Source organism: Aeromonas sp. 5HA1 (genome assembly GCF_029237245.1).
GTDB lineage: Bacteria > Pseudomonadota > Gammaproteobacteria > Enterobacterales > Aeromonadaceae > Aeromonas > Aeromonas salmonicida.
Window position 1 is genome coordinate 1 of the sequence record NZ_JAACFW010000011.1, and the last position, 56,166, is coordinate 56,166.

The window sequence follows — 56,166 nt, forward strand, 5'->3', positions numbered from 1 at the left end:
GGCCTTTTGGCCCTCTTTTCTATTTCGGCGCTGTGATCGCCCGGTGGATTATTGCAATACCAGCCGACCATGCAGCGGCTGCACGGGCCTGTTGTTGGGGTGGTGCATCACCGCCTTGAAGGCATCGATCTGGGCTTGGCTCACCTGCACCGGCTGCTTCATCACCAGCCAGCGCACCCCTTCCGAGCAGGGTGGAGTGGTCAGCGAACCGCTGAAGCGGTAGTAGTCGCGATTGGCTGGCAGCAGCAGCTCGGCCGAAAGTGGCGCCTTGAGGGCGTGGATCTCGCCCGTTTTCGCTGGCAACTGATCCCAGGCCCGGGTCAGCGCCGGATTGGCCTTGCCCGCTTCGAACATCAGGGCCAGCACGGCGATCTCGCCCTTGGCATTGGTGTGCACCAGGTGCCCCTCCAACGGATAGGATTTGCCCTTGATGAGGTTTTCACTGGGAGCATGGAAGTGGAACTGCTTGAGCTCGAAGCGCATGCCATCGAGCATCAAGGTACTGCCCGGGGCATAGCCGACTTGTACTGTATGGCCATTGTTGACCAGGGTTTTACCGCCCGCCAGATAGTGGAACTGCAGTGGAGCCAGCTTGGCGTCTACCAGACCGTCGAGGTCTATCGGCGACTGGTTGCTGCCTGCACACTGGCCAAATTCCGGCGTCAGTTTGGCCCATTGTGCCGGCCCTGCCTCACCGCTGTACTCCCAGTGCGGGGTGGCAGCGAAGACGGCGGGGCAGAGCAACAGAGAGCAGGCCAACAGAGACTTTCTCATCATACATCCTTATCGTGATTGAAAAGCACAGCCATCCGCTTCCTTAATAAGTGAAGGAACAGTGGATGGCATTATCTAAAATGCGGGATACAGAATGTTAGACAGCATTTTTATTATTAACAGCCGTATGACAGATCATATTTATGATGCATATAAAATGGATCTAATTAACAGGTGGCTGCCACTGCATATTGAATAATCGCTTTATTCAATGACAGCAATCTAATTAATCGGCTGTTGTTGTGGATGAATTTGTTCATAATTCAATCATCGAAATTCAGCTCTTTTTTGCCTCGCAAGTCCCCGCCACCAGTCCGTCTGAAATATAATAATTCATTGTTTTTATTGTGGTTTTGTTGGTCTCGCTTGATCTTGAGCAAATAATACACAAGCGTTCCCGGTCAGGCTGAGGTTGCTGTTATGCACAGCCACAAGGGAGAGAGAAAAATGAATAAATATTATTTGTTGCTGGCGTTGGGCTTGCCGGGGATGGGGTGGGCAGTCGAACCGATCCAACCTGTCGAGGCAGCCAAGGTGGGATCGCCAGAGAAAGTCGAGCTGGGCAAGATGTTGTTCTTCGAGCCGAGGCTCTCCAAATCCGGCGCCATCTCCTGCAACTCCTGCCATAACCTGGCGACCGGCGGCGTGGACAATCAGGTCAGCTCCCTCGGTCACAAGTGGAAAGAGGGACCGATCAACTCCCCCACAGTGCTCAACTCCAGCCTCAACTTCGTGCAGTTCTGGGATGGCCGCGCCAAGGATCTGAAGGCGCAGGCGGCAGGCCCCATCGAAAATCCGCTGGAGATGGCCTTCACCCACAAGCTGGCGGTGGATACCCTGCATACCCTGCCCGAATATCGCAGCCGTTTCAGCGCCGTCTACGGCAAGGCGAACTTTGGCATTGATGAGGTGACAGACGCCATCGCCGCCTTCGAAGAGACCCTGGTCACCCCCAACGCGCCGTTCGATCGCTGGTTGAAGGGAGACGGCAAGGCGCTGACGGCGCAGCAGTTGAAGGGCTATCAGCTGTTCAAGGAGAAGGGCTGCACCGCCTGCCACAACGGGGTGGCCATCGGTGGCAACTCCTATCAGAAGATGGGGCTGGTCAAGCCGTTCAAGACCGACAACCCGGCCCAGGGCCGTGGCGGCGTGACGGGCGAGAAGCAGTTCATCGGCTGGTTCAAGGTGCCGACCCTGCGCAACATAGAGCTGACCTACCCCTATTTCCACGATGGTTCAGTCTGGGATCTGAAGGAGGCGGTGCAGATAATGGCGGACATCCAGCTGGGCCAGGCGTTGAGCGAGCAGGAGGCCGACGACATGACCGCCTACCTCAAGAGCCTGACCGGCGAGCAGCCCCGGATAGTGCTGCCGATCCTGCCGCCCTCCCAACCCGATACACCCAAGCCTCAGGTCAAGAGCTGACCGGGTCGTGAGTCTGAATCCAGGCGGGGCAGAGGCCCCGCCTTTTCATGGCTCTATCCCTCTGATAACACAGCTAAAGTACCGTATTCAGCATAATGACAAGGGGATGACAATCCCCCAGCTGGCGGCGGGGATTTCACCGATTTGCAGCCCTCTTCACAATTTCAACACGCTCACAATCTGTTCGATTGCCTAACTCGTCCGACCTGGTGTCAAATCACTCCGCCCAATACAAGGAGTGGCATAATAATGAATAATATCAATAAATTAGTTCTGGCTATCGGATTCACTCTCACCACCTTCCCTGCCCTGCCCTGGCAGCAGGCTTCCAGTGCAAGGATCACGTCAAACTCGGGGTCCCGAGTCAATCCAGTCAGCTGTTGTGCCGGGACGGTTATGCCGCCGGATACAACTATGACACCAAGGTCGCAGACTGGGTCTCTTACCGTATGACGGCGGCCAGCGCCCAGGGTCAGGTGCCGCGCAAGGATGCCTTCGCCGAAGACAGGGAGGTGCCGGTGCAGTTCCGCGCCACTTTGGCCGACTACAAGGGCTCCGGTTATGACCGTGGCCACCAGGCGCCCGCGGCGGACATGCGCTCCACCGCCACCACCATGAAGCAGAGCTTCCTGCTGACCAACATGACCCCGCAGCTGCCGGCGCTCAACCAGGGGGCCTGGCGCATCCTGGAGGAGAAGACCCGGCAGTGGGCCATCGCCTATCAGGATGTCTATGTGATCACCGGCCCCATCTTCACCAACTCCGATGCCTCCATCGGCAACGGTGTGACCGTGCCCCACGCCTACTACCGGGTGGTGATGGATGTGGCCAACCAGGAGGCGATCGCCTTCATCCTGCCGCAGGAGAACGTGTCGGCCAGCCGGCTGGCGGATTACATAGTGACGGTGGATGAGGTGGAGCAGCAGACCGGGCTCGATTTCTTCGCCGAGCTGCCGGATGAGCAGGAAGAGGCCATGGAGTCCCAGCTGATGGCCATGTGGAGCAACTGAGTTCACCCATGACGCTGATGAAAACAGGGGCCGCGGCCCCTGTTTCTATTTGCTCAGCTCATCACCGACCTTCTTGACGGTGTCCCGGGTGCCGTGACCTATCTCGCGGGTCACGTCCCGGGTGGTGTGGCCAATCTCGCGGGTCACATTGCGGGTGGTGTGCCCCACGGTTCTGCCCGCCTCCTTGATGTCGGCGCAGCCGCCGAGCAGGCTGCCCAGAACCAGGCCGAGGGCCATCAGGGCCATGCAGTCACGCCTCATGCCGTGCTCCTTCTCGTTTCATCATCGTTATGCCGATGGCGGCATTATGGCCTCGTGTGCAACGGGCGGGCAACCAGCAGGGTGTGGCCCGGGCCCGGGATCTCGTGCTCGGCTTCCACGTGGAAGTGGGCCTCGCGCAGGCACTGGTACAGCTCCTTGGAGTGGTAGAAGCGGCTGTTGCCGTTGGCCAGACAGGTGAAGTAGAGGGAGGTGGCGTTGAGACTGAAACTGGCGGCTTCGAAGGATTGGCGGTCCCAGAACAGCTCCAGGATGCAGACTCGGGCGTGCGGTTTCATGGCCAGTCGGATCTGGTTCAGGATGGCGACGATCTGCTCGTGACTGAAGCAGTCGAGGAACTGGCTCATCCACCAGATGTCCGCCTCGCCGGGCAGGGTGCCCGCTTGCAGCAGATCCACCGGGTGACCCTGTACCCGCTCCGTCAGTCCCGCCTCCTCGATGTTGCGGCGAGCCAGTGCCAGCTGCTCGGGCAAGTCCAGAATGGTGACGCGTAGGGCGGGATCCCGCTTGGCACAAGCGATGGCCCACTTGCCGGTGTTGCCGCCGAGATCGTAGAGGTGGCGCGGCTCATAGCTGAATACCTTGTCCTGGGCCTGCTGGAAGGCCCAGTCGGAGTAGAAGTGATCAAACGCAAACCAGCTGCTGCGGGCAGGCTCCGGCAGTTCGCTCAAGTGCGGGTAGAGGGTCTGCCAGGGGCCGAATTCCTGCAAGCCGGCCGGTGTGCCCTGACGGATGGCATCGAGCAGGTGGGCGAGGGGCTGATAGCAGACATGCTGGGTGAAGTCGAGATTGACCCGGCTCATGGCATCGTGCTGCAGATATTTGCCGACCCGGCCCAGCACATAGTGCTCGCCGGCCAGGTAGCAGAGTCCGCCGCCGAGCCCCATGTCCAGCAGAACGCTGACGGCATATTCACTCAGCTCGCACGCCTGGGCTATCTGTGCCAGCGGCGCACCCTGCTGGCCATGGGTCTCGAGAAAGGCGAGCACCCCGGTTTCACGCAGACACCAGCTGGCCTGGAACAACATGGGCCCGAAGGCGATCTTCTGGGCCGCACTGATGGCCTCCAGCGCGTTATAGGGGTCTGCCTGATAGTGGTTCACTGGATGGCTCCTGCCGGATCAGCGGCTGTTTGCGCGGGCGAGTTCGGTCTGGATGGCCTGATTCAGGCCCAGGATCCAGCGGTTATAACTGCGATGAATGTTGCCCTTGCCTTTATCATCCAGATTGACGCTGCTCACATAATTAATGGAATAGTCGTGAGCGCTATATGGAATATCGATCACTGCCTGATGTTGGCGCACATTGACTTGGCCGCGAATAAGTCCCGGCTTCTCTTTTTTCATTACCCAGCTTTTACCGATCCCCGCCGTGATAATGGCACTGGCTACCTGATCTTCAGTCAGAGTAAAGGCAACCGGGTTGGCGGCCATATTGCGAATGGGCTGGCTGGTAGAGCAGGCAGCCAGCAGGGCGCAGGCCAGCAACAGGGATACCTTGTTAATAACTTTCATAATATTCCTTGCGACGATATTCAATATTGAGGGCATGGCAATGAGACAACACAAATCATTTATTTTCAATCACTATGCCAATAGATAATCTGCGCCAGCTATTATTTTTGACGAATAATGGTATTATTCGTGCAGCATTAATGTGATGACTCCAATTGTTAATTTCCATGGAGCAGGCACTGCCCAGCGGGTGAGTGCTTTTTACCGTCTTCGCGCTCACGCCAAATGTTAAGGACAGGTTGCCTGAAATATGCTCTCTTTTTCGCTGCAAGCTAGTCAGGCACTGTCACCGGGTCTGGTCGACGAACGCGACTGGCAGGAGTGGGCGCAGTGGGGTCAATGGCCCGCCGACCCCCCGTTCCCCGCGACCCCTTTGCTGCCCATGATGATGGCGCGTCGCCTGAGCCAGGGTTCCCGCTTGGCGGTGCAGGTCGGCTTGAGCCTGCTGGCCCGCCATCCCGTCGATTACGCCATCTTCGTCAGTCGACACGGCGAGCTGGCTCGTTCCGTGACCCTGTTGCAGGCGCTGGCGGCCAGACAGGCGCTCTCACCCACGGATTTTTCCATGTCAGTCCACAATACGGCCGCCGGCCTCTGTTCCATCCAGGGCAAGGCCGCCATCCCCATGACGTCGCTGGCGGCGGGGGAGGGCGGATTGATGGCGGGGTTCACCGAGGCGGTCGCGGCCTTGCACGCCGGTGCCCAACAGGTGCTGTTGGTGGCGTTCGAGGGGCCTGTGCCGGATTTTCATCACCCCTGGCTGCCCGACGAGGCGCCACCCCATGCACTGGGGCTGATATTGCAGGCCGGTGAGCAGTGGTGCTGCCAAGCTGCGAGTGGCGTGAGTCCGGAGGCCGGGGCAACTTCGACTTTACCTCAGTCGCTGGCCTTCTGGCGGACCCTGCTGCGGGATGAATCGGCACTGACCCTTTACAATGGCCGGCAGGAGTGGACATGGCAGCGGCGCTGAACCTGTGCTGGCGCCTGCTTGGCACGGCCCTTGGCTTCGCCCTGTTCGGGGTGGGCGGTCTGCTGCTCACCCTGTTCTGGTTTCCGTTGCTGGCGCTCTGCCTGCGCGGGGAGCGACGGCGTACCCTGGCCCAGCTGACCATACGTCACAGCTTTCGGCTGTTTCTCGGTGTGCTGCGCGGCTGGGGTGTGCTGGATTATCGGGTGAGCGGCATGCCCGCCGACTTGCGCGGCGCCCTGGTAGTGGCCAATCACCCCAGCCTGCTCGATTACGTCATGCTGGCCGCCGAGATGCCGGTGTGTGACTGTATCGTCAAGCAATCACTCTGGCGCAACCCCTTTGTGGGCGGCGTGGTCAGGGCGGCAGATTATATTCCCAACGTAGAGGCGCAGCGCCTCCTGCCCCTGTGCATGGCGCGGATCCAGGCCGGCGGTCTGTTGCTGATCTTCCCTGAGGGCACCCGCACCACACCGGGGGAGCCCATCAAGTTGCAACGGGGCGCTGCCCAGTTGGCGGTGCGCAGCCAGGTGCCCCTGCAACCGGTGCGGATCCACTGCAACACCCGATTTCTCACCAAGCAGGACAAATGGTTCAAGATCCCGGAAAATAAGCCGACCTTCACCATAGAATTCCTGCCGCAAGTGGCGCCAGACGAGGTGGTCGCCACCGGACAGAGCAGCGCTCTGGCCGCGCGCCAGTTGACCCGTTTTCTCACCCGGACCCTGCAAACAGGGCCCCAATGACAGCGTATGGAACAGTTATGCAAGACCTGCACCTAGAGATCAAACAACTCATCATCGACAGTCTCAACCTCGAGGGACTGACCCCTGAAGATATAGACAGCCAGGCCCCGCTGTTCGGTGATGGCCTGGGACTGGACTCTATCGATGCGCTGGAGCTGGGCCTTGCCATCAAGGGCCGCTACGGCATAGTGCTCTCCGCCGAGGATGAGAATACCCGTCGTCACTTTGCCTCAGTCGCAGCCCTGGTTGCCCTGGTGCAGGCCCAGTCGAAAGGGGAGGCCTGAGCCATGACCCGTGACGACATCTTTGCCCAGATCAAAACCGCCCTCGTCGATCTGTTCGAAGTCGATGAAGAGGCCATCACTCCCGAGGCACGCCTCTATCAGGATCTCGAGCTCGACAGCATAGATGCCATCGATCTGGTGGTGCACCTGCAAAAGCTGACCGGCAAGAAGATAAAGCCGGAAGAGTTCAAGTCGGTGCGCAGCGTCAATGACGTTGTGGATGCGGTCGAGCGTCTGCTCGCCGGCGCCTGATGCGGATGCGTGCCAGATCATGACGCGCTGGCTCTCCTGGCTGGCCGGTGGTGCCCTCCTGCTCTACCCGCTGGCGGTGTACTGGGGGCTGACTCACACCAGCCAGACTCCGCTGCTGGTGGGTCTGCTGGTCATCTTCTCCTTGCGGCTGCTGCCGGGTCTGCTCAAGGGGCGGGTCCGGTTTGGTCCCCTGCCTGAGTGGCTCTGGCTGGGTCGCCTGCTGGCCTGCATCGGTCTGGGGCTGACCCTGCTGTCGGCGCTGTTCTCTGCCCGCCACTGGTTGCTCTATTACCCGCTGGCAGTGAGCCTGGCGCTGCTCTGCCTGTTTGGCTGGAGCCTGACCCGCCCCATGAGTCTGGTGGAGCGGCTGGCCCGCTTGCAGGATCCCCGCCTGCCGGATGTCGCCATCGGCTACACCCGGCGGGTGACCCAGATCTGGTGCGGCTTCTTCGTGGTCAATGGCGCCCTGGCGGCCTTCACCATCTGGTACGGCGATCTGGCGCTCTGGAGCCTCTACAACGGCCTCATCAGCTATGGATTGATGGGCGCTTTGATGGCGGGAGAGTATCTGGTACGCCGGCGACTGATGAAGAGGCTGGCCCCATGACCCTGCTGCAAACGCTCTGGCAGCGGGACGACGACCAGCTGGTAGCGTTCGGTCAAGGCGGCGAGGTGACTCTGGCCGAGCTGCGCCTTGGCAGCCTGCAACTTGCCCGGGCCATGGCCCGCCATGCTCGCCCCGGGCAGCCGCGCGCGCGCTGGGCGCTCTGTTTCGATGACAGCCTGCTGTTTGCGCAAGCGTTGCTCGCCTGCGCCCTCGGCGGTCATCAAGCCATCTTGCCGGGCCATCAACGGGTGGCCGGGCTGCTGGCGCTGCGGGATCAGTTTGACGGCCTGCTCACCGATGGCGAGTTGCCAGTCGATGAGCTTGATGTGCCCCAGTTGCGGTTGCCCCTTGCCGATTGCCATGACGAGCGGGATGCAGAGCGCGCCGACCTGGCTCCCGAACATCTCGACCTGACCCTGTTCAGCTCGGGCTCCACCGGCGAGCCCAAGGCGATCCCCAAAGCCTGGCCCCAGCTGGAGGCCGAGCTGAGAGTGCAGATGGCGCTCTGGGGCCAGGCCCTGGCCGACACCCGGGTGCTGGCCAGCGTCAGTCACCAGCACATCTACGGCCTGCTGTTTCGCATCCTGCTGCCTCTGGCCCTCGGTCGTCCGTTCGATCGCCGCAGCATCGATTATCCGGAGCAGCTGGCGGTGCAAACCGCCCCCTGGGTGCTGATCGCTTCCCCCGCTTTTCTCAGCCGGCTCGATCCGGCCATTCCCGCCGCGGGCTGCCGCCTTATCGTCTCCTCCGGCGGTCCCCTGCAACCCGGGGATGCCCATCAGGCCCGGGCCCTGCTCGGCCAGCTGCCGGTGGAAATTTTCGGCAGTAGCGAGACCGGCGGCATCGGCTGGCGCCAGCGCAATCAGGCGCAGACCCCCTGGACGACGCTGCCCGGGGTTGAGGTGCGGGTCGGCCCGGATCAGGGCTTGCTGCTGCGCTCCCCCTTCCTGGCAGAGGACGGCTGGCTGGCCTGCGCCGATCGCATCCTGATGAAGGGGGCCGGATTCGAGCTGCTGGGGCGTCAGGACAGGGTGATCAAGCTGGAGGAGAAGCGCATCTCCCTCGACGAGGTGGAGGCGCGCCTGCAAGCCCTGCCGGAAGTGGAGTTGGCCGCAGTGCTGCCTCTGCATCAGGGCCAGCGCCAGATCCTCGGCGCCGTGCTGGTGCTGAGCGAATTGGGGGCCGCCCGCTGGGCTGAACTGGGTCAGGGCCGCTTCCTGTTGGCCCTGCGCCAGCAACTGCGCCCCTGGCTCGAACCGGTCGCCCTGCCGCGCAGCCTGCGCCGGGTCGAGAGCATGCCCGTCAATGCCCAGGGAAAACGCCCCTGGCCACAACTCAAGGAGCTGTTCAATGAGCCTCTCTGCTGACACGCTGCCGATGAACTCGCTGCCGACAGTGCTGGGCTGCGAGACGCTGGCCGATGGCGTGCGCCTGCACCTGCGGCTCGATCCTGAGCTGCCCTGGTTTGCGGGCCACTTTCCCGGCGCGCCCCTGCTGCCAGGGGTCACCCAGATCCACTGGGTCATGCACTATGCCGCCAGTCTGCTCAACCTGGAGCTGCCGTTTCACGGGCTGGATCAGCTCAAGTTCCAGCGCCCGCTGCGGCCGGGGGCCGAGTGCTGTCTGAGCTTGCAGTGGCAGCCAAAAAAGGATCAGCTCGTTTTCAGCTATACGCTGGGGGATGAGCTGGCGAGCAGCGGACGGGTGCGCTTCATCCCATGACGCCCTGCATCCTGATCCCCTGTTACAACCATGCCGGCCCGCTGGCCGCCGTACTGGATCGGCTGGCAGAATATAAGCTGCCCTGCCTGCTGATCGACGATGGCAGCGAACCCGTTGCCGCCGCCGCGCTGGATGGGCTGGCCGCCCGCCACCCCTGGGTCACCCTGCTGCGCCATTCGCACAACCAGGGCAAGGGCGGCGCCGTGATGACGGGGCTGCGCCACGCCCATGGCCTCGGTTTCAGCCACGCCCTGCAGGTGGATGCCGATGGCCAGCACGATCTGGCTGATATTCCGGCCCTGCTGGCCGAGGCGCACCGGGATCCCGAGGCGCTTATCTCGGGACGCCCTGTCTATGACGATTCCGTGCCCAAAGGGCGCCTCTATGGCCGCTATATCACCCATGTCTGGGTCTGGATCGAGACGCTGTCGTTTGCCATCAAGGACAGCATGTGCGGCTTTCGGGTCTATCCGCTGGCGGCCAGCTGCGCGCTGCTCGAACGGGTGACGCTCGGCAGGCGAATGGATTTTGACACCGAGGTGATGGTGCGCCTGTACTGGGCCGGGGTGGCGGTGCGCTTCGTGCCGACCCGGGTCATCTACCCCGCCGATGGCAGCTCCCATTTCCAGCTCTGGCGCGACAACCGCGACATCTCCTGGATGCACACCCGACTGGTGTGCCGCCTGTTGTGGGATCTGCTGCTGCGTCTGGCGAGCGGGCCCCGCCGCCTCTGGTCATGGGCGACCCGGCTGTGGCGCGAGCGCCGGACCCACTGGTCGCGCACCCCGGAGCGCGGCTCATTGCTCGGCATGCAGATCATGCTGGCCAGCTATCGCCTGCTTGGGCGGCGGGGCTTCTCCCTGTTGCTCTACCCCGTTATCGGCTACTTCTGGCTGACCGGCCGCGCCCAGCGTCAGGCATCTCAAGCATATCTGGCCCGGCTTGAGGCCTTCTCCCGCACTCAGGGCATACGGCTCCCCCCTGAGCCGAGATCGAGCTTTCGCCACTTCCTGCGCTTTGGCGAGGCGGCGCTCGACAAGCTGGCCGGCTGGCGCGGCGACATAGCCGAGGATCAGGTCGAGCTGGTGGGGAGGGAGCACTACGAGGCTGCCATCAACAGCGGCAAGGGCTTGCTGCTGCTGGGCTCTCACCTCGGTGACCTCGAGCTGTGCCGGGCCCTTGGCAGTCGCAAGGGGGAGGTGCGCATCAATGCGCTGGTCTTCACCCGTCACGCTGCCCGTTTCAACGCCCTGCTCAAGCAGATCAACCCAGATTCACGGCTCAACCTCATTCAGGTGCAGGAGATGGGGGCCGATACCGCCATCCTGCTCAAAGAGAAGCTGGATCAGGGGGAATGGGTGGTGATCGTCGGCGATCGCACCTCTGTGACCCGGGAGAAGCGGGTGGTCTGGGCCGACTTTCTCGGCGCGCCGGCCCCCTTTCCCCTCGGTCCCTTTGCCCTGGCCAGCGTGCTGGGTTGCCCGGTTTACCTGATGTTCGGCATCAAGGAGCAGGGGCGCTTTCGAGTGCATTTCGAGCCCTTTGCCGACAGCCTCAGCCTGCCGCGCCAGGGGCGACAACAGATACTCGCGTCCCGGGTGCAGGCCTATGCCGATCGCCTGCAGCATCACTGCCTGCGCGCCCCGCTGGACTGGTTCAACTTTTTTGATTTCTGGCAGCTGACCGATGAACAAGAGTGAGATGAAGTGCGTCACCTTCGGCGCCGAGCCGTTGACCATTGAAGATGTGGTGGCGCTGGCAGAGCGCCGTGCCCGCCCGGCATTGAACCGGGATCCCGCCTTTATGGCCCGCATCCAGCGGGGGGCTGATTTTCTCGATAGATTGCTGGCCGAGGAGGGGGTCATCTACGGGGTGACCACAGGTTACGGGGATTCGGTGACCCGGCCGGTGCCCGCCGAGCTGGTGCCCGAGCTGCCGCTGCACCTGACCCGCTTCCACGGCTGCGGGCTGGGGGCGGATCTCGAGCTCGATGCCGGTCGCGCCGTGCTGGCGACCCGGCTCTGCTCCCTGGCGCAGGGGGTCTCCGGCGTCAGCCCGGGTTTGCTTGAGCGGCTCTGCTGGCTGCTGGAGCAGGATCTCATACCGCGCATACCGGAAGAGGGCTCCGTCGGTGCCAGCGGCGATCTGACGCCACTATCCTATGTCGCCGCCGTGCTGGTGGGGGAGCGCGAACTCCATCACGATGGCGCGCTGCGTCCCGCCGCCGAGGTTTATCGGGAGCTGGGGATCACCCCCCTGACCCTGAGACCCAAGGAGGGACTGGCGCTGATGAACGGCACTTCCGTGATGACGGCGCTGGCCTGTCTCGCCTACGCCCGTGCCGACTACCTGATGCAACTGGCGACCCGGATCACTGCGCTGGTGAGCGTCGCCATGGGGGGCAACGCCTTCCACTTCGACGAGCGGCTGTTTGCCGCCAAGCCCCACCCCGGCATGCAGGGGATAGCGGCCTGGCTGAGGTCGGATCTGGTGGCCGGCGAGCTGCCGCGGCACAGCGACCGGCTGCAGGACAGATACTCATTGCGCTGCGCCCCCCACGTCATAGGTGTGGTGGCCGACAGCCTGCCCTGGTGGCGCCAGCTCATCGAAAACGAGCTCAACAGCGCCAACGACAACCCGCTGATCGACGGGGAGGGGGAGCACGTGATGCACGGTGGCCACTTCTACGGCGGCCACATCGCCATGGCCATGGACAGCATGAAGACGGCCATCGCCAATCTGGCGGACTTGCTGGATCGCCAGCTGGCCCAACTGGTGGACACCAAGTTCAACGGCGGCCTGCCGAGCAACCTCTCGGGGGCGCCGGCCGGGCGGCAGATGATCAACCACGGTTTCAAGGCGGTGCAGATCGGCGTCTCGGCCTGGACCGCGGAGGCGCTCAAGCAGACCATGCCCGCCAGCGTCTTTTCCCGCTCCACCGAGTGCCACAACCAGGACAAGGTGAGCATGGGCACCATAGCTGCACGGGATGCCCTGCGGGTGCTGACCCTGACCGAGCAGGTCGGAGCCGCCTGCCTGCTGGCGGCGGTGCAGGGGGTCGAGCTGCGCCTGGCCCAGCCCACGCCCTTCACCCGGCCGCTCAGCCCGGCCCTGGCCCATATGGTGCAGCAGGTGCGGGCCGAGTTTGCGCCTCTGCTGGAAGACAGGGCGCTGGAGCAGGAGCTCAGGGCGCTGATTGCCCGCATTCGCCTGCGTCACTACCCCCTTTATGGGCCGAGCCAGGACTGAAACAAGGTCACTATTGATGAGACAACCCATGCAGAATGAACCCTGGCAGATCAGCGCCGAAGTGGAAGTGACCATACCGTTTCACGACGTGGACATGATGGCGGTCGCCTGGCACGGTCACTACTTTCGCTACATAGAGCTGGCCCGCTGCGCCCTGCTCGACCTTATCGATTACAACTACCCGCAGATGGAGGCCTCCGGCTACCTCTGGCCCATCATAGATACCCGGATGAAGTACCTGGCACCGCTGCGCTTCGGACAGCGGGTGCGGGTGCGCGCCACCCTGACCGAGTACCAGAACCGGTTGAAGATCGACTACCTGCTGAGCGATGCCGCGAGCGGCACCCGCACCAGCAAGGGCTACAGCATCCAGGTGGCGGTGAGCAAGGCTAGCGGCGAGATGTGCCTGGCCTCGCCCCAGGTGCTGCTGGACAAGCTGGGAGTGAGCCAGTGAACCCTCTTCTGAACCGGCTGATGGTCGGACTGGCCCTGCTGCTGGCGTTGCCGCTGCAGGCGGCTCCACTGAGCCGTGATCAGGTACAGCAGTTGCTGACCCTGAGTCCGGTCAGACAGGCCCATTTCGAGCAGGAGAAACAGGTGGCGGGGCTGAGCCAGCCACTCAAAGCCTCCGGCGAGCTACTGCTGGTGCGCGACCTGGGTCTCTGGTGGCAGCAGCAGAAGCCCTTTGCCCTGACTCTGACCCTGACGCCACAACGCATGGTGCAGCAGATGGCGGGTCAGCCCGCCACCGTCATCGACAGTCCCCAGTTGCTTGAATTCAGCCAGATGCTGCTGGCGCTGTTCGGCTCGGACGAGGCGACCCTGAGTCGCTACTTCAAGATCGATTTTCAGAGCACGGAGGCGGGCTGGCAGCTGCTGCTGGTGCCGACCCTGACGCCGCTGGACAAGGTGTTCGCCAGCCTCACCCTGAGCGGGCAAGGTCAGCTGGATGAGCTGGTCATTGCCGACAAGCAGGGTGACAGCACCCGCATCCGTTTCAGCGCCTGGCAGGAGCGAGGCCTGCCACTGACCCACGAGGAGCAGGCCCGCTTTGCTGCCCACTAGCCCCGCATCGTGCTCTGCCACTGCCCGTGGTTTGGCCGGGAGAATCGACCTTGCTGCAATCTGAAACCACCTGGCGCCGGCTTGGTACTATCTGGATCGGCCTCTGTCTGCTGCTGGTGGCCGTGCTGGTCTGGCAGCTGCCCCACAGCCGCATCAACACCAGCCTGATGGATCTGTTGCCCCACGAATCCCGCAGCGATCTGGATCCGGCGTTGCAGCAGGGCTTGCTGCAACAGCTCGATCGCCAGCTGGTCTGGATGCTGAGCCTGCCTGCCGGACAGAACGGGCAGGCGGCGGCCGAGCTGTGGGTAAAAGAGCTCGACCAGATAGCGGCCTTCTCCCATATCAAGGGCTATCAGCCCGAACTGGCCCCCGCCTGGCAGGGCTATCTGCACAGGCTCGCCTGGCAGCGGCTGGATGAAGCGGGCCGGGCCCGGCTGGCGGCTGGCGCCGAGGGCTGGAGCCAGTGGGTGCTTGGCCAAATCTACTCGCCCTTTGGCGGCGTTTCCCGCACCGAGTGGCAGAGTGATCCGCTGTTGCTGACCCGGGCCGGAGTGCTGGCAGAGGCCCGCGGCCCCATGCAGCTCAAGGAGGGCTGGCTGGTCAGCCGGGACAAGGCGGGTCGCGACTGGTTCATGGTGCGGGCCGAGCTGGATCTCTCCGCCTTCGATATCCAGCGCAATAAGGGGTTGCTGAGGGTGCTCGACAACGCCGAGCTCCGGCTGGCCGAAGCCTATCCCGGTGCCGAGCTGCTGCGCCGGGGCACCCTTTTCTACAGCCAGCACGCCAGCAACCTGGCCCAGCAGGACATTTCCACCATAGGGCTTGGCTCCATGATCGGAGTCATGTTGCTTATCTGGGGCGTATTTCGCTCGACCCGGGCGCTGCTGCTCTCCCTGCTGCCCATCTGCGTGGGGCTGATGTGGGGGCTGGGCACTGTGCTCATCCTGTTTGGCGAGATCCATCTCTTCACCCAGGTGATCAGCAGCAGCCTCATCGGCATCGCCATCGACTACGCCATCCATTTCCTGTGCGAACGACGGCTGCACGGCGGCGACGAGACGCCGCATCAGACCCGACTACGGCTGCTGCCGAGCCTCTCACTGGCGGTGTTGACCACCCTGATCGGCTATGGCCTGCTCTGGTTTGCCCCCTTCCCCGGGCTGCAGCAGCTGGCGGTGTGCGCACTGGCGGGCCTGTTCAGCGCCTTCATCACTGTGCTCTGCCTGTTCCCGCGCTGGTCGGGCCCCCTGCCGACCCGACCCTTGCGCAGTCAGCCACTGCTGATGGCCTGGCTCAGAGCCTGGCAGCAGCGTCGCCTGGTGCGCATCGGCCTGCCGCTGCTCTGCCTGCTGCTGGCCACCCTTGGCATCAGCCAACTGCAGGTGGATGACGACATACGCCGGCTGCAACCCTTGCCGGTGGAACTGCAGGCGCAGGAGAACCAGATCAAGGCCCTGACCGGTCAGCAGGGGGGCATGCAGGGCTTGCTGGTGACGGGGGCGGACGGCGAGCAGGCACTGCAACGGCTGGAGCGACTGGATGATCAGCTGACCGAGCTTAAAAATAGCGGTGCATTGCGGGACTTTGTCTCCCTCAGCCGCTGGCTGCCCTCGCTGGCGCGCCAGCAGCAGGATGCGGCCGCCATTCGAGCCCTGTTGCCCCGGGTGGTGACCCGACTGCAAGAGGCCGGGGTGCCAATACCAGCAGGGGGGCAAGGGCCCGACCGTCAGCCTGACTGGTTGACCCCGGCAGACTGGCTTGCCAGCCCGGTCAGCGAGGGGAGCCGTCTGCTGTGGCACTCGCTGGAGGATGGCCGCGTCGCCATCTGGGTGCCACTGGTCGGGGTGCAGGACGAGGTCGCCCTGACGGCGCTGGCAGCTGCCGAGCAGGGTATCTACTGGCAAGATCAGCGCAGCGAGTGGAGCCAGTTGTTTGCCCACTACCGGATCAAGCTGGCCGAACTGCTGCTGCTGGCCATCGGCCTGGTGGCCCTGCTGCTCTGGCGGCGGATGGGGGCAGCCAGGGCGTCCCGGGTGCTGCTGGTCAACCTGATTGCGCTCGCCATGGGGCTGGCGCTGCTCGCCGCCTGCGGCCAGCCGCTCACCCTGTTTGGTGTGCTGGCACTCAGCCTCATCTTCGGCATCGGCATCGACTACGGTCTCTTCTTTGCCCACTGTGGCAACCAGCTGGCGCGGCAGAGTTCCACCCTGCTCGCCATCCTGCTGGCGAACCTCACCACCCAGCTGGCGTTCGGCTTGCTGGCGCTGAGTCACACCCCCGCCATAGCGGGCTTTGGTCTGGTGTTGAGCGGCGGTATCTTTACTGCCTTCCTGTTGTCGCCTCTGGTGCTGGACCGCGTGCAACCGGATGGCGCGGTGCGGGAGCCCCAGTTGCCAGGGCAGAATAGTCGGGAGCCAACATGACAATAAGATCACTGTTTGTATTACTCATCTTTTTGCTGGGGGGCTGCAGCAGCCAGCCTTCCCCCACCGCCTATCTCGACAAGGGGACAGCCATGGCGCTGCCGGCCCCCGTGCTTGCCACCCCCTTCTCTCGCCAGCAGTTGCTGACGGCCACTGTGGGTGAGAGTGCCCATCAGCTGATGACTGTGCTGGAGGCAGATGGCCGCCAGTTGACCCTGGTCGGCCTGACCCCGAGCGGGATCCGGCTGTTTCGGGTGCGTTACGATCAGCAGGGCATAGCGACTCAGCAGCTGAGCCCGCTGCTCGCCACCGGCATGCCGCCCGTGACCCAGGTGCTGGCGGACGTCATGCTCTGCTACTGGCCACTGGCCAGCTGGCAGCCGCAGCTGCCGCCGGGCTGGACGCTGCGGGACCAAGGGCTGACGCGCCTGCTGCGCTCTCCCGATGGCGCTCTGGTCACCGAGATCGGGTACCAGGACAAGGGCGGCGTACGGGAGCCGGTCAGCCTGCAACAGCATGTATTTCACTACCGTTTGCAGCTGGAGACCCTGTCCCAATGAGTTGTTATATCGCGGCCTACGGGCTCATTTCGGCATTGGGGGAGGGCAGGGATGCCAGCGCCGAGGCCCTGCTGGCCTGGCAGGCAGAGGGGAGCACGCCGCTCACCCGCCACAACCAGACCTTGCTGGATGGTCGCCTGACCCCGGTGGGGCGGGTCGAGGGTGCTCTGCCGGAAATACCGGCGGCGTTGGCCCCTTATGCCTCGCGTAACAACCGCCTGCTGCTGGCGGCGCTGGCGCAGATCCGCCCGCCCCTGGACAAGGCGTTGGCGGAGTTTGGCCCTGCGCGGGTAGGCCTGGTGCTCGGCACCAGCACAGCCGGGATCGGCGAGGCCGAGCTGGCGATCGCCGCCGCCCGGCGGGGGGAGGCAATTCCCCCGGCCTTTGACTATCGCCAGCAGGAGCTGGGCTCCCCGTCCGAATTTCTGGCCCGTTATCTCGACATCTTTGGGCCTGCCTACACCCTCTCCACCGCCTGCTCTTCCAGCGCCCGAGCCTTCATCAGCGGTCAGCGGATGCTGGCGTCCGGACTGGTGGATGCGGTGATCGTCGGTGGCGCCGACAGCCTGTGTGGGTTGACTATCAACGGTTTTGACAGCCTGGAGTCCCTCAGTTGCACCCTCTGCCAGCCATTCGACAACGGCCGGCAGGGCATCAACATAGGCGAGGGGGCTGCGCTATTTTTGCTGAGCAGACAGCCTGCGTCGCTGGCTTTGCTGGGGGCGGGCGAGTCGTCCGATGCCTGGCATATCTCGGCCCCTCATCCGGACGGCGTGGGGGCCGAGGCGGCCATGCAGATGGCGCTGGCGCAGGCCGGTATAGCGCCTGACCAGGTGGGTTATATCAACCTGCATGGCACGGCCACCCGCCTCAATGACGCCATGGAGAGCCAGGCCGTGCATCGCCTGTTCGGGGACAAGGTACCCTGCAGCTCCACCAAGCCGCTCACCGGCCATACCCTTGGCGCTGCCGGTGCCATCGAGGCTGCGCTCGCCTGCCTGCTGCTGGAGCGGGCCCTGCCGCTACCTACCCAGTGGGTGACGACGGCGGATCCGGCGCTGGCCCCCATCCGGCTGGTGAGTGGCGCCACTCGGCTTGCGGCACCCCTGGTCCTCTCCAACTCCTTTGCCTTCGGTGGCAACAATGTCAGCCTGTTGTTCGGGAGATCACCCTCATGAATGAGCGCATACCGCTGCCCGCCATCGAGGCCCTGTTGCCCCATCAGGCCCCCATGCTGCTGCTTGACCACATCTGCACCGTGGATGCGAGCCAGGTGCGCTGCGAGACACGGGTCGGCCCCCGACACGCCTTGTTGCTCGATGGCGAGGGCAATTTGCCCGCCTGGGTCGGCATAGAGCTGATGGCCCAGACCATAGCCGCCTGGGCCGGCATGCAGGGGCGGTTGCGCGGCGAGCCGGTGCGCATCGGCATGCTGCTCGGCACTCGCAAGTACCGCTGCCCGCCCGCCCGCTTTGCGGCGGGAGCCCTGCTCACCATAGAGGCCAGCTGCCTGTTGCAAGACGGCGGCATGGCCAGTTTCGATTGCCGGATCCTGCAAGATGGGCTGGAGTGTGCCACTGCGCGCCTCTCGACCTATCAGCCCGCACCCGGTGAATTGTCCGATTTGTCAGCGTAAGGAAGCTTCATGATCTCTACCGTATTGGTCACGGGCGCCAGCAAGGGGATAGGCCGCGCCATCGCCCTCAAGCTGGCTGCCGACGGTTTTTTCGTCGTCGTGCACTACCACGGCGACCGCGCAGGTGCCGAGGCCACCCTGGCGAGCCTGCAAGCCGCAGGGGGACAGGGGCGCCTGATCCAGTTCGACATCGCCGATCGTCAGGGCTGCCGCGAGCGGCTGGAAGCCGACATGGCCGAGCATGGCGCTTATTACGGCGTGGTCTGCAACGCCGGCATCATACGTGACGCCGCCTTCCCCGCCCTCACGGACGAGGATTGGGACGGAGTGTTGCACACCAATCTGGATGGCCTCTACAACCTGCTCAAGCCCTGCATCATGCCGATGATTGGCCTGCGCCGGGGCGGCCGCATAGTGACCATCTCCTCGGTTTCCGGCCTGATGGGCAACCGTGGCCAGGTCAACTACAGTGCCGCCAAAGCCGGCATCATGGGGGCAACCAAGGCGCTGGCGCTGGAGCTGGCCAAGCGCAAGATCACGGTGAACTGCGTGGCACCCGGGCTCATCGATACCGGCATGGTCGATGCCGAGGTGAAAGAGGAGGCGATGAAGCTGATCCCGCTCAAGCGGATGGGGCAGGCCGACGAGGTGGCGGGGCTGGTCTCCTACCTGATGTCGGATATCGCTGCCTATGTGACCCGGCAGGTCATCTCCATCAACGGGGGCATGGTATGACGCTGATGCAATGGCTCTCCTGCCTGATGTCGATTCCAACTGGTGCTGTCTCTGTGGCTCGCCAGATCATTTCTGTTAATGGCGGTATGGTATGAAGCGGGTAGTAGTAACCGGCATGGCCGGGGTGACGGCGTTTGGCCAGGACTGGCCAAGTGTGCGGGCAAAGTTGCAGGCGGGACGCAACGCTGTGGTGACCATGCCGGAATGGGCCATCTACGAGGGGCTCAACACCCGGCTGGCGGCGCCCATTACCGACTTTGTGCTGCCTGCCCACTATCCACGCAAGAAGACCCGGGCCATGGGGCGAGTCTCCCAGCTGGCGACCGTGGCTACCGAGCTGGCGCTGGCGCGGGCTGGGCTTATCGACCACCCTGTGCTGACCGGCGGTCGCACCGGCATCGCCTATGGCTCCTCCACTGGCAGCACGGATCCCATCCGCGCCTTCGGGGTCATGCTCAACGACAAGAGCACCGCCAGCATCACGGCCACCACCTATGTGCAGATGATGCCGCACACGGCGGCGGTCAATACCGGCCTCTTCTTCGGCCTGCGCGGACGGGTGATCCCCACCTCCAGCGCCTGTACCTCCGGCAGCCAGGGGATTGGCTATGCCTACGAGTCCATCAAGCACGGCTACCAGACCCTGATGGTGGCAGGCGGGGCGGAGGAGCTCTGCCCGTCTGAGGCCGTGGTGTTCGACACCCTGTTTGCCACCAGCCAGATGAACGACAACCCCGAGCTTGCGCCACGGCCGTTCGACCGGCAGCGGGACGGACTGGTCATTGGCGAAGGGGCGGGCACCCTGGTGCTGGAGGAGCTGGAACATGCGCAGGCGCGTGGAGCCGCCATCATCGCCGAGCTGGTGGGGTTTGCCACCAACTGCGACGCTGCCCATGTGACCCAGCCCCAGCAGGAGACCATGCAGCTCTGCATGGAGATGGCGCTGGCCCAGGCAGGGCTGCTACCGGCCGACATCGGCTACATCAGCGCCCACGGCACGGCCACCGAGCGGGGCGACATTGCCGAGAGCCACGCCACCGCCGCCATCTTTGGCGACAAGACGCCTATCTCGTCGCTCAAGAGCTTCTTCGGTCATACCCTGGGGGCCTGCGGTGCCGTTGAGGCCTGGCTGTCGCTGGAGATGATGCAGGAGGGCTGGTTTGCCCCCACCATCAATCTGACCGAGCCGGATCCGGCCTGTGCCCCGCTGGATCATGTGGTGGGCAATGGTCGCGCGCTGGCGGTGGACTATCTGATGTCCAACAACTTCGCCTTCGGCGGCATCAACACCTCCCTTATCTTCAAACGCTGGTCCTGAAGCCATGCGCCTTGCCTGCGGGCAGGGCGCCGGTACAGCCTGGGTTTGGTCTTGATGAATTAAGATGCCTCCCATTTTTAGGGAGGCATAATGTCTGTTCCATCTGCTGTTTTCTCTGTTCAACTCCACCTGCGCCGCGGCTTCAATGCGCTCTTGCTGTCTACCCTTTTATTGGCGCTGCCTGCGCCGGCCATGGCCGATGATGAATTTCGGCTGGGCAAGACTCTTTTGCTGGGAGTGGGCGACCATGCCGCCATTATTCCCATCATTGTCTGCCGACCTGCCAAGTCCATCATGGTCAAGGCAGGACGGGAATTGACCCTTAACCGGGTCAAGGTGTTTTATGGCAACGACAGCAGCAAGACCCTCACTTTTGACAAGGATCTGAAAGCGGATCAGGAATCGGACTGGAAATCCCTCGGCAGCCGCCTTTGCATCAAGCGGATCGAGGTCTATGGCAATTCGGAGGGGAGCAAGGCCGGGGTCAAGGTATACGGCCGCAAATAAGAGATGGACGGGGTTCACATCCCCCGTCCATTTACCTATTTCTTGGGGCGAAACGGCTTGATGACGGCTTCGTCGCACTCGAGATAGGGTCCATCCATCAGGTCGATGCAGTAGGGGATGGCGGGGAAGACCGCATCCAGGCACTCACGGATGGACTTGGGCTTGCCCGGCAGGTTGACGATGAGCGAGCTGCCGCGCAGGCCGGCGGTCTGGCGCGACAAAATGGCGGTTGGCACGAACTTGAGGGACTCGGCCCGCATCAGCTCGCCAAAGCCCGGCATCATGCGATCGCACACCGCCTCCGTGGCCTCCGGGGTCACATCCCGTTTGGCTGGGCCGGTACCGCCCGTGGTGACGATGAGGCAGCACTGCTCCTGGTCTGCCAGCCGGCTCAGGGTTGCTTCAATCTGATCCTGTTCATCCGGGATCACCTGATAGACGGGTTCCCATTCAGAGGTCAGATACGCGCCCAGCGTCTCTATGATGGCCTTGCCGGAGAGGTCTTCGTAGATGCCTGCACTGGCGCGATCGCTGACGGTGACGATGCCGATTTTTGCCTTGATCATGGTCTGCTCTTGGTTGCGCTGAATAAGTGGCAAATAAAATAACATAATCAGTGAGATATGTTAAACGAGGCCAGACATTGGCGAGTGTGGTGCTCAACATCGAGTGCCGAATGAAAAGCAATATTGCAGGTTCCCTTTCAATAAGACATAAGGCCAGGGTGTCGTCGCCATAAAAATGTATAAACAGGTCCAGTGAAAATATTCAGGAATAATCGGTTGATCCATAACGAATAAGCCGGTGGCAGCTTGCCGCTGCCGTCATTTTTTGGCGCAATCGGGTTCGAAAGAGGGCTGTATGGATTGAACCAGGCGGGTAATCGTCTTATATAACTTCTTATACGGTTGGTTGAATTATGAGCTGATCGTTGTTGTTTGAGTATCACCATGCAGCGGCTGGCCGCGGGAGGGCATATGGAGTTGCCTGATTTTGATACCTTGAGACGGTTGGCTGTGGCGGAGCCCGAGCGGCTCGACGAGTTGCTGCGCCAGCAGATAGAGGGCTTGATCGACCGGGTCAGCCCAGAGCAGCAACAGCGGCTGCGCGGCCTGCAGTTTCGCATCGACTGCCAGCGGAAATTGGCCAAGAACAACATGGACAGCTGTATTCGTATTGCGGCCATGATGCACGACTCCTTTTATTCCATGCGCAGCGAGATGATCCAGCTCAATGCCAATCTCTATGCCGATCAGGCGCCCGTCTATAGGGAAAATAATGTGGTTTCTTTCTTTGATTATTACCACAAGAAGAAATAACGCCCTTCATTAATAATTCAGTTAAATATTATTTTAGATAATATATTCGTTACCAGGTGAGGCTCGCCTGGTGACGTTAATTTATCTGGAGTTATTTGTAATCTATTTGATGTATTTTAGTGGCATCGGCTGTTTTATTAAAAATTGATTATTGCCGTGATCGGTGTGGATGAATGGCGCCGACAGTTAGGCTAATATGGCGATACTTTAAATTTGCTACGACTCGAAGGGATTATGAGAAGTATCACACCAAGGCGGGTGCTGTCGCGGGATCAACAGACAGAGATCACCCGCATCATCGTCAAGGCGGGCCAGATGCTGGCCCAGTTCGGGGCGGAGAGCCGCATCATAGAGCAGACCACGGTTCGGCTCGGCATGGCGCTAGGGCTGGAGAGCGTCGAGATGGCTATCTCCTCCAGTGCCATAGTGCTCACCAGCCTCTATCAGGGCAGTTGTGTCACCACTACCCGCCGGGTGCGGGAACACGGTATCAACATGCAGGTGGTGTGCGAGATCCAGCGTATCTGCATCATGGCGGAAAAGGAGCTGATAGGGGCGCGCGAGGTGCGTCTGCGGCTCGACGGCATAGTGCCGTTTCATTACCACCCCTGGCTGGTGGTCCCCATGGTGGGGCTCTCCTGCGGCGCCTTCAGCCTGTTGTTTGGCGGTGACTGGCCCATCTTCATGGTGACCTGTCTCTCCGCAGCCGTAGCGATGCGGGTGCGCCAGCTGATCGCCCGCCATCACCACAGTCCGCTCATCAACTTTGCCGCGACCGCTTTTATCGCCACCTTGCTCTCTTCCAGCGCCACCTTCTTCAACTGGGGCGCCCAGCCCTATCTCGCCATGGCAGCCAGCGTGCTCTTGCTGGTGCCGGGTTTCCCGCTCATCAATGCTGTCTCCGACATGGTGAAGGGTTACTTCAACATGGGGCTTGCACGCTGGGGCACGGCAACTCTGCTTACCATCAGCGCAGCCATTGGCATCATTCTGGCCATGTCGATGACCGGTATCTGGGGGTGGAAGGTATGATGGATCTGCTCTGGCTACTGGCCAAGGATGCCTTCTGGTCTTCCATTCCGGCCGTGGGGTTTGCCATGTTGTTCAACGTGCCGCCGCGCATGTTGAAGTACTGTGCCATGGGCGGTGCCCTGGCCCACAGCTTGCGTACCCTGCTCATCCATTACGGCATGCCCATCGAGTGGGCGACCCTGGCGGCGGCGACCACGGTCGGCTTTGTCTGTGTCTACTGGTCCCGTCGCCTGCTGGCGCCACGGCCCGTGTTCAGTGTCGCCTCCATCATTCCCATGATCCCCGGCAGCTATGCGTTCAAGACCATGATCGCCGTGGTGGAGCTCAATATCTCGGGGGTGACCATGGAGCTTATCCAGAGCGCGGTGGAGAACGGCCTCAAGGCACTGTTTATCGTGGGGGCTCTCAGTTTCGGTTTGGCGATCCCCTCCCTGGTCGTGTACCGTAACCGGCCCATTATTTGACAGACGCAGTGAGAGGCTGACCCCATGAAGATTTCCATGATTGCCGCCATGGCGCACGATCGCGTGATAGGCCTGGATAACCAGATGCCCTGGCACCTGCCGGCGGATCTGGCCCACTTCAAGCGGGTGACCCTGGGCAAGCCTGTGTTGATGGGGCGCAAGACCTTTGAATCCATTGGTCGGCCGCTGCCAGGGCGGCGCAATCTGGTGATCAGCCGCAATCCCGATTACCAGGCCGACGGTGTGGAGGTAGTCGATTCTGTCGAGGCCGCGTTGGCGCTGCTGGCAAGCGCCGGGAATGTGGACGAGCTGATGGTGATCGGCGGTGGTCATCTCTATGGCCAGCTGCTGCCACGGGCCGACAGCCTCTATCTGACCAGAATCGATTTGGCGGTGGCAGGGGATACCCGCTTCCCCGCCTTCGAGGAGGACGAGTGGCATTGCGTTGAGCGCGAACCCCATGAGCCCGACGAGAAGAATCCTCATCCCTACTGCTTCGAAACCTGGCAGCGGCGCTGATAGCTCTGGATCACCGTTGAAAATGAAAGGCCCCCTGTGCTGCACAAGGGGCCTTTTTCCTTGCTGCAACTGGGCAGCCCGAGAGACATCCCATCTATCAGGGCTGCACTTGGCTCTTCCTCCTCTTTCTGTCTCTTTTCTCCCCAATCAAATCATTAGGGTTGTAATGATTTTGCAGGTTTTTCCTGCGAGGGGATCACTGCATCCGAGAATCGCACCATAACAGCCCGACTCCATTGGATTTTGCCCTAACAAGGGCGATTAATATATTAGTTATCTAATCAAAAAAGTATGCTGGCATGGGTCATGCTTGTCGATTTGTGGGTTTTTATTGTCAAAAATAAATGATTAAAATCAACATCTTATGTTTTCATTGTTTTATGTGGACTCTTATGGTTCTTTCGTTTTTGGTGTAAATTGCTTAGTGTAGTAAGTAATTGGTTAGCGTTCGGCGGGTTAATTATCAAGATGCCGACAATAAAAATAGGACAGTATGACAGTCAAACTCGAAGTCAAATCACTCTATAAAATCTTCGGAGAACAGCCGGAGAAAGTCTTCAAATTGCTGGAGAAAGGGCACGACCGCGCCAGCATTTTGAAAAAGACGGGTCAAACCCTGGGTGTGCATGGGGTGGATCTCGCCATCCACGAGGGAGAAATCTTTGTGGTAATGGGCTTGTCCGGTTCGGGCAAATCTACCCTGGTGCGTCTCTTCAACCGTCTTATCGAGCCGACCCGTGGTCAGGTGTTGATCGACGGTGAGGACATCGCCGCCATCTCGGACAGCGAGCTGCGTCAGGTAAGGCGCAAGAAGATCAGCATGGTGTTCCAATCTTTTGCCCTCATGCCTCATCTGAGCGTGCTGGAAAATGCCGCCTTTGGTCTGGAGCTGGCCGGTGTGCCGCTTCTCGAACGCCAGGAAAGTGCCCGCCAGGCACTCAATCAGGTGGGTCTGGGCCAGTGGGTGGACTCCTTCCCCGATGCCCTCTCCGGTGGCATGAAGCAAAGGGTTGGTCTGGCCCGCGCACTGGCCAATGACCCCGACATACTGTTGATGGATGAGGCTTTCTCCGCGCTGGATCCGCTGATCCGCACCGAGATGCAGGATGAACTGCTCAAGCTGCAGGCCAGCCATCAGCGCACCATCGTCTTTATCTCCCACGATCTGGATGAAGCGATGCGTATCGGTGATCGCATCGCCATCATGCAGGACGGTCAGGTGATCCAGATCGGGACACCCGACGAGATCCTGAGCCAACCGGCCAACGATTATGTGCGTGCCTTCTTTCGCGGCGTGGATCTGGCCAATGTGTTCAGTGCCCGCGATATCGTCAGCCGCAAGCAGATGCCGCTTATCAAGAAGCACACCACGGATGGTCCGGCTAATGCCCTGCGTCAACTCAAGGAGCAGGATCGTGAATTTGGTTATGTGGTGGATCGCAGTCGTCACTTTGTTGGCGTGGTATCCCTCGCGTCTCTTGCGCGCACAGTGGCCAGCAAGGGGAGTCTTGAACAGGCCTTACTGGATGAAGTGACGCCGTTATTGGCGGATACCCCGCTGCATGAGTTGATCAGTCTGGTGGCGGCTGCACCTTGTCAGGTGCCTGTCATTGAGGAAGATGGAACCTATCTGGGTCTTATCTCAAAGGCGAATCTACTCAACACCCTGGACAGGAGTACACCGGCATGAAGCAACTAATTTCCCTCTGTCTGGCGGCCCTGCTGCTGGCAAGCAATCCGGCCTGGGCTGAAGAGGTAACTGCCAATGCTCAGGATAGTGTGGTCAGCAGCGAGGTAACGGATGCAGCAGCAGATCCTTGGGGCAGTACAACCGAGACTGCGGTAGCCAGCAATGACTGGCAGACCGAGATCGTCTCGAAGGCGGAAGAGCCCGCCTTTGACCCTTTGGATCCTTTCCAGCATGCCTGGGTACCACTCGACCGTTGGGTTGAACAGGGTATTGGCGCGTTGGTGAGCAACTTCCGACCCCTGTTCCAGATCATCCGGGCTCCGGTCGAAGTGACGCTAAATGCGCTGACCAGCGCGCTGCAGAGTATTCCTTCTTCCATCATGGTTGGTCTCTTGACTCTGGTGGCCTGGCAACTGGTCAGTGGACGAATGGCGTTGGGAACACTGGTCTCGCTGATTGGTATAGGTCTCATTGGTGCCTGGTCTGATGCCATGGTGACCCTGTCGCTGGTACTGACCTCGCTCTTCTTCTGCATTTTGATCGGGCTGCCGGTGGGTATCTTGCTGGCTCGTAGTGAGAAGGCAACAGCCTGGACCCGGCCGCTGCTGGATGCCATGCAAACTACCCCGGCTTTCGTCTACCTCATTCCCATCGTTATGTTGTTCGGCATTGGTAATGTACCCGGGGTCGTCGTCACCATTATTTTCGCGCTGCCGCCGATGATCAGGTTGACCATTTTGGGTATTCGTCAGGTACCTGAGGACCTTGTTGAAGCAGGTCACTCATTTGGTGCCAGTCCCTCCCAACTGTTGTTCAAGGTGCAACTGCCGCTTGCCATGCCCACCATCATGGCCGGGGTCAATCAGTCGCTGATGCTCTCCCTCTCCATGGTGGTCATTGCGTCCATGATAGCCGTGGGTGGTCTGGGCCAGATGGTACTGCGCGGCATTGGTCGTCTCGACATGGGGATGGCTTCGGTGGGGGGGCTTGGCATAGTCCTGCTTGCCATAGTACTGGATCGTATGACTCAGGCGATGGGTCAGTCCAATTCCGGGCATGTCGGCCGCTGGTATCAGCATGGCCCGATTGCCTTGCTGCTCGCACCGTTCGGGCAGCGCAACAAGACTCACACTAAAGGAGAAAATGTATGAAAACCATCACCAAGGGATTGACGCTGGGTACTCTGTTGCTGAGTACGGCCGCCATGGCCGGTGTGACAGTTCAACCCATCCAGAGCACAGTGCCGGAGGAGGCGTTTCAGACCCTGCTGGTGAGCAAGCTGCTGGGTGAGCTGGGCTATGACGTCAAATCTGCCAAAGAGGCGGATTACAATGTGGGTTATGCCTCGGTCGCCAGCGGCGATGCGACCTTTCTCACGTTCAATTGGAATCCGCTCCACAAAGACAAGTATGAAAAGGCCGGGGATGATGCCAAGTTCTACCGCAAGGGAACTTATGTAACCGGCGCGGCCCAGGGCTATCTCATCGACAAGGTCACTGCCGACAAATACGGCATCACCAACATAGCCCAGTTGAAGGATCCCAAGCTGGCTGCACTGTTTGACAGCGATGGTGATGGCAAGGCTGACCTGGCTGGTTGCAACCCGGGCTGGGGCTGCGAGATGGTGATCAATCATCAGCTCAAGACTTACGGTCTGGATCAGACTGTGACTCATCAACAGGGGAATTACTCGGCCATCATTGCCGACACCATCACTCGTTACAAGGAACACAAACCGGTGTTTTACTACACCTGGACGCCTTACTGGGTAAGCGGCGAGCTGGTGCCGGGCAAGGATGTGGTATGGCTGGAAGTGCCTTATACCGCTTTGCCAGAGGGGCGTAAGGGTGACACCAAGTTAGCGAATGGCAAAAACTATGGTTTTGAGATGAATACCATGCACATAGTTGCCAACAAGGCGTTCGCCGAGGAAAACCCTGCTGCCGCCAAGCTGTTTGCCGAAATGAAGCTGCCCATCAATGACATCAACGTGCAAAACGGTTTGATGAAGCAGGGGCAGAACAAGCCGGCAGATATTGAGCGTCATGCAAATGCCTGGATCAAGGGACACGAAGCCCTGGTCAACGATTGGTTGACTCAGGCTCGCGCCGCCAAGTAAGCGGATTATCAGGGCGCGCCTTCACGCGCTGAATATCACCCATAAAAGCGCCCGGCAGTTGCCGGGCGCTTTTTTATTGTCAGAATCCTGAAGAGGGATCAGATACCTGAGCCGTCGTGCTCGCCGCTCTCTTCGTGCAGGCCGCACTCGCGCTTGAGGCCGAAGAAGCGGGTCTGCTCCTCGCTCATGCCCGGCTCCCACTTGGTGGTGGTGTGCACGTCGCCGACCGAGAGGTAGCCTTGCTCCCACAGTGGGTGGTAGGGCAGGTCGAACTCCTTGAAGTAGTAGAAGACGTCCTTGTTGCTCCAGTCGATGACAGGCAGAAACTTGAAGCGGCCGCGCTGGATTGCCAGCACTGGCAGCTTGCCACGGCTGCCGGCCTGCTCGCGGCGCAGGCCGGAAAACCAGGTCTGGGCCCCCAGCTCGCTCAGGGCGCGGTCCATGGGTTCCACTTTATTGAGCTGGTTGTAGCGGGTGATCCCCTCCACTCCCTGCTCCCACAGCAGGCCGAAGCGCGCCTCCTGCCAGGCCGGTGACAGTTCTGCCCTGTATATCTTCAGATTGAGCGCCAGCCGTTCGGTCAGCTCATCGATAAAGCGGTAGGTCTCAGGGAAGAGATAGCCGGTATCGGTGAGTACCACGGGTACGTCGGCCCGCTCGCGGCTCACCAGGTGCAGCATCAGCGCGGCCTGGATGCCGAAGCTGGATGACAGCACATGTTCCCCCGGCAGGTTCGCCAGCGCCCAGCGCACCCGCTCGGGGGCGCTCATGGTGTCCAGCTCCCGGTTGAGGGGGGCCAGTGCCTCTGTCTGCTCTTCACGGCCGAGGGTCAGCAGGGCCTGCAGGTCAAGACGGCCATTTTCAGTGACATTAAGCGGCAGATTAAGCAGCATAGAAGTCCCTCGCGGAATCGATAACGGGGGCCACCACACCAGTGCGGATCACGAAGTCACCGAAGCACTCTGCCGCAGTGCGTTCGGCAGCCCAGCGGCCGATCAGTCGATCTAGCTCGGCCAGGATCTGCGGCTCAGTGATGTTCTCCTGATAGAGGCGCGGGATACGGGTCCCTTCCAGATTGCCACCCAGGTGCAGGTTGTAGCGGCCCGGTGCCTTGCCCACCAGACCCACCTCCGCCAGCATGGCGCGGCCGCAGCCATTGGGGCAGCCGGTGACCCGGAAGATGATGGCGTCATCCGCCAGTCCGTGCTTGGTGAGCAAGCCTTCGATGTCGGTGACAAACGCCGGCAGCATACGCTCTGCCTCGGCCATCGCCAGCGGGCAGGTGGGCAGGGCCACGCAGGCCATGGACTGCTTGCGCTGCTCGCTCACGCCGTCATCCAGCAGGCCGTATTGACGCGCCAAGGCTTCGATGCGCGCCTTCTCGCCAGCGGGGACGCCGGCGATGATGAGGTTCTGGTTGGCGGTCAGGCGGAAATCCCCCTGGTGGATCTTGGCGATTTCCAGCATGCCGGTCTTGAGCGGCTTGCCCGGGAAGTCCAGCAAACGGCCATTCTCGATAAAGAGGGTCAGGTGGTGCTTGCCATCGATCCCTTCGACCCAGCCGAAGCGATCGCCACGACTGGTGAACTCATAGGGACGACTCTCGGCGAAGGGGATGCCTGTGCGGTTCTCCACCTCGGCCTTGAACGCCTCGACGCCAACACGTTCGAGTGTGTACTTGGTCTTGGCGTTCTTGCGGTTGACCCGGTTGCCCCAGTCACGCTGGGTGCTGACCACGGCGGCCGCGACCTCCAATACGTGGGAGAGGGGAATAAAGCCAAAATCACTCGCTTTGCGCGGGTAGGTGCTGGTGTCGCCGTGAGTCATGGCGAGCCCGCCGCCCACCAGCACGTTGAAGCCCACCAGCTTGCCGCCTTCGGCAATGGCTACGAAGTTGAGATCGTTGGCGTGAATATCCACGTCGTTGTGGGGCGGGATCACCACTGTGGTCTTGAATTTGCGCGGCAGGTAGTTGGAGCCCAGGATTGGCTCCTCGTCCCCACCCAGCTTCTCGCCATCCAGCCAGATCTCGACATAGGCGCGGGTCTTGGGCAGCAGGTGCTCGGAGATTTTTGTGGCCCACTCGTAGGCTTCCTGATGCAGTTCAGACTCCACCGGATTGCTGGTGCAGAGCACGTTGCGGTTCACGTCGCCGGCGGTGGCGATGGAATCTATGCCGGTGCTGTTGAGGGTCTGGTGCATCAGCTTGATGTCGCGCTTCAATACTCCGTGGAACTGGAAGGTCTGGCGGGTAGTGAGGCGGATGCTGCCATACAGGCTGTGCTCCTTGGCGAACTTGTCGATCACCTGCCATTGGGCCGGGGTGATGATGCCGCCCGGCAGACGAGCGCGCAGCATGACGTTGTGCAGGGGCTCCAGCTTCTGGGCAGTACGCTCCGGGCGTATGTCTCTGTCATCCTGCTGATACATGCCGTGGAAGCGGATCAGCTGGAAGTTGTCGCCGTTGAAGCCGCCGGTAAGCGGGTCTTGCAGATCCTGCTCTATGGTGCCGCGCAGAAAGTTGCTCTCGCGCTTGAGGCGCTCGTTGTCGGCCAGCGGTCCTTCGACCGGTCCCGGAATCACTTGCTTGCTCATCAATAGACATCCCTTTGATAACGTTTGGCACGACGCAATTCGCTCAAATACTCTTCTGCTTCCTCACGGCTCTTGTGACCGTGTTCTGCAATCACATCCAGCAGGGCTTCCTGCACATCTTTCGCCATCTGGTTGGCATCGCCGCACACATAGAAGTGAGCACCTGCTTCCAGCCACTGGTAGAGCTCCAGACCCGCTTCACGCAGTCTGTCCTGCACATAAATCTTGTTGGCCTGATCCCGGCTGAAGGCCAGCGAGATCTTCGACAGCAGGCCCGATTTCACATAGCGCTGCCACTCGACCTGATAGAGAAAGTCCTGGGTGAAGTGGGGGTTGCCGAAGAAGAGCCAGTTCTTGCCTTCGGCCCCTTGAGTCTCGCGCTCCTGCATAAAGGCGCGGAACGGTGCTATGCCGGTGCCCGGTCCCACCATGATGACGGGGGTATCGGGATTGGCCGGCAGGCGGAAGTTGTCATTGTGCTCCACAAACACCCGTACCTCGGCATCTTCGGCCAGCCTGTCCGCCAGATAGGAGGAGGCGGCGCCACTGCGCACTGTGCCATCTTCTTGCGGGTAGCGCACCACGCCAACGGTGAGATGCACCTCCTCTTCCACTTCGCTCTGGGCGGAGGCGATGGAGTAAAGGCGAGGGGTGAGGGGGCGCAGCAGGCCAGTCAACTGCTCCGCGCTGAGTTCGGTCGGGAAGCGCTTGAGCACATCCACCACCTGGGCAGAGGCCACCAGGGCATTGACCTGGGCCTTGTCACCGGCCAGGTCTTTGAGCGCTGCGTTACCCGAGATCTCTGCCAACCCCGTGATAAAACCGCCGTGCAACCGGGTCAGTTCCAGATTGCGGGTGAGCACCTCGCGCAGGCTGCCATGGGCGGTGGCTTCGTCACCACTGCGTCCGGACAGGGCCAGCACTTCCCCCACCAGGTCGGCGTCGTTGTCGAACCAGACCCCGAGGGCATCCCCAGGCTGATATGTCAGCCCTGACTCTTCGAGGCTGATCTCGATATGGCGGATATCCTTGGTGGAATCGCGGCCGGTGATCTTCTGATTCACCGACAGGCGGGCCGGGAAGGGATTGGCCTTGTCGTACTGACTGTGACCGACAGCCGCTTGTACCGCCCCCGCCACGCTGCTGGTGGCAACCCCGGCAGAAAGCGTGGCGGCAATGGCATTGACCGCCTGCTCACCCCAGGCCTTGGCTGCTTCCTGATAGTCCACATCCAGGCTGGCAAGCTCATGAATGCGATCGGCGCCCGCCTTGGTCAGCAGGCTGTCAAAGTCCTGACCTGTCTGGCAGAAAAATTCGTAGGAGCTGTCACCCAGCCCCAGCACGGCGAACTTGAGCCCCTCGAGTTTGCCAACCTTGCCCTTCTTGAGCTGCTCGAACAGATCGACGGCACTCTCCGGTGGTTCACCCTCCCCGTAAGTGCTCACTACCACCAGCAGGTGGGTCTCTTTCTTGAGCTGTTTGGGTTTGTAGTCCGCCATGGAGGTGAGGGTCACCGGCAGGCCGCGGGCTTGGGCCTGCGCCTGGATGGCACTGGCCACCCCTTTGGCATTGCCGGTCTGGGAGCCGTAGAGAATGGTCAGGCTGCCGCCGGGTGCTGTCACGGCACCCGTAGCCGCCACTGGCTGGCTGCCGGATTGGGAGAGACCGTAGAGATAGCCGCTCACCCAGACCAGTTGCTGGGTATTGAGGGTTGATAATGCCTGGTTCAGCTGACGTTGTTGTTCATCAGAGAGGGGGGCCAGATTGGTCAGGGAGTCCTTCAATTGCATCACACGCGTCTTCCATGGTCTGATTTTTGGTCAGGTTAAGGGGTGTGATGGATAACAACAAAGAATAAAAATGTCTTTTTTATTCTATTAATGCATTAAAACCCCAAGGGATCCTGTCTTGAGCCTGCTCGGGCTGCGCCCTGTTTCATGGTATAAACGGCGAAGAATGAGCCCCGTTGTGACGTCACAGGAAAAACGAATGCCGACCATCAGACTGTTTCATGTCAATGCCTTCAGCCAGCAGCCCTTTGGCGGCAACCCGGCCGTGGTGGTGCTGGGACCGGCCCAGCCTGATGCGCAGTTACAGGCCATGGCGGCCGAGTTCAACCTGTCGGAGACTGCCTTTCTCACACCGGCAGGGGCGGCGTGCTATCAGCTACGCTGGTTTACCCCTCAGGTCGAGGTGGATCTCTGTGGTCACGGCACGCTCGCCGCCGGCCACGTGCTGTGGCAGACCGGGGAGGTGGCCCCTCAGGAGGTCATCCGTTTCGAGACCCGCAGCGGCGTCTTGCTGGCCCGGCGCGAGGGAGAATGGATCCAGCTCGACTTCCCGCGGATCCCGCTCACGCCACTGGTGCTGGACCCGGCTTATGGGGCTGCGCTCGGCTGTACGCCGCGGCAGACCCTGGCGGCCGGTGCCAAGTTCCTGCTGGAGCTTGAAAGCGAAGAGGAGGTGAGGGGGCTAGTACCGGATTTTCATGCCCTGCGTGCCCTGCCTGGGCGGGGGCTGATGGTGACGGCCCCGTCCAGCCGTGCAGGTGATGACTTCGTCTCCCGCTATTTCGCTCCCTGGGTCGGGGTGGATGAGGATCCCGTCACCGGTTCCAACCACTGCGCTCTGGTGCCCTTCTGGGCCGAGCGACTGGGCAAGAGAGAGCTGCGGGCTCGCCAGATCTCGGCGCGCTGTGGGGAGCTGAAGCTTGTCCTGCAGGGGGATCGCGTGTTGATGTCGGGTCAGGCGTTGACCCTCTGGCAGGGAGAGTGGCTGCTGCCATCCACCCTGTAAGGTACAAGTGTGTGCCCCTCTATGGTTGCCATAATGTTCGCCATAAAAAACGCCCCGCAGTTGCGGGGCGTTTCGTTGCCATCGAGTCACAGGCCTGGCCTGCACTCTGAGCTTATTTCTGTTGCGGGCGCAGGGCCGGGAACAGGATGACGTCACGGATAGTGTGGCTGTTGGTGAACAGCATCACCAGACGGTCGATACCAATGCCCTGACCGGCAGTGGGCGGCAGGCCGTGTTCCAGCGCGGTCACGAAGTCGGCGTCGTAGAACATGGCTTCGTCGTCACCGGCTTCTTTCTGGTCCACCTGATCCTGGAAGCGCTTGGCCTGGTCTTCCGCATCGTTCAGCTCGGAGAAGCCGTTGGCCAGCTCGCGGCCACCGATGAAGAATTCGAAGCGGTCTGTCACGTCCGGGTTCACGTCGTTGCGGCGCGCCAGCGGAGAAACGGCGGCCGGGTACTCGGTGATAAAGGTGGGTTGCAGCAGCATGTGCTCTACCGTCTCTTCGAAGATGGCGGTGATCACGTGGCCCAGCTCCCAGCCCTTCATCAGCTCGATGTGCAGACGCTTGGCAACCGCCTTGGCGCTCTCTAGGGTAGCCAGATCCGCCGGGGTCACATCCGGGTTGAACTTCAGGATGGAGTCCACCATGGTGAGGCGCTGGAACGGCTGACCGAAATCGATGGTCAGACCCTCTTCGCCCTCTTTGGCGTAACGGATCTTGGTGTCACCCAGAATGTCCTGGGCCAGGGTGCGCAGCAGCTCCTCGGTCAGGTCCATCAGATCGATGTAGTCGGCATAGGCCATGTAGAACTCGATCATGGTGAACTCGGGGTTGTGACGCACCGAGATACCTTCGTTACGGAAGTTGCGGTTGATCTCGTACACGCGCTCGAAACCACCGACCACCAGACGCTTCAGGTAAAGCTCGGGGGCGATACGCAGGTACATGTCGATGTCCAGCGCATTGTGGTGAGTGACGAACGGACGCGCGGAGGCACCACCCGGGATGACCTGCATCATGGGGGTTTCCACTTCCATAAAGCGCTTGTCGTTGAAGAACTTGCGGATGCCGGCAACCACTTTGGTGCGGATCATGAAGGTCTTGCGGGACTCTTCGTTGGCGATCAGGTCCAGGTAACGCTGGCGGCAGCGTGCTTCCTGGTCGGTCAGGCCCTTGTGCTTCTCGGGCAGCGGACGCAGTGCCTTGGTCAGCAGGCGGATGGTGGAGACGTGTACCGAGAGTTCACCTGTGTTGGTACGGAACAGGGTCCCTTCCACGCCGACTATGTCACCCAGATCCCACTTCTTGAACTGCTCGTTGTAGAAGCCTTCCGGCAGATCGTCACGGGTCACGTAGATCTGGATTTTGCCAGCCATGTCCTGCAGGGTGGCGAAAGACGCCTTGCCCATGATCCGGCGGGTCATGATGCGACCGGCAATCTTCACCTGTTTACCCAAGGCCACCAGCTCTTCGGCGCTCTTGTCGCCAAATTCGGCATGCAGATCGCCAGAAAGGCTGTCACGACGGAAGTCGTTGGGGAAGGGGTTGCCCTGGGCGCGCAAGGCGGCCAGCTTGGAACGACGCTCCGTCATCTCGTTGTTCAGTTCGAGAGTGTGGTCGACTTCCGGAGTTGTGGTTTGTTCAGACATGGTGATTCCTGCTGTTCTGTTTTTACAGGCCTGATTTCAGGCTAGCTTCGATAAACTTGTCCAGGTCGCCGTCGAGTACCGCTTGGGTATTGCGGGTTTCGACGCCGGTGCGCAGATCCTTGATGCGTGCATCATCCAGCACATAGGAACGGATCTGGCTGCCCCAGCCGATATCGGACTTGGTCTCTTCGAGGGCTTGCTTCTCAGCGTTCTGCTTCTGAATTTCCAGCTCGTAGAGCTTGGCTTTCAGCTGCTTCATACACTGATCTTTGTTTTTGTGCTGGGAACGATCGTTCTGGCACTGTACCACGACACCGGTCGGGATGTGGGTGATACGTACCGCGGATTCGGTCCGGTTGACGTGCTGACCACCGGCGCCGGAAGCGCGGTAGACGTCGATCCGCAGGTCGGCCGGGTTGATCTCGATGTCGATGTCATCATCGATCTCGGGATAGACGAATACGGAACAGAATGAGGTGTGGCGACGGCCACCCGAGTCGAACGGTGACTTGCGAACCAGACGGTGGACGCCGGTTTCGGTACGCAACCAGCCGAAGGCATACTCGCCGGTGAACTTGACGGTGGCGGACTTGATGCCGGCCACGTCGCCGTCAGAGAGCTCGATAAGCTCCGGCTTGTAACCGTGGGCATCGCCCCAGCGCAGGTACATGCGCAGCACCATGTTGGCCCAATCCTGGGCTTCGGTACCACCTGAGCCGGACTGGATGTCGATGTAGCAATCGGAGCCGTCGTGCTGACCGGAGAACATGCGACGGAATTCGAGGTCCACCAGCTTGGTTTCAAGTACATCGGCTTCGGCCACGGCTTCGTTGAAGGTATCTTCGTCTTCCCCTTCCACCGCCAGGCTCACCAGCATCTCGACGTCTTCGGCACCCTGGGTCAGGGTGTCAATGGTGCCGACCACGTTCTCCAGGGAGACGCGCTCCTTGCCCAGCGCTTGTGCGCGCTCGGGCTCATTCCATACGTCCGGCTGTTCCAGCTCGGCGTTGACCTCTTCTAGACGCTCTTTCTTGGCGTCATAGTCAAAGGTACCCCCTAAGAAGCTCTGTCCTCTCAGACAGCTCCTTAAGTTTGTTTAATACAGGATTGACTTCAAACATCGTGAAAACTCTCGGGGTCGATGTGATTTAAAAACGGGATATTCTAGCCAATTGTGGAAGGAATAAACAGGGTCGCCTCTTCTTGTGCGCATCCGGTAGTCAATTTCTGGTGCAGTTTTCCCCAACTCGGTGGAAAATATCGTCCGCAGACTCATTTGCAGGTTCAGTTTTCGCCTGCCGGGTCGCTAATAACTACGCAGTGCTGTGCACTCTTTTGGGAAATCCGGTTCCTGACCTCATAAGAAGAAATCATGATGAAAAACCTATCACTCAAGCAGAAGATACTCTTGTCGGTGGTGATCGCCTTGTCATTGGTGATCCTGCTGCTCTCCTGGCAGAGCTATACCAGCCAGAAGTCCCTGTTGCTGCAAGGCAGTCAGGAACAGGTGCAACGACTGGGCAGCCAGCAGGCAGCCAGCGTCAGTGACTGGCTCTCTGCCCGTCGCGACGTGATCCAGGCCCTTGGCAACAAGGCCAGTGCCGACCCCCTCAATGCCCTGCAACAGGCGCAAGTGTCGGGTCGCTTCCAGCTCACCTACTTCGGTGAGGGCAATGGCAAGATGAACGACTCGGATCCTTCCATTAACCGTAGCGGTTATGATCCGCGCTCCCGTGGCTGGTACCAGGAAGCCATGAGCAAGGGCGGCCTCATTGTGACCAAGCCCTATCTGGACGTTGCCTACAACATCATGGTGGTGACGCTGGCCCAACCGGCTCAGGGCGGCGTGGTCGGTGGTGACCTCTCCATCGCATCCCTGGTAGAGGACGTCACCAAGATGAAGCTGCCCGCCGACGGTTTTGCCATCATGATGCACAAGGATGGTACCGTCATCGCGTACAAGGACGCGGCCAAGGCGATGAAGCCGGCCACCGAGATCGACAACGATCTGACCAATGCCCTCATCGAGCAGAGCAAGGCTGGCAACACCCTGATCCCTGCCTACTTTGACAGCGAAGGCCGTGACAAGCTGCTGATGGCAGTAGACATCCCGGATACCGACTGGGAACTGGTACTGGTGCTGGACAAGGCTACCCTGGAGGCACCGCTCTCCTCCTTGCTGATGACCCAGCTCGGTCTGGCCCTGCTGGTGCTGGTGGGCAGCATTCTCGCCATCTCCTGGCTGGTCAGCCTGTTGCTCGGCCCGCTCACCAAGGTCTCCCAGGCCCTGGCCCGCATCGCCGACGGTAACGGTGATTTGACCCAGCGCATCAAGATCGACGCCAACGACGAAGTGGGCCAGCTGGCCAACAGCTTCAACCGTTTCGTCGGCAGTCAGCATCAGCTGATCGCCAATATCCGCAAGCTGGCCAACGAGCTGAACGCCGATGCCGAGCGCAGTCTGGTGACCAACCAGGCCTCGGTGGACGAGCTGCAGCGCCAGCAACAGGAAGTGACCATGGTTGCCACTGCCGTCACCGAGATGGCGAGCGCCACCATGGAGATCGCCGGCAACGCCGAGAACACGGCCGCTGCTGCCCAGCAATCCGCCCAGAGCAGTGAACAGGGCAAGATGCTGGTGAACCAGACCCGCCAGTCCATCAACGGTCTGGCCGAAGAGGTGGGGCAGGCGACCGCAGTGATCGGCGAGTTGAGCCGTCACGCCCAGGCCATTTCCGGCATCCTCTCCACCATTCAGGGCATTGCCGAGCAGACCAACCTGCTGGCGTTGAACGCGGCCATCGAAGCGGCTCGTGCCGGTGAACAGGGTCGTGGTTTCGCCGTGGTGGCGGACGAAGTAAGGGTGCTGTCCCGTCGTACCCAGGATTCCACCCAGGAGATCCAGTCCACTATCGAGACGCTGCAACAGACCACTGCCCGTGCGGTCAGCCTGATGCAGACCAGCCAGGGCCTGGCCGACAACAGCGTGAAAGACGCCGATGCCGCCGCTGCCGCGCTGGAAGAGATCACCCAGGCCGTCTCGCTTATCTCCGACATGGCGGGTCAGATCGCCACCGCCGCCGAGGAGCAGACCCAGGTGACTGGCGAGATCACCCAGAACACCACCGCCATCAAGGATGTGAGTGACGAGATCACTGCCGCCGCCATGCGCGATCTGGATCAGGCCCATCGCCTCAAGGGTCGTGCTACCGACCTGAACCAGCAGGTGTCGACCTTTATCCTGTAAGACTCAGGGTTGCAGCCTGTCCGGACTGAAATGAAAAAGCCCCGCACTCGGCCGAGTGCGGGGCTTTTATTTTGTGGTTGTGGCGTGCTTACAGGAAAGGCATGGCCATAAACAACTTGATCACCATGGCGTTGATGATGTCGATGAAGAAGGCACCCACCATGGGCACCACCAGAAACGCCAGGTGGGACGGGCCGAAGCGCTGGGTAATGGCCTGCATGTTGGCAATGGCGGTCGGGGTAGCCCCCAGGCCGAAGCCGCAGTGGCCTGCCGCCAGCACGGCCGCGTCATAGTTGCTGCCCATGACCCTGAAGGTGACGAAGATGGCGTAGAGCGCCATCGCCAGCGTCTGGGCGACCAGCAAAATGAAGATGGGCAGGGCCAGACTTGCCAGATCCCACAGCTTCAGGCTCATCAGCGCCATGGCCAGGAACAGCGACAGGCTGACGTTGCCGAGCAAAGAGACTTCCCGATCGCTCACTTCGTGCCAGTTCAGCAGGGTCAGCAGGTTGCGCAGCAGCACACCGACAAACAGCACGCAGACGAAGACCGGCAGCTCGAAGGCGCCGCCCTTGAGGTAGGCGGAGAGCATTTCGCCCCCTTTCAGGCTGATGGCGATCAGTGCCAGGGTCTCGATCAGGCTGAAGGTGGTGAGCGGACGTTCCATGTCGGGCATCTCGAAGCCCCGTGGTGCGTCGTCCTTGTTGTGCTCCTCGCCGGGCACCTGCACTTTTTTCACCAGATAGCGTGCCACCGGGCCACCGATGAGGCCCCCCAGTACCAGGCCGAAAGTGGCGCAGGCGATGGCAAGCTCGGCGGCGGATTGCACCCCGTACTTCTCGGAGAAGGTGGCGCTCCAGGCCGCACCGGTACCATGGCCGCCGGAGAGGGTAATGGAACCGGCCAGCAGTCCCATGTGCGGGTCCAGACCGAGCAGGGTCGCCAGACCCACCCCCAGGCTGTTTTGCACCAGCAGCAGGCCGGTCACCACCATCAGGAAGGTGATCACCGCCTTGCCGCCGCGCTTGAGGCTGGCAAGATCGGCGGAGAGACCGATGGAGGCGAAGAAGGCCAGCATCAGCGGAGTTTGCAGGCTGGTATCAAATTGCAGTTCCACCTGCAGGGTGGAGCGCAGCAACAGCAACACCAGGGCGACCACCAGGCCGCCGGCAACCGGTTTGGGGATGTTGAAGGTGCGCAGCAACCCGACGCGGGTCACCAGCACACGGCCGAACAGCAACACCAGAGTGGCCGCGACCAGGGTGGCGTAGGAATCAAGTTGTAACATTCAGTACTCCCATGTTGATTGGCTGTGTCTTTCGCTGATGAAGACTCAGAGATTCAGCCGGGATAAAAATCAGGGTGGCTCAGGTGCCAACAAAGAAGGGGCTGCAAGCCCCGGTCCCATGCAGAAATGGGATCGATGCGGGCCTGAATTGATCAGGCATCCAGATGAGATTTACGAAAAATCCGCCGGATAGTAGCAAAAAACACCACTTAAATCCATATTTGTCATATAAGTAGCCTTGGTGTGTGTTTGTTGCAACATTTAACACTGTTGGGATGGGCGTCATATTATGGGCGGCATCTGCTATTTCGCGGCTGTCATTTGGGGCGCCAGTCTCTATAATTCGCCGGTTTCCAGCCCACAAGAGGAAACCGGTCAGGTGTGACGTCGTCGGTTTATTCCTTTATTAATTTGCCAGTTTCCGGTCCATCAAGAGGAGAGGGTGTGAAGAAGTCCATCTACATTGCCTACACAGGCGGTACCATAGGGATGCAGCGTTCCGACCACGGTTATGTGCCGATGGCGGGCTTTATGGAAGACTGTCTGGCGCGGATGCCCGAGTTTCATCGACCCGAGATGCCGGATTACCATATCCACGAATATGACCCCCTTATCGATTCCTCCGACATGACGCCTGCGGACTGGCAGCGGATCGCCGAGGACATTAAAGGCAACTACGAGAAATACGACGGTTTCGTGATCCTGCACGGCACAGACACTATGTCGTTCACCGCATCGGCGCTCTCCTTCATGCTCGAAGATCTGCACAAGCCGGTCATCATCACCGGCTCCCAGATCCCGCTCGCCGAGCTGCGCTCCGATGGTCAGCAGAACCTGCTCAATGCCCTCTATATCGCTGCCAACTACCCGATCCACGAGGTGACGCTGTTTTTCAACAACCAGCTCTATCGTGGCAACCGCAGCAAGAAGGTGCACGCCGATGGCTTCCACGCCTTCGATTCGCCGAACTATCCGCCGCTGCTCAATGCCGGCATCGCCATCTCGCTGGAAGCGGGTGAGCTGGGGGAGCCGTCCGATCGTCCGCTGGTGCTGCACGACATTACCCCCCAACCCATCGGCGTGGTGACCCTCTATCCGGGGATCTCCAGCGAGGTGATCGCCAACATATTGCAGCAACCGGTGAAGGCGCTGATCCTGCTCTCGTTTGGCGTGGGCAATGCGCCGCAGAATCCGGCCATGCTGGCGCTGCTCTCCGAGGCATCTGCCCGCGGCGTTATCATAGTCAACTTGAGCCAGTGCCTGCACGGCAAGGTCAACATGGGGGGCTATGCCACCGGCAATGCGCTCTCCCGTGCCGGGGTTATCTCGGGGTTTGACATGACTGCCGAGGCGGCGCTCACCAAGCTGCACTTCCTGCTGAGCCTGGACTTGCCTGCACCCCGCATCCGCGAGCTGATGCAACAGTCCCTGCGCGGCGAGCTGACGCCCTGAGAAACTGTCCACGATTTTGCTGCGAAGCCGTGATCAAGGCTCATGTGCTGCTCGCTTGTTTGTGAACAAGAGGGCTCATGTATGCCTATACACTCCGGTTCCTGCGCTGCTCTTCACCTTGCTGACGCCTTCTCGCGACAGGTCGTGAACAGCTTCTGGCCTCCTCACCATGAGGAGGAGAGGAAAATAAAGAGGGGAGCCATTATGGCTCCCCTCTTTGCTATGGCGTGCGAGCCAGGGCTCGCGACAAGGCTCAGTGACTGAGGTCGATCCGCACTATCTCTTCCTCGTCACGGTACTGACGCTTGAGCTCGCTCTTGCTCTTCATCACTATCTCGCCGTCCCGGCCTATGTTCATGTGCTCGGGATTGTCGAGGTGCATCGCCTGCCAGGCCATCACGGCCTGCAGGGAGGTGGCCTTCTGTTCGTCGCTCAGGGGTTTGCCATCGGGCCATTTGCCCAGCTCGACCGCTGTCTTGAGCCGCTCGTACACTTCTTTGGGCATCTGTCTGATGGCCTGTTGAAACTCACCCTGTTGAAACGACATCCGGCTTCTCCTTGAAAATTGAGCCATGAACCCAGGTTCTTAGACGGGCAGATCCTGGCGGGCTATGCAGGTAGACCCTATCGGTCTATGCAGGCAGATCCTGGCGGACTACGCCAGCCATCTGCTCCATCACCCGTACTACCTGACAACTGTATCCGAACTCGTTGTCATACCATACGTAGAGGACGCAGTGATCTTCCTCGGCGATGGTGGCCTGGGAATCCACTATGCCTGCGAAGCGGGAACCCACCATGTCGGAGGAGACCAGCTCTGTACTGGCGCTAAAATCGATCTGGCGATGCAGGGCCGAGCTTAGCGCCATCTGCTGCAGATAGGCATTGAGACTCTCCCTGTCGGTGCTCTGCTCCAGTGAGAGGTTGATGATGGCCAGCGACACGTTGGGGGTGGGCACCCGAATGGCGTTGCCGGTCAGCTTGCCCTTGAGCTCCGGCAGTGCCTTGGCCACCGCCTTGGCGGCCCCCGTGCTGGTCATCACCATGTTGAGGGCTGCGCTGCGACCGCGACGCTCGCCCTTGTGATAGTTGTCTATCAGGTTCTGATCGTTGGTGTAGGAGTGGACAGTCTCCACGTGGCCGTGGCGGATGCCGTACTTGTCCTGCATCACCTTGAGCACAGGTGTGATGGCGTTGGTGGTGCAAGAGGCGGCAGAGATGATCTTGTCATCCGGCCCGATCACTTCATGATTGACCCCAAACACCACGTTCTTCATGTCGCCCTTGCCCGGTGCCGTCAGCAGCACACGGGCGGCGCCGCGCGCCTTCAAGTGTTCGCTCAAACCGGCGTCGTCGCGCCAGACACCCGTGTTGTCGACGATGAGTGCATTGTGAATGTCATATGCCGTGTAGTCGATGTCGCTCGGACTGCTGGCGTAGATCACCTGAATGAAGGTGCCGTTGGCGATGATGGCACTGCGATCACTGTCCACCTCGATGGAACCGTTGAAGGGGCCATGTACCGAGTCACGGCGCAGCAGACTGGCGCGTTTCTCCAGATCTCCCTCACGGCCACCACGCACCACTATGGCTCGCAGACGCAGTGAGTTGGCGGCGCCGGTACGCTCTATGAGCAGGCGGGCCAGCAGGCGGCCGATACGACCAAAACCGTAGAGCACCACGTCCGTCGGTTGCGGGATGTCACACCGCCCCAGTGCTGGCGCCAACTTGGCACGCAGGTAATCGTCAATGCCTGCTTCGTCCTGGTGATCCTGCCAGTAGCCGACGGCCAGCTTGCCAAGATCGATCTCGGCGGCGGTGGGGTTCAAGGCCAGGATGGCCTGGAGCAGGGGGAAGCTTTGCTGGATCGGAAGCGGGGTGCCCTGATGACGGCGGACGACCCTGTGGGCTTTGAGGATATCGATGGTGGAGGCGTTTTGCAGCGGGCGTCCGTAGAGGGTGATCTCGATGCCTTGTTGTCGGTAGAGGCGACCTATCAAGGGTTGCATGGCTTCGGCGAGCTCCTGGCTCTCCTGCCACGCCTGCAAGTAGTGCTCGTGGGTCATTAACCAGATCCTTTATTTCACGTTGTTGGGGCAAATAGAAATTCGTCGAATGCAGATCAGTGTAGGGGTGTATATTTCGTTATATCATTCTGCAATCGCGGCCTTATACGGCGCGCGCATTGTAATGGATATGTAGCCGGTTTGCTAGCCAGAGGTGGCTGCGCAAGGCTCCCATTGTTACCAACCAGATGTGAACTATGACCCCTTTTCCACTGCGTTCCGTACTGCTCGGCCTCTCCTGCGGCCTGACTCTGATGGCCTGCAACGATGACAGGATCCACAACATCTGTGCCAATCATCCCGAGCTGTGTCAGGACCTGGTGGACGATGGCTGGTGCCGCTACGAGCGGACCGACATCATCCGCAGCCGCTTCTATCTGCAAGAAGAGGGGACGGACAGGCGCAAGTACGAGCTGATGCGCAATCTGGAGCGTTATCTCAAGTGTGCGGAGCGGTCGACCAACATAGAGTACAAGACGGCGAGGGAGCAGAAGAGCCCCAGAGTGGAAGGCATGCTGGCGGCCGGTGATCAGCTGGCCGAGCTCGATGCGGCGACCCGCAACTCGCAGGATCCCTACCTGCTGCTCTGGCACTGGACCAACAACATTAACGAGCAGGCCCGTGAGCAATTCATGGCGCTGGAGGGGCAGCCAGTACTCACAGAGCCCGAGCTGCAGCTGGCACTGGGGGGTATGTATGCCAAGAGTGCCCCACAGAAAGCCATCACTCTCATGCACCATGCCCTCTCCCTCTATGGAGAAGGGGACAAGGTCAACAGCCGGATCCTCACCTCTCTGAGCACCCTCTACATGGGCCAGAAGGAGTACGGTCTGGCGTATCTGTGGGGCAAGGTGAGCGAGTCATTTCAGGATACGCCCGACGTTTCGGCCAAGCGTTTGGGCCTTTATCATGCGTTGAGCAAGGCAGATCAGGAGGCCTGGGACAGTCAGGCCGCCACCATAGTCGAGCAGCTAAAAAGCGGGACTTATCGTCCCTGATCCCTGATGAACCAGATAAAACAACTGGCCAGTGACTGGCCTCATCCCTTCGACATCCAGCTGAAGCACGGCCAAGTGGCCATTGATGGCCGCCGGCTGGAGCGCGTGACAGTCAGGGCCATAGTCCTGCGTGGCGACCGGCTGCTGCTGGTGCACTCCCGGGTCAACGGCGATCTCATGTTTCCTGGTGGCGGCATTGAAGAAGGGGAGTGCCACGGCACTGCCCTTGCTCGCGAGCTGCGGGAAGAGTGTGGTGCCGAGCTGGTGGAGGTCGGCGCCCTGCTCGGCCAGACGCGGGAGTACCGTGCCGCCCGGGAGGCCGACTATGACGCCTATTGCATCCGCTCTTTCTATTACCTGTGTCGGGTCGGTGAGGGGTGGAGTGAACCTCGTCCCCAGCCCTACGAGGTACGGCTAGGTTTCACCCCTGGCTGGTTCGAGCTGGATGATGCGCTGCAAACCAACAAGACCCAGCTGGCGGGTCCTTGTCCCCAGTGGACGGTGCGGGAGACCCGGGTACTGGCCGAGTTGCATCATTGGCACGAGTCCGGCCTGCTGGTGTGAATCAGGTCCCTTGAGCCAGATGCAAAAAAACGCCCGAAGGCGTTTTTTTATTGCGAGTGCCCGATTACTGCACACAGACAGGGCAGAAGGCATAGGTGCCTTGGGGGTCGTTGAAGCGGGTCAGCGGATCCAGGCCGCGGTTCACCTCCACCAACGCCTTGCCAAATCCGGCCGGCAACCAGCTTTGCAGGTGCGGGGCCAGCGCCTGGGCGCTGCTGTCGAACAGCTGGCGCAGGAACTTGTCTTTGGCTGACTCCTCTTTTTCTATGGGAGTGACCTGCCACTCCTTGAGGTTGGCAAGGGTGGCCGCCGCCTTGATGGCGGCTTCCTGATTACCGAACTCATCCACCAGACCCAGCGCCTTGGCATCCTGACCGGTCCAGACCCGGCCTTCGGCGGCTTTTTCCGCCTCTTGCGGGCTCAGGCCACGGCCCTTGCTCACCAGACCGACGAAGCGCTGATAGGTATCTTCCACGCTCAGCTGAATGGCTTGCCCGACGTGATCAGGCAGGGCGCGGGTCAGGCCGACACCGACATAATCCGTGGTGCCCACCCCATCCGTGTGCACCCCGTATTGGGAGAGCGCCTTGTCTATGGTGGCGAACATGCCGAACACCCCGATGGAGCCGGTGAGGGTGGTTGGGGAGGCGAAGATCTTGTCCGCATCGGCTGAGATCCAGTAGCCACCCGAGGCGGCGTAACTGCCCATGGAGATCACCACTGGTTTGCCTGCCTGTTTCAGCGCCAGCAGTTCGGCGCGGATCTGCTCGGCGGCGAAGGCGCTGCCACCCGGGCTGTCGACCCGCAGCACCACGGCTTTCACCTTGTCGTCACGGCGGGCATCGGCCAGCAGCTCCGACAGGCTGTCGCCACCTATGGTACCGGCCGACTGCACGCCATCCATGATGGCGCCGCTGGCAACAATGAGGCCCACCTCATCCTTGCCACTCTGGGGATATTGCTCGGGGGCCGCCGCCAGGTACTCTTTCAGGCCAACCCCTTTCCAGCCGTGATCCTTGCTTTCACCCACTTCTTTAATGACTGCCTGGGTCATCTCGTCACGGGTGGCGAGCTGATCCACCAGACCATTGTCGAGGGCGTAGCTGGCGGCGTTGCCGCCGGCCTTGCGCAGCAGCTCGAGGAAACGATCTTTGCTTGGGGCGACGGCCTCGGGTTCTATCTCCCGCTGCTCGGCCACGTCCGCTACATAGGATTGCCACAGCTGATCCAGCCAGCGCTGGTTCGCCTCCTTGCTCTCCGGGGACATCTCGTCCCGGGTGTAGGGTTCGACGAAGGATTTGTAGGTACCGACCTTGAACACATGGGGGGTAATGTTGAGCTTCTCCAGCGCCGACTTGAAGTAGGTCTGGTAGACACCGAGTCCCTCAATCAGCACGGCGCCGCTCTGATTGAGCAGCACATGATCGGCGTGAGCAGCCAGCAGATACTGACCCTGGTTGTAGTAGTCGGCCATGGCGATGACAGGTTTGCCACTTTCCTTGAACTCGTCGATGGCGCCAGCCACCTCCTGCAGTTTGGATAAGCTGGTGCCTTGCAATCCCTGTGGTTTGATCACCAGCGCCTTGATGCGGTCGTCATCTTTTGCGCTGCGAATGGCCCATAGCAGATCAGAAAGCAGGATCTCGCTCGGCTGCTCGTCGCTGCTGTCCACCTGGCGCAGCAACTGCACAGTGGGATCTGTCTGGGTGCGCTGTTCCACCAGCACGCCGTTGAGATTGAGGGTCAACGCCCCTTCAATGGGAGCACTGGGTGCTTCTTTCTGGCTGATGCTAAAGACGATGACCAGCACCAGAATGAGAAACAGCAGATTGACCAGCATCAGCCGGGTGAAATTGAGCAGGCGCCACAGACTGCGAAACAGCCAACCCAGACCTTTGAAAATAGACATAGCCGCGTTATCGCCCTGTTAATGGGTAGAGAAAGACCATTATTAACCAGTTGGCCGGTGAATTGCCATTTCCGCTTCGGTGCGATCGATAGCCCTGTCACCCCTTCTTGCTTCGGAATACGCCTGTTCGCTGAAAAAATGTCCAAACATTTGTTTGAAAAAGCATTTTTGATTCTTTACTCTAGCTGCAATTTGATAACAAAAAATTAACTGGAGGCATTGTGAGCCTTTATCCTACGTTGCTGACGCCCCTTGACCTCGGGTTTACCCAGTTGAAGAACCGGGTACTGATGGGTTCCATGCATACCGGCCTCGAAGAGGAGAAGGGTGGCTTTGACAAGCTGGCAGCCTTCTATGCCGAGCGCGCCCGTGGCGGTGTCGGCCTCATCGTCACCGGTGGCATAGCCCCCAATCTGCGTGGGCGGCTGGTGCCCCACGGCTCACAGCTGAGCTTCCCCTGGCAAGTCGCCAAGCACAAGAAGGTGACTCAGGCGGTGCATCAGGAGGGGGGCAAGATAGCGCTGCAGATCCTCCATGCCGGCCGCTATGCCTACCATCCCTTCAGTCTGGCGCCGAGCGCCCTCAAGGCGCCCATATCCCCGTTCAAGCCGCGCGCCATGAGCGAGCGGCAGATCCGCGGTACCATCCGTGACTTTGCCTCCACCGCGCAGCTGGCCAGGGCGGCCGGTTACGACGGCGTCGAAGTGATGGGGTCGGAAGGCTATCTCATCAACCAGTTCATCTGCGAGCGTACCAACAAGCGCACCGATGGCTGGGGCGGCAGCAATGAGAACCGGATGCGTTTTCCGGTGGAGATAGTGCGGGCCATCCGCGAGCGGGTCGGCACGGATTTCATCATCATCTTCCGTCTCTCCATGCTGGATCTGGTGGAGCAGGGTTCGACGCTGGAGGAGGTGGTAGCCCTTGGCAAGGCGCTGGAGCAGGTCGGCGTGACCCTGATCAACACCGGCATCGGCTGGCACGAGGCGCGTATTCCCACCATAGCCACCAGCGTGCCGCGCGGTGCCTTCAGCTGGGTGACCGCCGAGCTGAAAAAGCACCTCACAGTGCCGCTTATCACCACCAACCGGATCAATACCCCGGAAGTGGCCGAGCGCATATTAGCCCAGGGAGAAGCGGATATGGTCTCCATGGCGCGCCCCTTCCTGGCGGATCCTGAATTTGTCATCAAGGCCGCCGAGAACCGGGCGGACGAGATCAACACCTGCATCGCCTGCAATCAGGCCTGCCTGGATCACGTGTTCAAGCAAAAACGCGCCTCCTGCCTGGTCAATCCCCGCGCCTGTTTCGAGACCGAGCTGACGTTTGGCCGCGTGCCCCAGCCCAAGAAGCTGGCGGTGGTGGGGGCGGGTCCGGCCGGGCTGGCGTTCGCCTGTTACGCCGCCGAGCGCGGCCATCAGGTGAGCCTGTTCGATCAGGCGAGCGAGATTGGTGGTCAGTTCAACTTTGCCAAGCAGATCCCGGGCAAGGAGGAGTTTCACGAGACTCTTCGTTATTTTGCCAGACGGCTGGAGAAGTGCGGCGTCGAGCTCTACCTCGGCCAGCGCCAGAGCGCCGAGAGTCTGCTCGGTGGCGGCTTTGACGAGGTGATCCTCGCCACCGGCATACGCCCGCGTACCCCGAACATTCCTGGCATTGAGCATCCCAAGGTGCTCAATTACATCGACGTGCTGCGGGATCACAAACCGGTCGGCCAGAAGGTGGCGGTGATCGGCGCCGGTGGTATCGGCTTTGATGTGGCCGAATACCTTGTGGAGAAGAAGGCTGATAGCGGTACAGACGGACATCGCGATCACTGGCTCAAGGAGTGGGGCATCGACAAGCAGCTTGGCGAGCGCGGTGGCTTGATCACGCCGGAGATCGATGCTCCCGAACGCCAGATCTGGCTGCTTCAGCGCAAGGAGAGCAAGGTGGGTGACGGTCTGGGCAAGACCACTGGCTGGATCCACAGAACCGTGCTCAAGAACCGCAAGGTGCAGATGCTTTCCGGCGTCCAGTACCTTGGCATCGACGATGAAGGCTTGCATATCCAGATAGGTGAAGCCAAACAGTGCCTGCCGGTGGATCAGGTGATCATCTGTGCCGGCCAGGAGCCTCTCAAGGAGCTGCAGGCCGGTTTGCAGGCGGCAGGCAAGCCGGTACACATCATAGGTGGCGCCGACGTGGCCGCCGAGCTGGATGCCAAGCGGGCGATCCGCCAAGGGGCCGAGCTGGCCGCCGTTATCTAGTTGCTCCGCCCTGGCCCGCTATTGGTCTGATATTGCGATAAACCCCTGAGCCTCAGGGGTTTTCTTCATTGTGCGCTGTGCTAAGGTAGCGCCATCACAGCCCCTGACAAGGATTTGCCCATGGATGCCCTCACTCTGTTGCTCAACCGCCACTCCTGTGGCCGCCTGACCACACCCGCCCCCAGCGGTGAGGTGCTCGACAATATCCTCAAGGCGGGCTTGCGCGCGCCGGATCATGGCACCCTGACTCCCTGGCAGTTCATCCTGTTTGAAGGGGAGGGGCGTGAGCGGCTGGGGGATCTGCTGGCCGAGGCTGCTCGTGCCCGTGGCGAAGATGAAGAGAGCATCAAGAAGTGCCAGGAGGCGCCGCTGCGCGCTCCCTTGCTGGTGGCCGTAGCCACCCGTTATCAGGCCCACCCCAAGGTGCCGAAACTGGAGCAGGAGCTCTCCGCCGGTTGCGCCCTGATGGCGATGCAGATGGCGGCACAAGCCCAGGGCTTCAACGGCATCTGGCGATCCGGCTGGTTCATCTTCGATGAGTTGATCAACAAGGGGCTGGCACTGGCACCGGAGGATCAACTGGTGGGCTTTCTCTACCTCGGCACCCCCATGCTGGAGGCGCGCAAGTTGCGCGAACTGCCGCCAGGCGAGTTTGTTCGCCGCTTCTAAGCTGCTTGAATTTCAGCCAAAGCCCTGACTTGTCAGGGCTTTTTTATCTCGTGCGTTCACGAACCTGAGGCTGTACTGAGAAATAAATACTTGCCAAGAGGGGGATGGGGCTTGGCAGGGAATTTTTTAAATAGTGAGAGGCTGTTCTCAATCCTGGTTGATTACGCTATGTAAAACGTTTGCGCCTCGTTAATATCCCTGTGCCAGTTTAGAAGGTGACCCCTTCTAATTTTCTGCGATGAGAGTCGCAATTCCGTAGCACCTTTTTACAGCCCAACGTCTTCATGACATTGGGCTTTATTTTTATGGGATCCTTTTGACTGCAGCACGCCTGCCGTTGCTGCACTGCTGGTAGGTGAAGTGGGCCCCGCTCGACGGTCCCTGCGGCGGGAATGGGTCAGCGCCCCACTTTGACAGGCAGGATCCGCGCCGGGTTGCCCACTACCCGGGCGCCGGCAGGCACGTCTTTGGTGACAACTGCCCCCGCGCCGACGATGGCCTCCCGCCCGACGGTGACGCCGGGCAGCAGTATGGCGCCGCCGCCAATCCAGACGTTGTCTTCTATGGTCACCGGCAGCGCCGTCTCCACCCCCTGGATGCGCTCATCGGCGGCCTGCGCGTGGGCAGCTGTGTAGATCTGCACGTTCGGCCCTATCATGACGTTGGCGCCGATGCGGATCGGTGCGTTGTCCAGAAACGTGGCCCCCATGTTGACGTAGGAGCCCGCCCCCAGGCTGATATGACGGCCATAGGTGCAGTAAAACGGTGGGCAGATAAAGGCGTTCTCCGCCAGCTCACCGACTATCTCCTGCAACAGCGCCAGCTGTTCATCCTCCTCTTCCGCCCGATTGAAGCCGCGATAGCGGCGCGCCGTCTCACGGCGCAGGACATCCAGCTCCGGCGCCATGCAGTTGTAGGGTTGGCTGCTGATCATCTTCTGATATTCGGTCATGGGGATTCCTGCTCTCTGGTTGGCATGAGGCGATTTGGGTGGCAAGCGCAGCACCTCCAGTGCAGACCTGTCCACCTGCAGCAAGCGCACTGATAGAGGCATATATTACTGCTTTGTCAGCAGGATAAGAGTGAGCCTCAACCCAGAGCCGGCATCACCAGATGTTGTGGCCTGCCCTCGGCAAAGGCCAGCACATTTTCAAATGCCTTGCGAAAGTAGAGCTCATAGCTGTTTTGCTCCACATAGCCCAGATGCGGTGTGGCCAGCACGTTGGGTAAAGCCAGGAGAGGCTCGTTATCCAGGTTGGCGGGCTCGCTATCGAACACATCCAGTGCCGCTCGCCGGGTGGGATTCGCACTGAGCACAGCATGGAGTGCGCCAGATTCAATGAGCTCGGCCCGGCTGGTATTGACCAGCAAAGAGTCTGCCTTCATTTGAGCCAGGTCGGCACGGGTGACGCAGGCTCGAGTGAGCTCGTTGAGCCGCAGATGCAGGGACAAGACATCGGCACGTTGGAAAAACGCTGTCTTGTTGGGGGCTGCGTCGAATCCATCCTGTGTCGCCCGCTGACAAGAAGATTCGCTACCCCATACCAGCACAGACATACCGAATGCATTGCCGTAACGGGCGATGCGCTGACCTATCTTGCCGTAGCCCCAGATACCGAGCGTCAGACCGTACAGGGTGCGTCCCAGGCCGAGTGAGCCCGATTGCTGCCACTGGCCCTTGGTCAACTCGCGAGTGTAAGCCGGAATATGGCGGGAGGCTGCCATTATAAGTGCCCAGCAGAGTTCGGCGGGAGCAACAGGGCTGCCTACGCCTTCTGCCACGGCAACGCCGTACCGCTGGCACAGTGCCGGGTCGATATGCTGGCTGATTTTGCCGGTCTGGCTAATGAGTTTTAGGGTGGGAAGCCGCATCAGCAGCTGTTCGTCGATACGAGTACGCTCGCGGATCAGCACCAGTGCTTCTACTCCCTCCAACATGGCGGCGAGGCGCGCTGTATCGGGTTCGCTCTGGTTGAGGATTGTAACGTCATGACCCGCCAGCAAGGCAAAGCAGGGCAGGTGACGAACCTGATCCTGATAGTCATCCAGAATGGCAATCTTCATCCGTTCCTCTTGTGTATCAAGCAATTGTCCTGAGGGGGAGAGGCGCGCCCCTTGGCTTCTTGGCGGGGGCAGGCGAGACGATGCCCAGTTTTCATTGCAGATTCAAGTGGTTCAGTTTGGAATTGGTGATGGGGCGGACCGGGCTGGCCGCCCCGTTGTCATGCTGGACGGCAAGGGGAAAGCGGGGCGTCGTGTTCGATCAGGCTGGCCAGCTCGCCGCTCTCATCCTTGAGGGCAACCCCGGTCAAGCGGCGGTTGAAGGCCTGCTCCAGCAACCAGGCCAGCTTGTGAGCCGCTTGGGGGAAATCGAGCCCGGCGGGACGTACGTTGGAGATGCAGTTGCGCTGTGAATCCATGCATCCGACTCTGGGTTGCCAGGTCAGGTAGAGCCCCAGACTGTCGGGGGAGGAGAGGCCGGGGCGCTCGCCAATCATCACCAGTACGGCCCGGGCCCTTAGCAGTTCCCCTACCTCATCTCCCAGTGCCACTCTGGCCTGGCTGGCGATCACCAGAGGGGCACAGGCCAACCCAAGGCGCCTGAGATGGGGTTGCAGTGCCTCGATAAAGGGCAGGGCATTCTGATGCAGGGCGGTGGAGGAGAGTCCATCACCCAGCATGATGACAAGATCGGCTTCAGCCTGCCGGGTCTGATACTCCAGGGGGGCGAGCTCGGCCTCTGTTTGCGGGAGCTGGCTCAGCAGGAGGCGGCTGGCATCGTTCAGCCGTCGGCCCAGGTCCGGGCGACGCAAATACTCTTCCCGGCTGGTGGCGGCGCTCTGCACCGTCAGGACTTTGTGTCCTGTGGCGTGCAGCGCTTTGGTCAGGGCGGCCACTTCCAGGGGCTGGTGCACAGCATCTCTAGCCTGTGCATGGGCCAGACCAAACGCCAGCAGTGCCTCTGTGGGCAGGCTGACCCCGGTGCGCCCTAGCGCTATGCGGGCCGAGGTGTAGCGTTTGAGTTCCAGCCAGGGATTGAGGTGAACTATGTCACTCATGTCATGGGGATCCTTGCTCATCAGGCCACCTTACCACTTTGGCCAAAAGCCGTTAACAGAGGGTGACGCAGGCTGGCATCGAGCAGTTGGCCGCCAGGGTTGGTGAGTTGCATCCGCACCAGCCAGTCTGCAAATTCCGGTGCGTGCTTGAGGCCGAGCAGCTCGCGAATATAGAGGGCGTCATGAAACGAGGTGCTCTGGTAGTTGAGCATGATGTCGTCCGCCCCGGGAACGCCGATGAGGAAGGTGAGGCCAGCGTTGCCCAGCAGGGTGAGCAGGGTGTCCATGTCATCCTGATCCGCTTCTGCGTGGTTGGTGTAGCAGACGTCACAGCCGAGCGGCACCCCCAGCAGTTTGCCGCAGAAGTGATCTTCCAGTCCGGCGCGGATGATCTGCTTGCCGTCGTAGAGGTATTCCGGTCCGATGAAACCGACCACGGTATTGCACAGCAACGGCTTGAAGTGGCGAGCTACCCCGTAGGCTCTGGCCTCGCAGGTCTGCTGATCCAGTCCGTGGTGGGCATTGGCCGAGAGGCAACTGCCTTGGCCAGTCTCGAAATACATGACGTTGTTGCCAAGGGTGCCGCGCCCCAGGCTGAGGGCGGCGTCATATGCCTCTTGCAATAGGGCCAGATCGATACCAAATCCTCGGTTGGCAGCCTCTGTACCTGCGATGGACTGGAACACCAAGTCTACCGGCACATTGCGCTCTATGAGCTGCAAGGTGTTGGTGACGTGGGTCAGGATGCAGGACTGGGTCGGAATGGCGAAACGCTGGATCACTTCGTCGAGCATCTGGTTCAGGCTGGCCAGTACGGGCAAGTTGTCACTGGCGGGATTGATGCCGACCACCGCATCCCCCGCGCCGTACAGCAGACCGTCCAGCATGGCTGCCGCTATCCCTTGAGGATCATCGGTGGGATGGTTGGGTTGCAGCCGCACGCTGAGGTGGCCGGGCAACCCTATGGTGTTGCGAAAGGCAGTGACGACCCGGCACTTCTTGGCGGCCAGGATCAGATCCTGATTGCGCATCAGCTTGCTGACTGCGGCTGCCATCTCGGGTGTGATGCCGGGGGCTATGCGTGCCAGGGTCTGGCTGTTGGCCGTCTCAGACAGCAGCCAGTTGCGAAAATCCCCTACCGTCAGGTGGCTGATGGGGGCGAAGGCAGCGTGATCGTGGTTGTCCATGATGAGGCGGGTTACCTCATCCTGCTCGTAAGGGATCAACGCCTCATTGAGGAAGGTTTTGAGCGGAAGGTCTGCCAGCGCCATCCTGGCCGCCATGCGTTCCTCGGCGCTGTGGGCGGCCACGCCGGCCAGATAGTCACCGGAGCGGGCAGGGGTCGCCTTGGCCATCAGGGTGCGAAGGTCTGGAAACTGATAGCCGTGGTGTGACAGTTGGGTGCGATACATGGGGCTCTCTCGTCGATGCAGGGTGGGGAAACAAGGCCAGCGCGTGGCCTTGCTCCTGATGGGCACAGAGGACCTGGTTCAGCTTGCCTTGACCAGCTCACCGTCACTGGCGGCAATCCCTTCATCATGGGTCAGACGGAAGTAGGCATAGCCCGCCAGCATAAGGGCGCCAAAGATCAGCGCCAGCAAGCCGTTGTAATAGACCATAGCTACCAGACAGAGTACTGCCAGTCCCAAGGCGAGAGCCGGAGCAAAAGGATAGAGAGGGGCTCTGAATGGACGCTCCAGTGCCGGTTCGCTGCGGCGCAGCTTGAACAGGGCCGCCATCGAGATGATGTACATCACAATGGCGCCAAACACCGCCATTGTGACTATGTTGGCGGTGAGGGATAGCCCGCCTATGACGATCAGCGAGTCGGAGAAGATCGCCAGGATCCCCACAACGCCACCGGCCAGAATGGCCCAGTGGGGGGTCTGGAAGCGGCGGTTGACCGAGGCCAGGGCACCGGGCAGATAACCGGCCCTGGCCAGGGCAAAGATCTGGCGTGAGTAGCCCATTATGATGCCGTGGAAGGAGGCGATCAGGCCGAACAGCCCCAGCCAGACCAGCATGTGCAGCCAGCCGCTGCTCTCGCCCACTATCATCTTCATCGCCTGGGGCAGGGGATCATTGATGTTGGCAAGCTGGCGCCAGTCTCCGACGCCGCCTGCGAACACCATGACCCCCATGGCCAGCATGACCAGGGTCAGGATGCCACCGATGAAGGCTTTCGGAATTGTTTTCTTCGGCTCCTTGGCCTCTTCGGCCGCCATGGCGGCGCCTTCAATGGCGAGGAAGAACCAGATGGCGAATGGGATGGCGGCAAAGATACCGGGGAGAGCGCCGAGGCTGAATGCCTGCTGGCCTGCCCAGCCGTTGAGCATGAAGTTGCTGGCGCTGAAACCCGGGCTTACTACTCCCATGAAGACCAGCAGCTCGAAAATGGCGAGCAGGGTGACCAGCAACTCGAAGGTTGCGGCGATACCGACTCCGACCAGATTGAGGGTCATGAAGATGAGATAGGCGCTCACCGCTACCCACTTGGGGTCTATGGCCGGAAACTGGACGTTGAGGTAGGCCCCGATCGCCATGGCGATGGCGGGCGGCGCGAACACAAACTCCACCAGAGTGGCAAAGCCTGCGATATATCCTCCGACCGGACCAAAGGCACGGTAGGCATAGGCAAAGGGGCCTCCGGCATGGGGAATTGAGGTGGTCAGCTCGGTAAAACTGAAGATAAAGGCGGTGTACATGGCGGCCACCAGCAGGGAGGTGACCAGAAAGCCCATGGTTCCTGCTTGCGCCCAGCCGTAGCTCCAGCCAAAGTATTCCCCCGAAATGACCAGTCCCACGGCGATCCCCCACAGGTGAAAAGCCCCCAGGGTTCGTTTCAGTTCCGGTTTCGCACAATCCTGTTGCTGCATACGCTTCTCCAATATGACGTTCATGGTGAAAGTCTCTGAAGAGGCAAATTGCAAAGGATATGCCATCCAGTTATATGGTTATTTAGTCATTTTTATTCATATGGTTACAGCTGTTTTATAGTCTGGAGCCAAGGTGTGGCCGCTGCGTTGTTGTGGTGCAGCAGCACCAGATTGTTCGGCCGAAGTCCGGGCCTTTGCTTGTATGTGGGGCAGTGAGCAGGGGAGACACGAGAGGATGGCGGAAACAACAAGGGCACCCATCGGTGCCCTTGTTGTATGAGGTGGTTGCCATCAGCCGTGCTTGCGGCCGGAGAGGCGGCACCACTCCTCTTTTACCGCAGTCGGGTCCATGTCGAACCACTGGCCGTAAATGGTTTCCAGCTCCGGAGCCTGGCTCTCCAGCACGCCGGAGAGCGCCATCAGGCTGCCTGGCTTGCCATGGCCGGCGATGAGCGGTGCCAGCTCGCGCAGCGGGCCGGCCAGTATGTTGGCCACCACCACGTCCGCTTCGACATCTTGCGGCTGATC

General features: G+C 60.8%; 53 protein-coding genes and 1 pseudogene (1 of these 54 only partly in view). 34 read left to right on the top strand and 20 right to left on the bottom strand.

Annotated elements, in window-relative coordinates:
* Positions 1–48: 48 nt before the first annotated feature.
* On the bottom strand, positions 49–774 hold the full coding sequence (locus tag GWQ27_RS11430) for a carbonic anhydrase family protein (RefSeq protein ID WP_275907406.1): 726 nt from the start codon (positions 772–774) through the stop codon (positions 49–51).
* Positions 775–1,221: 447 nt separating this feature from the next.
* Here GWQ27_RS11430 and GWQ27_RS11435 point away from each other — a divergent pair, with 447 nt between their 5' ends.
* Positions 1,222–2,199: a cytochrome-c peroxidase gene (locus tag GWQ27_RS11435; RefSeq protein ID WP_275907407.1), complete on the top strand. Its 978-nt coding sequence runs from the start codon at positions 1,222–1,224 to the stop codon at positions 2,197–2,199.
* Positions 2,200–2,448: 249 nt separating this feature from the next.
* Positions 2,449–3,209 (top strand): annotated as a pseudogene (locus GWQ27_RS11440) (DNA/RNA non-specific endonuclease).
* A gap of 45 nt (positions 3,210–3,254) precedes the next feature.
* Here the strand turns inward: GWQ27_RS11440 and GWQ27_RS11445 are convergent.
* The 3 genes from GWQ27_RS11445 to GWQ27_RS11455 are packed head-to-tail and all read right to left on the bottom strand — an operon-like array spanning position 3,255 to position 5,071.
* The gene (locus tag GWQ27_RS11445) at positions 3,255–3,470 is read right to left on the bottom strand and encodes a hypothetical protein (protein WP_005297921.1); all 216 of its coding nucleotides are present in this window, start codon (positions 3,468–3,470) and stop codon (positions 3,255–3,257) included.
* Positions 3,471–3,514: 44 nt separating this feature from the next.
* Positions 3,515–4,591, bottom strand: coding sequence for a class I SAM-dependent methyltransferase (locus GWQ27_RS11450; protein WP_275907408.1), 1,077 nt, complete (start codon positions 4,589–4,591; stop codon positions 3,515–3,517).
* 18 nt (positions 4,592–4,609) lie between these two features.
* Positions 4,610–5,071 (bottom strand): hypothetical protein, encoded by a 462-nt coding sequence (locus GWQ27_RS11455; RefSeq protein WP_275907409.1) that lies wholly within the window; start codon positions 5,069–5,071, stop codon positions 4,610–4,612.
* Between the two features lie 181 nt (positions 5,072–5,252).
* Here GWQ27_RS11455 and GWQ27_RS11460 point away from each other — a divergent pair, with 181 nt between their 5' ends.
* The 18 genes from GWQ27_RS11460 to GWQ27_RS11545 all read left to right on the top strand — a co-directional run bounded on the left by GWQ27_RS11460 (position 5,253) and on the right by GWQ27_RS11545 (position 21,076).
* The gene (locus GWQ27_RS11460) at positions 5,253–5,972 is read left to right on the top strand and encodes a beta-ketoacyl synthase chain length factor (protein WP_219597720.1); all 720 of its coding nucleotides are present in this window, start codon (positions 5,253–5,255) and stop codon (positions 5,970–5,972) included.
* Complete coding sequence (locus GWQ27_RS11465; protein WP_275907410.1) at positions 5,957–6,715, top strand: lysophospholipid acyltransferase family protein; 759 nt, start codon at positions 5,957–5,959, stop codon at positions 6,713–6,715. Before GWQ27_RS11460 ends, GWQ27_RS11465 begins: the two co-directional genes overlap by 16 nt.
* Positions 6,716–6,732: 17 nt before the next feature.
* Complete coding sequence (locus tag GWQ27_RS11470) at positions 6,733–6,999, top strand: phosphopantetheine-binding protein (RefSeq protein ID WP_005317803.1); 267 nt, start codon at positions 6,733–6,735, stop codon at positions 6,997–6,999.
* A 3-nt stretch (positions 7,000–7,002) separates the two neighbouring features.
* Positions 7,003–7,251, top strand: a complete 249-nt coding sequence (locus GWQ27_RS11475) for an acyl carrier protein (RefSeq protein WP_005317801.1) — start codon at positions 7,003–7,005, stop codon at positions 7,249–7,251.
* Positions 7,208–7,858, top strand: coding sequence for a hypothetical protein (locus GWQ27_RS11480; RefSeq protein ID WP_275907411.1), 651 nt, complete (start codon positions 7,208–7,210; stop codon positions 7,856–7,858). The genes GWQ27_RS11475 and GWQ27_RS11480 overlap by 44 nt, the downstream gene beginning before the upstream one ends.
* Entirely contained in the window at positions 7,855–9,225 is a 1,371-nt protein-coding gene (locus tag GWQ27_RS11485; RefSeq protein ID WP_275907412.1) for an AMP-binding protein, read from the top strand. Before GWQ27_RS11480 ends, GWQ27_RS11485 begins: the two co-directional genes overlap by 4 nt.
* Entirely contained in the window at positions 9,209–9,580 is a 372-nt protein-coding gene (locus GWQ27_RS11490; RefSeq protein ID WP_275907413.1) for a hydroxymyristoyl-ACP dehydratase, read from the top strand. The genes GWQ27_RS11485 and GWQ27_RS11490 overlap by 17 nt, the downstream gene beginning before the upstream one ends.
* The gene (locus tag GWQ27_RS11495; RefSeq protein WP_275907414.1) at positions 9,577–11,280 is read left to right on the top strand and encodes a glycosyltransferase family 2 protein; all 1,704 of its coding nucleotides are present in this window, start codon (positions 9,577–9,579) and stop codon (positions 11,278–11,280) included. The genes GWQ27_RS11490 and GWQ27_RS11495 overlap by 4 nt, the downstream gene beginning before the upstream one ends.
* Positions 11,267–12,829: an aromatic amino acid ammonia-lyase gene (locus GWQ27_RS11500; protein ID WP_275907415.1), complete on the top strand. Its 1,563-nt coding sequence runs from the start codon at positions 11,267–11,269 to the stop codon at positions 12,827–12,829. Before GWQ27_RS11495 ends, GWQ27_RS11500 begins: the two co-directional genes overlap by 14 nt.
* Positions 12,830–12,857: 28 nt before the next feature.
* Positions 12,858–13,283, top strand: coding sequence for a thioesterase family protein (locus GWQ27_RS11505; RefSeq protein ID WP_096118707.1), 426 nt, complete (start codon positions 12,858–12,860; stop codon positions 13,281–13,283).
* Between the two features lie 20 nt (positions 13,284–13,303).
* Complete coding sequence (locus GWQ27_RS11510) at positions 13,304–13,894, top strand: outer membrane lipoprotein carrier protein LolA (protein WP_275907468.1); 591 nt, start codon at positions 13,304–13,306, stop codon at positions 13,892–13,894.
* Between the two features lie 50 nt (positions 13,895–13,944).
* On the top strand, positions 13,945–16,320 hold the full coding sequence (locus GWQ27_RS11515) for an MMPL family transporter (protein WP_275907416.1): 2,376 nt from the start codon (positions 13,945–13,947) through the stop codon (positions 16,318–16,320).
* Positions 16,321–16,322: 2 nt separating this feature from the next.
* The gene (locus GWQ27_RS11520; protein ID WP_345893544.1) at positions 16,323–16,880 is read left to right on the top strand and encodes a DUF3261 domain-containing protein; all 558 of its coding nucleotides are present in this window, start codon (positions 16,323–16,325) and stop codon (positions 16,878–16,880) included.
* The gene (locus GWQ27_RS11525) at positions 16,877–18,058 is read left to right on the top strand and encodes a beta-ketoacyl-[acyl-carrier-protein] synthase family protein (RefSeq protein ID WP_275907418.1); all 1,182 of its coding nucleotides are present in this window, start codon (positions 16,877–16,879) and stop codon (positions 18,056–18,058) included. Before GWQ27_RS11520 ends, GWQ27_RS11525 begins: the two co-directional genes overlap by 4 nt.
* Positions 18,055–18,516: a hotdog family protein gene (locus tag GWQ27_RS11530; protein WP_275907419.1), complete on the top strand. Its 462-nt coding sequence runs from the start codon at positions 18,055–18,057 to the stop codon at positions 18,514–18,516. Before GWQ27_RS11525 ends, GWQ27_RS11530 begins: the two co-directional genes overlap by 4 nt.
* Before the next feature lie 9 nt (positions 18,517–18,525).
* Positions 18,526–19,251, top strand: a complete 726-nt coding sequence (locus GWQ27_RS11535; RefSeq protein WP_169047528.1) for a 3-ketoacyl-ACP reductase FabG2 — start codon at positions 18,526–18,528, stop codon at positions 19,249–19,251.
* 91 nt (positions 19,252–19,342) lie between these two features.
* A complete protein-coding gene (locus GWQ27_RS11540) occupies positions 19,343–20,569 on the top strand; it encodes a beta-ketoacyl-ACP synthase (RefSeq protein WP_275907420.1) in 1,227 nt (408 codons plus the stop codon).
* Between the two features lie 90 nt (positions 20,570–20,659).
* Positions 20,660–21,076 (top strand): DUF2541 family protein, encoded by a 417-nt coding sequence (locus GWQ27_RS11545; RefSeq protein ID WP_275907421.1) that lies wholly within the window; start codon positions 20,660–20,662, stop codon positions 21,074–21,076.
* A gap of 35 nt (positions 21,077–21,111) precedes the next feature.
* Here GWQ27_RS11545 and mog read toward each other — a convergent pair whose 3' ends face one another.
* Complete coding sequence (gene mog / locus GWQ27_RS11550; RefSeq protein WP_275907422.1) at positions 21,112–21,642, bottom strand: molybdopterin adenylyltransferase; 531 nt, start codon at positions 21,640–21,642, stop codon at positions 21,112–21,114.
* A 411-nt stretch (positions 21,643–22,053) separates the two neighbouring features.
* Between mog and GWQ27_RS11555 the strand changes: the two genes are divergently transcribed.
* The 7 genes from GWQ27_RS11555 to proX all read left to right on the top strand — a co-directional run bounded on the left by GWQ27_RS11555 (position 22,054) and on the right by proX (position 28,219).
* On the top strand, positions 22,054–22,395 hold the full coding sequence (locus GWQ27_RS11555) for a DUF3135 domain-containing protein (RefSeq protein WP_059168138.1): 342 nt from the start codon (positions 22,054–22,056) through the stop codon (positions 22,393–22,395).
* A 234-nt stretch (positions 22,396–22,629) separates the two neighbouring features.
* On the top strand, positions 22,630–23,427 hold the full coding sequence (locus GWQ27_RS11560) for a threonine/serine exporter family protein (RefSeq protein ID WP_275907423.1): 798 nt from the start codon (positions 22,630–22,632) through the stop codon (positions 23,425–23,427).
* Positions 23,424–23,891 (top strand): threonine/serine exporter family protein, encoded by a 468-nt coding sequence (locus GWQ27_RS11565; RefSeq protein ID WP_021138083.1) that lies wholly within the window; start codon positions 23,424–23,426, stop codon positions 23,889–23,891. Before GWQ27_RS11560 ends, GWQ27_RS11565 begins: the two co-directional genes overlap by 4 nt.
* Before the next feature lie 24 nt (positions 23,892–23,915).
* Positions 23,916–24,410: a type 3 dihydrofolate reductase gene (gene folA, locus GWQ27_RS11570; protein ID WP_058393715.1), complete on the top strand. Its 495-nt coding sequence runs from the start codon at positions 23,916–23,918 to the stop codon at positions 24,408–24,410.
* A gap of 493 nt (positions 24,411–24,903) precedes the next feature.
* Positions 24,904–26,100, top strand: a complete 1,197-nt coding sequence (gene proV / locus GWQ27_RS11575; RefSeq protein WP_111588425.1) for a glycine betaine/L-proline ABC transporter ATP-binding protein ProV — start codon at positions 24,904–24,906, stop codon at positions 26,098–26,100.
* Positions 26,097–27,251 carry a glycine betaine/L-proline ABC transporter permease ProW gene (gene proW, locus GWQ27_RS11580; protein ID WP_234576559.1) on the top strand — a complete coding sequence of 385 codons (1,155 nt, stop codon included), beginning with the start codon at positions 26,097–26,099 and terminating at the stop codon, positions 27,249–27,251. Before proV ends, proW begins: the two co-directional genes overlap by 4 nt.
* A complete protein-coding gene (gene proX, locus GWQ27_RS11585) occupies positions 27,248–28,219 on the top strand; it encodes a glycine betaine/L-proline ABC transporter substrate-binding protein ProX (RefSeq protein WP_111588427.1) in 972 nt (323 codons plus the stop codon). The genes proW and proX overlap by 4 nt, the downstream gene beginning before the upstream one ends.
* A gap of 98 nt (positions 28,220–28,317) precedes the next feature.
* On the opposite strand, the gene GWQ27_RS11590 is transcribed toward proX, so the two are convergent.
* The 3 genes from GWQ27_RS11590 to GWQ27_RS11600 are packed head-to-tail and all read right to left on the bottom strand — an operon-like array spanning position 28,318 to position 32,604.
* Positions 28,318–29,112, bottom strand: coding sequence for a phosphoadenylyl-sulfate reductase (locus GWQ27_RS11590; RefSeq protein ID WP_275907424.1), 795 nt, complete (start codon positions 29,110–29,112; stop codon positions 28,318–28,320).
* Positions 29,102–30,814: an assimilatory sulfite reductase (NADPH) hemoprotein subunit gene (gene cysI / locus GWQ27_RS11595; RefSeq protein ID WP_275907425.1), complete on the bottom strand. Its 1,713-nt coding sequence runs from the start codon at positions 30,812–30,814 to the stop codon at positions 29,102–29,104. The genes GWQ27_RS11590 and cysI overlap by 11 nt, the downstream gene beginning before the upstream one ends.
* Positions 30,814–32,604: an assimilatory sulfite reductase (NADPH) flavoprotein subunit gene (locus tag GWQ27_RS11600; protein ID WP_275907469.1), complete on the bottom strand. Its 1,791-nt coding sequence runs from the start codon at positions 32,602–32,604 to the stop codon at positions 30,814–30,816. Before GWQ27_RS11600 ends, cysI begins: the two co-directional genes overlap by 1 nt.
* A gap of 199 nt (positions 32,605–32,803) precedes the next feature.
* Here GWQ27_RS11600 and GWQ27_RS11605 point away from each other — a divergent pair, with 199 nt between their 5' ends.
* On the top strand, positions 32,804–33,610 hold the full coding sequence (locus GWQ27_RS11605) for a PhzF family phenazine biosynthesis protein (protein WP_111588431.1): 807 nt from the start codon (positions 32,804–32,806) through the stop codon (positions 33,608–33,610).
* A 112-nt stretch (positions 33,611–33,722) separates the two neighbouring features.
* Here the strand turns inward: GWQ27_RS11605 and lysS are convergent, their stop codons facing one another.
* Both lysS and prfB read right to left on the bottom strand, forming a co-directional pair.
* The gene (gene lysS / locus GWQ27_RS11610) at positions 33,723–35,261 is read right to left on the bottom strand and encodes a lysine--tRNA ligase (protein ID WP_275907426.1); all 1,539 of its coding nucleotides are present in this window, start codon (positions 35,259–35,261) and stop codon (positions 33,723–33,725) included.
* 22 nt (positions 35,262–35,283) lie between these two features.
* A protein-coding gene (prfB, locus tag GWQ27_RS11615; RefSeq protein ID WP_096118696.1) for a peptide chain release factor 2 occupies positions 35,284–36,382 on the bottom strand; the annotation gives its coding sequence in 2 pieces (ribosomal slippage) (positions 35,284–36,306 and positions 36,308–36,382; 1,098 coding nt in all).
* A 254-nt stretch (positions 36,383–36,636) separates the two neighbouring features.
* Here prfB and GWQ27_RS11620 point away from each other — a divergent pair.
* Positions 36,637–38,508, top strand: coding sequence for a methyl-accepting chemotaxis protein (locus tag GWQ27_RS11620; protein ID WP_275907470.1), 1,872 nt, complete (start codon positions 36,637–36,639; stop codon positions 38,506–38,508).
* Positions 38,509–38,596: 88 nt separating this feature from the next.
* Here the strand turns inward: GWQ27_RS11620 and gltS are convergent, their stop codons facing one another.
* Positions 38,597–39,796, bottom strand: coding sequence for a sodium/glutamate symporter (gene gltS / locus GWQ27_RS11625; RefSeq protein WP_021138094.1), 1,200 nt, complete (start codon positions 39,794–39,796; stop codon positions 38,597–38,599).
* Between the two features lie 444 nt (positions 39,797–40,240).
* On the opposite strand from gltS, the gene ansA reads away from it, so the two are divergent.
* Entirely contained in the window at positions 40,241–41,248 is a 1,008-nt protein-coding gene (ansA, locus tag GWQ27_RS11630; protein ID WP_021138095.1) for an asparaginase, read from the top strand.
* A 253-nt stretch (positions 41,249–41,501) separates the two neighbouring features.
* Here the strand turns inward: ansA and GWQ27_RS11635 are convergent, their stop codons facing one another.
* Complete coding sequence (locus GWQ27_RS11635; RefSeq protein ID WP_005317709.1) at positions 41,502–41,795, bottom strand: DUF1315 family protein; 294 nt, start codon at positions 41,793–41,795, stop codon at positions 41,502–41,504.
* A gap of 85 nt (positions 41,796–41,880) precedes the next feature.
* Entirely contained in the window at positions 41,881–43,314 is a 1,434-nt protein-coding gene (locus GWQ27_RS11640; RefSeq protein WP_159167054.1) for a glyceraldehyde-3-phosphate dehydrogenase, read from the bottom strand.
* A gap of 197 nt (positions 43,315–43,511) precedes the next feature.
* Here GWQ27_RS11640 and GWQ27_RS11645 point away from each other — a divergent pair, with 197 nt between their 5' ends.
* Positions 43,512–44,312, top strand: coding sequence for a DUF2989 domain-containing protein (locus GWQ27_RS11645; RefSeq protein ID WP_275907427.1), 801 nt, complete (start codon positions 43,512–43,514; stop codon positions 44,310–44,312).
* Between the two features lie 6 nt (positions 44,313–44,318).
* Positions 44,319–44,876 carry an NUDIX domain-containing protein gene (locus GWQ27_RS11650; RefSeq protein WP_275907428.1) on the top strand — a complete coding sequence of 186 codons (558 nt, stop codon included), beginning with the start codon at positions 44,319–44,321 and terminating at the stop codon, positions 44,874–44,876.
* A 64-nt stretch (positions 44,877–44,940) separates the two neighbouring features.
* Here the strand turns inward: GWQ27_RS11650 and sppA are convergent, their stop codons facing one another.
* Positions 44,941–46,785 carry a signal peptide peptidase SppA gene (gene sppA, locus GWQ27_RS11655; protein WP_275907429.1) on the bottom strand — a complete coding sequence of 615 codons (1,845 nt, stop codon included), beginning with the start codon at positions 46,783–46,785 and terminating at the stop codon, positions 44,941–44,943.
* A 221-nt stretch (positions 46,786–47,006) separates the two neighbouring features.
* On the opposite strand from sppA, the gene GWQ27_RS11660 reads away from it, so the two are divergent.
* Positions 47,007–49,034, top strand: coding sequence for an NADPH-dependent 2,4-dienoyl-CoA reductase (locus GWQ27_RS11660; RefSeq protein WP_059111388.1), 2,028 nt, complete (start codon positions 47,007–47,009; stop codon positions 49,032–49,034).
* Between the two features lie 120 nt (positions 49,035–49,154).
* A complete protein-coding gene (locus GWQ27_RS11665) occupies positions 49,155–49,703 on the top strand; it encodes an NAD(P)H nitroreductase (RefSeq protein ID WP_087755031.1) in 549 nt (182 codons plus the stop codon).
* A gap of 397 nt (positions 49,704–50,100) precedes the next feature.
* Here the strand turns inward: GWQ27_RS11665 and GWQ27_RS11670 are convergent, their stop codons facing one another.
* The 6 genes from GWQ27_RS11670 to prmA all read right to left on the bottom strand — a co-directional run.
* Positions 50,101–50,655 (bottom strand): sugar O-acetyltransferase, encoded by a 555-nt coding sequence (locus tag GWQ27_RS11670; protein ID WP_275907471.1) that lies wholly within the window; start codon positions 50,653–50,655, stop codon positions 50,101–50,103.
* A 137-nt stretch (positions 50,656–50,792) separates the two neighbouring features.
* Complete coding sequence (locus GWQ27_RS11675) at positions 50,793–51,767, bottom strand: D-2-hydroxyacid dehydrogenase family protein (protein WP_275907430.1); 975 nt, start codon at positions 51,765–51,767, stop codon at positions 50,793–50,795.
* Positions 51,768–51,925: 158 nt separating this feature from the next.
* Complete coding sequence (gene eutC, locus GWQ27_RS11680; RefSeq protein ID WP_275907431.1) at positions 51,926–52,783, bottom strand: ethanolamine ammonia-lyase subunit EutC; 858 nt, start codon at positions 52,781–52,783, stop codon at positions 51,926–51,928.
* Positions 52,783–54,174 carry an ethanolamine ammonia-lyase subunit EutB gene (locus GWQ27_RS11685; RefSeq protein ID WP_058393730.1) on the bottom strand — a complete coding sequence of 464 codons (1,392 nt, stop codon included), beginning with the start codon at positions 54,172–54,174 and terminating at the stop codon, positions 52,783–52,785. Before GWQ27_RS11685 ends, eutC begins: the two co-directional genes overlap by 1 nt.
* A gap of 78 nt (positions 54,175–54,252) precedes the next feature.
* The gene (eat, locus tag GWQ27_RS11690) at positions 54,253–55,638 is read right to left on the bottom strand and encodes an ethanolamine permease (protein WP_345893545.1); all 1,386 of its coding nucleotides are present in this window, start codon (positions 55,636–55,638) and stop codon (positions 54,253–54,255) included.
* Between the two features lie 291 nt (positions 55,639–55,929).
* Positions 55,930–56,166 carry the 3' portion of a 50S ribosomal protein L11 methyltransferase gene (gene prmA, locus GWQ27_RS11695; RefSeq protein ID WP_058393732.1) on the bottom strand. It continues 642 nt past the right edge of the window, so only the last 237 of its 879 coding nucleotides appear in the window; its start codon lies off the right edge, out of view; its stop codon occupies positions 55,930–55,932.

What these genes read in the sequence shown, in the direction of transcription:
- eat (WP_345893545.1), bottom strand. Translation starts at nt 55,638, where the DNA reads ATGCAGCAACAGGATTGTGCGAAACCGGAACTGAAACGAACCCTGGGG.
- mog (WP_275907422.1), bottom strand. Translation starts at nt 21,642, where the DNA reads ATGATCAAGGCAAAAATCGGCATCGTCACCGTCAGCGATCGCGCCAGT.
- GWQ27_RS11470 (WP_005317803.1), top strand. Translation starts at nt 6,733, where the DNA reads ATGCAAGACCTGCACCTAGAGATCAAACAACTCATCATCGACAGTCTC.
- GWQ27_RS11445 (WP_005297921.1), bottom strand. Translation starts at nt 3,470, where the DNA reads ATGAGGCGTGACTGCATGGCCCTGATGGCCCTCGGCCTGGTTCTGGGC.
- GWQ27_RS11525 (WP_275907418.1), top strand. Translation starts at nt 16,877, where the DNA reads ATGAGTTGTTATATCGCGGCCTACGGGCTCATTTCGGCATTGGGGGAG.
- gltS (WP_021138094.1), bottom strand. Translation starts at nt 39,796, where the DNA reads ATGTTACAACTTGATTCCTACGCCACCCTGGTCGCGGCCACTCTGGTG.
- folA (WP_058393715.1), top strand. Translation starts at nt 23,916, where the DNA reads ATGAAGATTTCCATGATTGCCGCCATGGCGCACGATCGCGTGATAGGC.
- GWQ27_RS11650 (WP_275907428.1), top strand. Translation starts at nt 44,319, where the DNA reads ATGAACCAGATAAAACAACTGGCCAGTGACTGGCCTCATCCCTTCGAC.
- GWQ27_RS11495 (WP_275907414.1), top strand. Translation starts at nt 9,577, where the DNA reads ATGACGCCCTGCATCCTGATCCCCTGTTACAACCATGCCGGCCCGCTG.
- GWQ27_RS11480 (WP_275907411.1), top strand. Translation starts at nt 7,208, where the DNA reads ATGACGTTGTGGATGCGGTCGAGCGTCTGCTCGCCGGCGCCTGATGCG.
- GWQ27_RS11435 (WP_275907407.1), top strand. Translation starts at nt 1,222, where the DNA reads ATGAATAAATATTATTTGTTGCTGGCGTTGGGCTTGCCGGGGATGGGG.
- GWQ27_RS11555 (WP_059168138.1), top strand. Translation starts at nt 22,054, where the DNA reads ATGGAGTTGCCTGATTTTGATACCTTGAGACGGTTGGCTGTGGCGGAG.
- GWQ27_RS11645 (WP_275907427.1), top strand. Translation starts at nt 43,512, where the DNA reads ATGACCCCTTTTCCACTGCGTTCCGTACTGCTCGGCCTCTCCTGCGGC.
- GWQ27_RS11530 (WP_275907419.1), top strand. Translation starts at nt 18,055, where the DNA reads ATGAATGAGCGCATACCGCTGCCCGCCATCGAGGCCCTGTTGCCCCAT.
- GWQ27_RS11460 (WP_219597720.1), top strand. Translation starts at nt 5,253, where the DNA reads ATGCTCTCTTTTTCGCTGCAAGCTAGTCAGGCACTGTCACCGGGTCTG.
- GWQ27_RS11600 (WP_275907469.1), bottom strand. Translation starts at nt 32,604, where the DNA reads ATGCAATTGAAGGACTCCCTGACCAATCTGGCCCCCCTCTCTGATGAA.
- GWQ27_RS11465 (WP_275907410.1), top strand. Translation starts at nt 5,957, where the DNA reads ATGGCAGCGGCGCTGAACCTGTGCTGGCGCCTGCTTGGCACGGCCCTT.
- GWQ27_RS11685 (WP_058393730.1), bottom strand. Translation starts at nt 54,174, where the DNA reads ATGTATCGCACCCAACTGTCACACCACGGCTATCAGTTTCCAGACCTT.
- GWQ27_RS11535 (WP_169047528.1), top strand. Translation starts at nt 18,526, where the DNA reads ATGATCTCTACCGTATTGGTCACGGGCGCCAGCAAGGGGATAGGCCGC.
- GWQ27_RS11505 (WP_096118707.1), top strand. Translation starts at nt 12,858, where the DNA reads ATGCAGAATGAACCCTGGCAGATCAGCGCCGAAGTGGAAGTGACCATA.
- GWQ27_RS11510 (WP_275907468.1), top strand. Translation starts at nt 13,304, where the DNA reads ATGGTCGGACTGGCCCTGCTGCTGGCGTTGCCGCTGCAGGCGGCTCCA.
- eutC (WP_275907431.1), bottom strand. Translation starts at nt 52,783, where the DNA reads ATGAGCAAGGATCCCCATGACATGAGTGACATAGTTCACCTCAATCCC.
- proV (WP_111588425.1), top strand. Translation starts at nt 24,904, where the DNA reads ATGACAGTCAAACTCGAAGTCAAATCACTCTATAAAATCTTCGGAGAA.
- cysI (WP_275907425.1), bottom strand. Translation starts at nt 30,814, where the DNA reads ATGAGCAAGCAAGTGATTCCGGGACCGGTCGAAGGACCGCTGGCCGAC.
- GWQ27_RS11665 (WP_087755031.1), top strand. Translation starts at nt 49,155, where the DNA reads ATGGATGCCCTCACTCTGTTGCTCAACCGCCACTCCTGTGGCCGCCTG.
- GWQ27_RS11540 (WP_275907420.1), top strand. Translation starts at nt 19,343, where the DNA reads ATGAAGCGGGTAGTAGTAACCGGCATGGCCGGGGTGACGGCGTTTGGC.
- GWQ27_RS11500 (WP_275907415.1), top strand. Translation starts at nt 11,267, where the DNA reads ATGAACAAGAGTGAGATGAAGTGCGTCACCTTCGGCGCCGAGCCGTTG.
- sppA (WP_275907429.1), bottom strand. Translation starts at nt 46,785, where the DNA reads ATGTCTATTTTCAAAGGTCTGGGTTGGCTGTTTCGCAGTCTGTGGCGC.
- GWQ27_RS11430 (WP_275907406.1), bottom strand. Translation starts at nt 774, where the DNA reads ATGAGAAAGTCTCTGTTGGCCTGCTCTCTGTTGCTCTGCCCCGCCGTC.
- GWQ27_RS11675 (WP_275907430.1), bottom strand. Translation starts at nt 51,767, where the DNA reads ATGAAGATTGCCATTCTGGATGACTATCAGGATCAGGTTCGTCACCTG.
- proW (WP_234576559.1), top strand. Translation starts at nt 26,097, where the DNA reads ATGAAGCAACTAATTTCCCTCTGTCTGGCGGCCCTGCTGCTGGCAAGC.
- GWQ27_RS11670 (WP_275907471.1), bottom strand. Translation starts at nt 50,655, where the DNA reads ATGACCGAATATCAGAAGATGATCAGCAGCCAACCCTACAACTGCATG.
- GWQ27_RS11590 (WP_275907424.1), bottom strand. Translation starts at nt 29,112, where the DNA reads ATGCTGCTTAATCTGCCGCTTAATGTCACTGAAAATGGCCGTCTTGAC.
- GWQ27_RS11565 (WP_021138083.1), top strand. Translation starts at nt 23,424, where the DNA reads ATGATGGATCTGCTCTGGCTACTGGCCAAGGATGCCTTCTGGTCTTCC.
- GWQ27_RS11545 (WP_275907421.1), top strand. Translation starts at nt 20,660, where the DNA reads ATGTCTGTTCCATCTGCTGTTTTCTCTGTTCAACTCCACCTGCGCCGC.
- GWQ27_RS11620 (WP_275907470.1), top strand. Translation starts at nt 36,637, where the DNA reads ATGAAAAACCTATCACTCAAGCAGAAGATACTCTTGTCGGTGGTGATC.
- GWQ27_RS11640 (WP_159167054.1), bottom strand. Translation starts at nt 43,314, where the DNA reads ATGACCCACGAGCACTACTTGCAGGCGTGGCAGGAGAGCCAGGAGCTC.
- GWQ27_RS11490 (WP_275907413.1), top strand. Translation starts at nt 9,209, where the DNA reads ATGAGCCTCTCTGCTGACACGCTGCCGATGAACTCGCTGCCGACAGTG.
- GWQ27_RS11560 (WP_275907423.1), top strand. Translation starts at nt 22,630, where the DNA reads ATGAGAAGTATCACACCAAGGCGGGTGCTGTCGCGGGATCAACAGACA.
- GWQ27_RS11475 (WP_005317801.1), top strand. Translation starts at nt 7,003, where the DNA reads ATGACCCGTGACGACATCTTTGCCCAGATCAAAACCGCCCTCGTCGAT.
- GWQ27_RS11635 (WP_005317709.1), bottom strand. Translation starts at nt 41,795, where the DNA reads ATGTCGTTTCAACAGGGTGAGTTTCAACAGGCCATCAGACAGATGCCC.
- GWQ27_RS11485 (WP_275907412.1), top strand. Translation starts at nt 7,855, where the DNA reads ATGACCCTGCTGCAAACGCTCTGGCAGCGGGACGACGACCAGCTGGTA.
- lysS (WP_275907426.1), bottom strand. Translation starts at nt 35,261, where the DNA reads ATGTCTGAACAAACCACAACTCCGGAAGTCGACCACACTCTCGAACTG.
- GWQ27_RS11605 (WP_111588431.1), top strand. Translation starts at nt 32,804, where the DNA reads ATGCCGACCATCAGACTGTTTCATGTCAATGCCTTCAGCCAGCAGCCC.
- proX (WP_111588427.1), top strand. Translation starts at nt 27,248, where the DNA reads ATGAAAACCATCACCAAGGGATTGACGCTGGGTACTCTGTTGCTGAGT.